Raw genomic sequence first — 57,671 nt, 5'->3', positions numbered from 1 at the left:
CAACTCGATCCCACGGAGTACTGCAATCGAGGGATCCTCCGGCGTGGAGGGAACCTTCGCACGATGTGTCACCCCTGATACCTCATCAATCAGCAAGAGGTCAGTGAAGGTTCCTCCTACATCAACTCCCAATCGATAACTCATCAGTACAATCTCCTCATCTGTGCCTGTCGCAACGAACCCACCGACTCACTGCGACGCTCGTCGCTGTTATTGATACTCTCGTTGACAACACTCTTCTTATTGGCGTCACGTACGCCGCACACCCACCACGACCATCTTGTCCCATCAACCATCGCCGTACTCGCTCAGATCACCCCTCGTTGGCGAAGAGAGGCGATCTCCTCTTCGGCGAGACCGAGTAGGCCAGCGAGAACCTCGGTGGTGTGCTCACCGAGCTCAGGGCCGACCCACCTCACCCTCCCTGGCGTTGCCGAGAGGCGAGGGGCGACATTATGCATCTGAAACTCCCCGAACGTCGGATGTGCCAGGCTGATGATGTCCTGGCGCGCCATAAAGTGCGGATCAGCGAGCATCTCCGGCGCCCGATAGATCTTGCCCTCTGGCACCCCATGGATCTCAAGTAGCTCCTCGAGTTCAGCGATATCGTGCTCGGCCGTCCACGCTGCGATACGTTCGTCGAGTACCACCTGGTTTGCACCTCGCGCGCTGTGGGTCGCAAAGCGTGGATCATCCGCGAGTTCGGGTTGGCCCATGGCCAAGGCAAGTCTCCCAAAGACTGAGTCCTGATTGGCGGCGATGAGCAGGAGCAGTCCATCTTTGGTTGGATAGATATTGGAGGGCGCCACGTTGGGCAGAATCGCTCCGGTGCGCTCACGAATGTAGTTGCCGAGTGTATACTCAGGAATGAGCGACTCCATCATCGAGAGCACCGCTTCATAGATCGCTGCATCCACGACTTGTCCTTTGCCGGTCACGCTACGGTTGTGGACCGCGACCAGCGCACCAAGAGCAGCAAAGATGGCAGCGAGCGAATCGCCAATCGAGATACCAGCTCGCGAAGGTGGTGCCTCAGGGTTACCGGTCACATATCTGATGCCACCCATCGCTTCGCCAATCGAGCCAAATCCTGCCCGGGCCGCATACGGTCCCGTCTGGCCATAGCCCGTCACGCGGACCAAGATCAGGCCTGGGTTGATCTCAGCGAGCGTGGAGTAATCGAGTCCCCAACGTTCGAGCGTGCCAGGGCGAAAGTTTTCGAGCAAGATATCGGATTGTGCCACCAACGAGCGCACGAGTTCTTGGCCAGCTTCAGTTCTCAGATCGATCGTCACCGATCGCTTACCACGCGCAACCACCGGCCACCAGAGTGACAACCCATGTGGCTTTTCACGACCCCATTGGCGCATCGGGTCGCCGCGCTTGGGATCCTCAACCTTGATGACATCGGCTCCAAAGTCAGCGAGGAGCTGCCCACAGAACGGTCCGGCCAAGAGCTGTCCCATCTCGATGACTCGAAGATCTTGGAGCGGCAGCCGCTCTTGGGAATCATCGCTGCCGGAGGTATCCATTCGGGCTCCTTTCTAGCAGTAGACCGAGCGTGCGGCAAAGATGTGGCACTTCATCACCGCCTCAGCCCAATCAGGGTCACGGACAGCCAGTGCTTCTAAGAGTTCTCGATGATGCGACATCGAACGGTTGAGTTCATGCGCACTGTAGCGTTGAAACGTTGCTCGGACCCGAGCCAGCTCCATGATCGACTGCACCTGTTCAGAGAGTCGGTAGTTTCCGGATCCACCAACGATCAGGGCATGGAACTGATTGTTTAGGCTCGCGATCTGATCGTCAAAACCCATTGGACGCTCCGTTGCCAGTCGTTCCATCGCATCGGCGAGCTTTTGGGCGACGACCAGATCACTCTCTGAGAGCCGAAGCGCGGCTTGCCGTGCCGCGTGCGGTTCGAGTACACCGCGGAGCGCAAAGACCTCATTGATGTCCTCCACTCTCCACCCAAGCACCCTCGCCCCTCGATGTGGCAGGATCTCGATGTACCCCTCAACTTGCAGCCTTCGCAGTGCCTCTCGAACCGGTGTTCTCGATACTCCAAAGCGCTCCGCCAAGAACTCCTCGCGAAGGGATTCCCCAGCGGCGAGCTCACCGGTCACCAGTGCGTGTCGCAGTTGATTGTATACATCTGTGCTGATTTCTCCCAAAGCATCCCCACTCAAGTGCCTGTTAACCGCATTTCTGCATACAATATCACAGCCGACGCCTCCTTGGTTGGAATTGAGGAAAAAACCTTGAAGCGCCTAGAGTAAGAGGGGATAGCGATCGAGAGAGGAATGACGATGGATCAGCCAAGTATCGAGATCGTTGAGGTGTCACCGCGGGATGGACTCCAAAACGAAGCCACACCCTTCTCAACCGACGAGAAGATAGCGCTGATCGAGGGGTGTCTTGGTGCCGGTCTGCGAAGGATCGAGGTTGCCAGCTTTGTCAATCCCGCAAGAGTTCCCCAGATGGCCGACGCGGAGGCGGTCTTGGCACGGCTCAGCCCTGCGGCCTTTGACGGAGCCATTGGGCTCGTCCTCAATGAACGGGGCCTCGATCGTGCGCTCGCAACCCCGCTACAGGAGATCAACTATGTGGTGGTGGTGACCGAGACCTTCTCGGAGAAGAATCAAGGTGCCTCGGTTGAGGAGAACCTCGCCATGGCGGCCAACGTGACCCGGCGAGCGAGAGAGGTGGGGCTTCGCACCTCCATCACCGTCTCCGCTGCCTTCGGCTGTCCCTACGAGGGCGAAGTAACCCCCCAACAGCTCTACGCCATCGTCGATCAGGTCGCCGATCTGGAGCCGTTTGAGATTGCCATCGCCGACACCATCGGTGTCGCGGTCCCAAGGGACGTACACGAACGGATGCAGGGCGTTCGAGAGATCATCGGATCGCGTCCTATCCAACTCCGCTGCCACTTTCACAACACCCGCAACACTGGACTCGCCAACGCCATGGCCGCCGTCGAAGAGGGCGTTACTGTGCTCGACGCATCCCTCGGAGGTATCGGAGGATGTCCGTTTGCACCCAATGCGACCGGCAACATTCCCACCGAAGATCTCGCGTATATGTTGTCACGTTCGGGCTATCACCTCGGTGTCGACTTTGCTCGCCTCTTTGAGGTGGTTGATCTGCTGAGTCAGAAGCTACCGAACCCGGTACCTGGTCTCCTGACGCGAGCCGGGATGTTCCCGGCGCTGAGCTGACATCACCGAGCTGAACCCAATGGGTTAACCCCCACTGGATTAACCCACACAGCCTCGAGCAGCGTGCCCGTCCCCCTATCCGATCTCGTCGTGTTTCACGAGGTCCGAGGGGTCCGAATTCGCACCGCAAAAGATGATACCGATGTGATCGTGTCCACTCGTCTTGACTTTGTCTGCGAGCAGCGCAGCCAACGCTGCGACTCCACCATACTCCCCGACCAAACGAAACTCGTCCCAAAGGAGCTGCCTGGCTGTCACCATCTCCTCCTCCTCGACGAGCACGGACTCTACCCCCATCGATGAGATCACCTCATAGGCGAGGTCCCCACAGCGTCGAGCGCCGAGCGAGTCAGCCGCCACCCCAGAGACCTCGACATCCACCGGCCCGCCGGCAGCTAGCGCCTGTCGGATCGTTGGCGCTAGTGTCGGCTCAACCGCAATAACTCGCGTCTCGTGTGGCATCGCCAGTCGCACTCCAGCCACCAGACCACCGCCCCCAGCTGCGACGACAACGACATCTAGGGAGCCAGCCTGGTCAAGAAATTCAAGACCCGCGGTCCCCTGTCCAGCCACCACCTCGACCTGGTCATAGGCATGGACAAAGAGGGCACCACTCTCACGCTGGCGAGCCAACGCCCAATCATAGGCATCGCCGTAGCGTTGGCCACGGGCGACCACCGTCGCGCCCAAGGTTCGTAGACGCTCCAACTTGACCGGACTTGACGTCTCTGGCACGACGATCTCCGCAGGGATCCCGAGACGATGCGCAGCATAGGCCAGTGCTAAGCCAGCGTTACCACCCGATGCTCCAATCACTCCCGCATCGCCGATCGTTCCAGCCTCTCTGGCCGCGAGCACGCGATTAAAGGCACCCCGTGCCTTAAAAGAACCAGTCACCTGCAGTGCCTCGAGCTTGAGCAGTGGATGGGCTGGGTGATCGTCCCACCTGATAATCGGGGTCTCACGCACCCAGGGGCTGATACGGCGCCGAGCCACTACTACATCATCAGGTGTCATCATAGTTATCAGGTTACCGGCACCATCGGTCGCCCGCCAGCCCAAGAGCACCAATCACTCACCAACACCCCTCAGTTGTTAGCCTGTCCATCCCGATCAGGTGCAAGTGGACGATCGATTGCAGGCGGCAACAGTCGCCCAAGGTTGAGTCCAACGAACCCGGCGGCGGCTGAACCGATAACGATGAGCCCTATCCACGACAGCGGAAACGAACTCGCGAGCAACAAACCAGCGATCGGAGGTCCCGCAATCGTACCGAGAGACCATACCGTCGAACCAAGCGCGTTATATCGCGCTCGCAGATGTTCGGGAGCGAGATCATTGGGCAAGGCGCCGGCCACTGGACTCAACAGCGTCTCACCCAGGCCGAAAATCCCAAGAGAGAGTGCGAGCAAAACATCGACTTCGAGATGCGCGAGACCATGAATATCGGCGAGACCAGCCATGAGCCAGCCAAGCGACCAGAGCACACCTACCCCGAGGAGCATACGGCTCCGTCGCCACCGACGAGTGAGATGAGCCACTCCAAGCTGCGACACCACAATAACACCCGTATTGACGGCAAAACCTATACCAACGATCCTTGGGCTCGCATGGACGATGACGGTTGCATAGGCTGCCCATCCACCATCGAGCATTGCATAGCCAAAAAGAACGAAGAGCGCTGATGCGACGAGCCAAGCGAGAAAGCGCCGATCACGCAGGACGACTCGATAGCCTTCTCCCGTCATCGCTCGCTTATCACTCACCTCTGGGTGAGTCCGAAAACCCGGACGGTGGCGCAAACCAATCCCGACAATGAGGGCAAAAGCGATCGTGGTCAGTCCGTCAACTACATAGATCACCTCGAAGCTCACCGGGCGATGAAGTGAAACGACCGAACCAGCGATCAGGGCCCCCAGCCCGAGACCACCGTTGAGCACCCCGAACCGTAGCGCATAGGCGCGCGGTCGGTTTGGACTCGCCAGTTGACTAGCCACCAACGCATTGAGTGTGGGCCAAATGACCGACTCTCCCACTCCAATCAGGGCAACAACCACCGCTGCAAAGACGGGAGTACGGGCGTCAGCGAGCGCAACCGTCGCCACCCCGGAGATGAGCAACCCGCCAGAGAGCAAACGCCCTACACCTAGCCGGTCACCGAGACTTCCACCAATGGCGCCGGTTGCGAGCCCGGTGATCCCGGAGGCGGCCACCACCAGGCCGGCCAACGGCAAGCTCATATGTCGAATACTGTGAAGATAGACGACCAAAAACGGAAGCGTCAGACCACTTCCAATGGACGAGACAAGAGTCCCAACGAGAACCAATCGCCAGCCGCGACGATCCTCGACGATTTCACCGTTTCCCTCGGTCACAGCCGCACGGCCCTCACAGACACCTTTTCGTCAATCGAACACCCTTGCTTTCGCGTCTAGCGCATCGTGAACGCGAAGCAGCGACAAACACCCCGGCTCACTCTAACGACTTCCCGGACATGCCTGTGAGAACGGGTCTGGATCGACCACACCATCCCCTTCGCGCCCACCAGTCCCATCGCGACCCGCAGCTACAATAGACAACGACAAGAAGCTGGGCTGGCGCCGTGTCGCTTGTATCCGAGCATGCCATATTCGCGTGAATGCACCATCTTCACCTACACAACGAGGAGACCCGATGACTACCGCCAAGGCAACCCAACATATTGATGATACCCACGCTCGCGCCACGACCTGGAGTTTTGCCGATGGCGCGGAGACGGGGGACCATGTACACGCCTTCGACTATGTCGTCATTCCAGTGACCGGCGGCACCTTCCGGGTCCTAGATGCCACCGGTGAGACCCACGACATGCACCAAGAAGCCGGAACCCCTTACGCTGGCACCAAGGGCACCGCCCACAACGTCATCAACCAAAGTGGCAAAGACGCCGTCTTTGTCGAAGTCGAACTCAAGGGCAATCCAATCCCTTAGAGGTCCGCAAGCATGCTCTCGTGAGTTCGTCCACGATAGAGACGACGATGCCACACCATCAATCCCTGTACCCACTATGACGACCCGCAGACATGAAAGCCCCCTGCCCCACAAGTGAAAACAGTGTCACTCCCCTCGCTTGACAAAGCTGTCGGCGATGGTGTTGAGGCCCTGAACGAGATGCATGCCGATGGAATCGAGCCGGTGAAGGAGTTCACGCTCTCGGAGAAGTTCCATGGTCACCTCCCCCTGAAACAGCGCAGTAATCTCGTCCTCATGAATACAACGCACGCGATTCGCCAATCGGAGTGCCTCAACTAGTTGCGCAGCTCCCCCAGCTTTGGGCTCGCCAATCGTGACGACCACCACCTTCGCGCTGTCGATGGCAAGCGCAAGCTCGCCCAACACGTGAAGCAAGGGTTGGGGGTCGACCCCCTGGAGTAGCCACCATTCCCTCACAAAGTCCCGCAACTCATCCAAGAGATCATCGATCGCTCGAGAGAAGCGGTAGAGATCCTCACGATCGATCGGCGTGACGAGCGTTTTGGCGAGCGTATCGACGAGTTCGGTGCGCAGTTGGTCCCCATCATGTTCGATCTGGGACATCTTCGCTATCGAGGGATCATGAGCGAGCTCACCATGGAGCATTGCGATCACCAGACCCACCCCTCGCGCATCGGCATCGAGGTGGGATACCAGATTCTCTACCAACTCCTTCGAGGCCCTCGGCCCAAAGCTCTGAAAGAAATGTACCAATCGCTGCCATGGGGATTCAGAATGCTTGCGGCCCACTAGAACAACCTCACAATCAGGCCAACGCCAGCCGCAACCCCTACCGCTAACGGCAGTGTGACGAGCCAAGCGACACCGATTCTACCGATCTGTCCCCACTGGAGTTGCCGCGGAGCAGTCCGAGCACCCACTCCCACCAGTGCGGCAGTGGCCGCCTGGGTGGATGAGATCGGATAACCAAGTAACGAAGAGACCAAGACGACCCCCGCCGCACAAACGGTCACCTCGATAGCGGTATCTGAACGCACGTGCATAATCCGTTCGGACACCCGGGCCGCCATCTGTCGCACCGAGAGCAGAATGCCAGGGGCAAAGAGCAGCCCCATCGCTAGTTGACCAGGGATCGAGATCTGCACGCCGTGTACCGCCAGCCCTAAAGCGATCGCCACAATCGCCACAAGCTTCTCGGCATCATTCGACCCATAGGCAAACGACTGCACAAGAAACCCGGCCCACTCGCCTGCCTTTCGAAGGCGTGGTGACAGTTCAGGCGGTCGCAGCCACAGCTCGAGGGTCGCCACCAGGTAACCAACGACCGCCGCTGTTAACGGAGCAACGACGCCAGCCAGGAGGACCGCCACCACCGTTACCCAGTGCACCGGCAATCCAAAACCTAGGCCGGCTCCGACGATGGAACCCGTGATCGCAAGGGTAACGCTCGTGGGAAGTCCGTGATGGCTCAACAGATAGACAATCCCCAACGCACAGACAATCGCCACAAGAAAGGCCAACTCACCACCGGTCTTTTCAAAGGCGACCAGACCATGCGCGACCGTTGAGGCGACCGCAGTCCCGACGATCATCGGAGTAAGCGCCACAAACAGAGAAAGAACTACCACTGCCCGAAGTGGTGCAATCGTCGTGGTCCTGGTGTTCAATGCCACCAGGGTCGCACCGTCATTCGAGCCGCTTACCAATGCCGCGGCGAGAGCGAGCACGAAAAGGAGCGTGGCACCAACAACCGCCAAACCAACTACCTCCCATACCCTCGACGCCCTAAGACGACCGATATCTTTGCCTCATGCTACCTCGTGCAAACCACACCAGCCGGGCATCGAGAAGGTGCTCAGGGCGTCAGATTCTCACAACACCGCAAAGATCGTAACCACGATCGATCACCACCGATGGACCAAACGAACATGGCCCTATCAAAGCCCATGAACGACCATTCAGCCTGAACTGGTCGAAATCGCTGGTCTGTTCCAAGACGAGCTGGCAACTCACCGTCGCTAGAGTGCAATGAGCGAACACGACCGCAGGCGCCTCACCAATCCGTTGGGGATTGTTGGCGAGCGAATTGGCGGCGTGGTTAGCTGAGCACTTTTCGTTTGCAAGATGCACCCGCACTCCGAACTTGCCAACCGGGTCGTCTAACCCCCGGTACTCCTCAGCACGATCGACGTCTCGAGGACGCGAGCGGCAGCATTCCACGACGCGAGAAGATTCGAGAACGAAACGCAAGCTGCCCTCACAATCTGAGATTGTTCGCCAAGGACGCTTCGAGCTCGTCAGTAGCTCCTACCAGGGAGGCGGATCACCATCGTCCCAAACCTGCGCCGTCGACACCGACCGAGCGAGCACCCGATAGAGATCGCTTCGACGATCATCCAAGAGGTGATTCTTCGATGAGATCACCTTGTTGCGGGCCCGTGCAGGATCGACCTCCCCTACTGCTACTCCGGCAACTCCGAAGGGAATTGGCGCAAAGGCAGGATAACCACTTGGATCAAGGAGGCTGGAGTAGCCGACCCAGTCGACACCTCGCTCCTTGCCACAACGATCCGCTATGGCAATCCAGATGCCATTTGTCGCCGCACTGGCTTGTGCCTTGACAAACTCCACAGGCCGCTCCGCTTGAGGGACTGGCGATAGTGGCCAGTTAGTGGGCACCACCAGGAGCTCCACGCCCATGAGCGTAAGCGCCCGTACGAGCTCTGGAAACTCAAGGTCATAACAGATCGCGAGACCGACCCGCACGCCGTTAACCTCGGTAACGGTGCTCAAAGCATCGCCTGGTGTAAAGAATTCCTTCTCCCCATCCCAGAGATGGATTTTCCGATAAGTAAGAGGATTCTGATCTGGAGCGATCAGCGCAGCCGAGTTATAGAGTGCTCCGTCTTCTCCAAGTTCCGCGAAGCCGCCAACGATCGTGATGCGGTGCTGATTCGCCAACTCGCCCCACCGCTGCAGCGTTGGGTTACCCAAGATGGGCGCCCCAAGCGAGCTCGCCTCCTCATACGATCCAAAAACGTAGCCGCTGTCGCTCAACTCAGGAAGGACAACGAGATCGGCACCATCGGCGACTGCGGCCAAGACCGCATCGATGCTTCTCGCGCGATTGCCTTCAAGGTCCCCCACCTGCAGACTGACTTGGCCCACCGCTACCCGCATGCCGTTCACCCTAGACTCCCTATCATCCACTCTCTTTCGGCGGCTGATCGACAATGGCGTCAGGAGGTATTGCTCTTGCGACCCTCCACACATAATCACCAGTGTTGGCGGTCCATGGGGATCATCGATGAATAGAACAAATGTGGCGACCAGATAATAGGCTCAGTCAACGAAGCCTTCCACCCCGCCCTAGCTCCCATCAAAAGCTAAGGACAAACAGGATACGGATCATGCGGCGATGCACAGTACTCAAAGTACTCAAAGCGAGTCTGGTTCCTTCCTTGTGGCTACTGTCTCATCCCGTAAGTAGTTGTCATACCTTGCGTCTGGACGCAATTTTCTGGGCTCGATGGATAATGCCGCGATCAAACCCTCGAGCACTTGGAAACCAAAGGAGCATTGGGCTCACCACGCATACCATTGGGCAAACGTAAGCATCTGCTAGCGAGAGGATTCCTCATCAGTGGCGGGCCCAGATGCCGGGATCAAAGATCGATTGCGAGATCCGCTCGTGTCGCCCCTCCCAGTCGGGCATTGCGCGCGACACCAACTCCTCAAATCGAGAACCATGACTCGGCTCAAGGAGGTGGGTCAACTCATGGACAACCACGTAGTCAAGACTCTCCGGGTGTTTCTTGGCCAGGTCGAGATTGAACCATACCCGTGCGGCTTTGATGTTACAGGATCCCCAAAGCGTTCGCATCTTGCGCACTCCCCATTGCGAGGACTGCACCCCGACCACCGGCTCCCAGCGTGCCAGAACGGAGGGTATTGCCCGTTGCAGTTGTCGTCGATACCACCGGTCAAGCAGCCGCTCCCGCTCATCCTTGGACGAGCCGGCTGGCACTGCAAGCACCAGCTGCCCAGCACGTAACTCCGCCCCAGCACGATTTGCGACCTCCCGCACGAGCAGTGGATACGGTTGACCCCAGCAATAATGCACTTCACCGGTCTCCATCTGGGGAGCCGTAAAGGTTATCGACGCTGCGAATCGGGCCTGGTGCGTGCGGATCCAACCCAATCGTGACAAGAGGATAGTACGCACCTCACCTACCGTGGTGCCGAGTGGTGCGGAGACACGCACCGTCCCGTGAGGTGGGCTGACACGAATATGTGTGTGTTTGATCGCCTTCAGGACCACCTCTGCCTCAACATCCTCGACGGTGACACTGAACCGCCTAGTTGGCATTGTCTCGCCAAGGTACAGCTACGATCACCACGGGGTGTCCCTCAATCCTCGCCAGCGCGCTCGCACAACCTCTAGGTTAGCTCTCGTCGACCAGAGCAACGTTTCATGCAGTATCCCCTCGTGGCCCACAAAACTGGATCGCCATAGCACCGTCAACAGGCTTGCCACGTTTTCTGTCGATTCCCAATTCAAGGTCCCGGCCACGAGACCAGGTGGGCTCGCTCCCCCAGCGACAGGGGTTGTCCCTTGTGAGATCCCCTTTTTGGTTTGACCACACAGTTGACGAATGTATCGCTTGGGATCATTTCACGCTGACCCGAGAACGCAAGGCACGAGTGCTGCAAAGCAAATGCTTGTAGAGGACCAGACCACTCCTGAAGTGCATCATTGCACCGGACACTCAATCAAAATGTTTCTTGCAATCACGCTCAAGCGACGCATAGCTTGGGGGTACTCGCCGCTCGTGCTAGTATAGGAATTGTAGTCTAGACGTGAGGTACGCTATGTTATCTGGTACAAAACGAAAGATACGCCATGGAGTCCGTGTCGTTGCTCCACTCTCGCTCTCTGCCATCCTGCTTGCAGCCTGTGGCGCCTCGAGTTCCTCATCAGCACCAGGCGTTCACCTTGGAGCCCACAGTGCACTGCTGACGGCGTATCGAACCACCCAGAAGGAACGGTCGTTCGCAATCTCAACGGTCGAGAACGTCACGACCACAGCTGGCTCCCAGCAGAGTCGCACCAGCGGCTATGTCTATCAGACTGGCTCAAATCCCATCAGTATCGACGCCGAGCTCACCAACAACGGCGTTGTCCCATCGAGTCACGAGAACGTCTCCACGACAGAGCGCGTGATTGGCAACACCATCTACTTAGGCATTCCAAGCGATGAGCTCGGTCTCACCACGCTCAGCGGTGCTCGCTGGATCCAGTCGACACTCGTAGGACCATCGACGGCGCTGACTAATCCACTTGGCCAGGCAGGATCCACGAATCCAACCTCAGTTTTGGCAGCTATCGCGCGACGTCTGAACACTCAGATCACTACTGTCGGAGCGGCCACCGTCAACGGACACGCAACCACGGAGTACTCCGCTAACATCAGCGGGGCCAACTTCCTCCACACCTTGGAGTCGACCGTTCACGCACAGGCCCTCGCCAAAGCGCTGTCTACACTGAATTTCGATAGCCCACTCATGATCAAGTTCTGGATCGGCACCAACGGACTGCTGCGACAGGAGCTCGTCCATCTCGATATCTCCGTCATCCAGAAGGGAGCTGCCGCTATCCCTGTCACCATCTCGATGCAGGTCGATCTGACTCGCTACGGAGCGGCCTTCCCAGCCGTGAAGGCCCCAACCTCAGGGATCATCAGCCAGCAGGCCTTTCTCGCCGCCGTCGAGGCCTCGTATTCACACTAACTCGGTCGCAAGCACCCAATCTGACGGGGCCAAACCGGTAAGTCCGTTGGGCTAGGCGCCGCACCGTGAAGCTCCTCTGGTACGTGAGAGCATCGCTGATTGGGCCTTCCACTATCACCACGATGACAGGCAGCCCGTTGATCGCCATCTTGGGCCAAGGGTTGGAATCCTTTTGCGTGAGCGCCCAGTTACGCAGGACCCTGCCGTTGGTGCCAGGTGTCCACCATCGCTCACGACACGACCCCCACAGACGGGTGCCGACCATACGCCAGGCAGGCGATCTCACTCATTGGTCGAGGTATCACTGACGCTACGCGACTTCGCTCATCACTCCTCCACCGACTCCATGGCTGGAGTCCGATACCCCAGCATGGCGGTCCCGATCAGTGCACTCAACGCGATGAGGAGGATGGGAATATCGAACCCCACCAGCGCCACCAAGCCAGCGCCGAGCGCTATCGAGATGCTCTGAACCCCGTTGAAGATGACATTGAAGGCAGCATCAACGCGTCCCATCAGCCGACGAGGAGTACTGCGTTGGATAGCCGTATTCACAGCAACCAAGAGCAGCGTGATGCCAACTCCGAGCAAGACGATACCACCACAGACGATGAGCACGGCGACGAGCGAGTGCGGTTGCGTACCGACCAGCACAATGGCGGACCCAAACGCGATGGCAACCATGCCAAGTGCTGCGGTCTTTAGCTCACCGAACCTACGCATCAGCGACGCTGACGCGACACCTCCGAGAATTGCCCCAACCCCTTGAACGGCGACGAACACCCCCACGAAGGCGGCAGATCGCCGAAGACCATCCGTTGCAACCGCGAACATGGCCGTCTCAAAAAAGCCGACCGTACCAAGCAACACCGTTAACGCCCAGGTCAACCGACGCTGAAACGGCGAAGCAAAGATGTGGCGAACGCCAGCCAAAGCCTGGGCTCGCCAGTGTTGAGGCGACGCTGCTTCATGATGTTCTTGCACGCGGATGAGGAAAAGCAGGCTGATTGCGAGTGCGTAGGTCGCGATGTCGACGCCGACCACCGCCATCGCTCCTGCGAGCACAAACAACCCGGCCCCGATGAGCGGGACCACAAGGCGAAGACCCTCTGACACCGTCGACAAGAGACCATTGACGGATCCAAACTGCTCTGGATCAAAGACCGAGGTACGCAACCCGACGTCAGCCGCACTACCAACGGTCGCCAAGGCACCATAGATAACCATCACGAGATAGATGCGCCAAAGACCCGATGCGCTATGCACGCCGATGAGACCGAGAAGTGACAGTGCACTCAAGGTGTTCGCGGCTATCAAGACCCTGCGCCGAGGAAGACGATCGACGATCAACCCGGCCAGAGGTCCAATGACCATAGTGGGTGCAATGTAGAAGAAGAATGTCAGACCTGCAGCGGCATTGGATCCCGTGAGCTCGCGGACCCAGATCCCGGCTGCGATGAAGAGCACTTTATCGCCAAAACCTGACAAGAGCGTACCGATCAGGTAGGCAAGAGCGTTGCGCGACCGCATCACTTCTCCTCAGAATCGATGTTCTGGGCAACAACGGCGCTGTCAAGATCCATTGGGTAGGCCAAGTAAAGAACCTCAATCAGCCGAGCATCGGTCGGCCTCAAGCTTGGATCGACCAGACGGTCCCGGTAGGCTGCAAGCACCTCCCTCACCTTGGCATTGACCTCGGCCAGCTCCGTCGCCGTCACGAACAAGCCAGTTTGGTCAGCCGTACTCGCTCGGTCCCATTCCCCTGGGTAGGATCCATGGATACGTTGCCAGCGTTCAAATCGCCCTAGCGCCCTGCGGAAGAACATTTGAGTCAACACATCTGCTGCGATGCGAGCCTCGGGATCAAGATCCTCTCCCTGGATCGTAAAACCCATATGCACCAGCTTCCATGGTCGCTGGCGCCCCTTCCCCTTGCCTGGCGTGGCCTCCTCGACAAACCCATATTTAGCCAGCTGCCTGAAATGAAAAGAGCAGGTAGTAGGGGTCTCTCGGATCAACTCGCCCGCCTGCGTTGCCGTCAAACTCTGGTGGACAGCGAGCACTTCAAGGAGAGCAATCCTGACCGGATGCGTCAGTGCCCGCATCGCCTGCGCATCGGTCAATCTCTTCGTTTCGGGATCTACAGCGGTTTTCTCAAGAGCCATCTCTCGATAATACTCTCTCGAGAGATAGCTCGTATAGCATTTCACTAAAAAACTTTGCCGCAAATCCCTCATCACACACGAAGGCTTCCTTGTTTGCGATGTGTTGATGTACTGCCAGCCCATGACATGGTTCTAGCCACAAGCTGGTACGGACAGGGGCGTAAAGAGAAACGACACCAGACGATGAGTACCCCCAATCATCAAAGCACCCATGCAGCACGTCGAGCTCAGCAGCTCATGCGTTGTCTGACGATCTGTTCCGAACGTTTGACAAATCAATCGCCTGTCTGCTAACCTATGTCAATGAGGTTGCTGCGTCGGCACTTCGATCCTTGGCTCCAGATCCTCATCAGTGGTATACTTCTGGGACTCATTCGAGTATCCATTGGTTTCGTCGCCCACACCACCAAACTGGCCTGGGTACAGCACTTCAATCACGGTCTTCTCGGTCTCCTGATGGGCGGGTTCGTTCCCTTTGTCGTTATCCTCTTCGTGAGCGTGAATCTATGGCCCCAATCCGTCCACCCCAGCGTGCAGTGGCTGATTCTTCCCGCCAACAAGAGGCGTACCCAAGCGGTGGATGCCGCCGCCTATCCACCTGCCTCGCGCTAGTCCAACGAACACTCACCAGCGAAGAACCACCGGGTCCCAGACATGGCTAGCCTCACTGCCTTCGCGGCCCACGGTGCTGGTGCGGCGCGACAGACCCTCAATGAGACACACTGCCTCAAAGCTGGCCACGCCTGGCCGAATCGCCGCTGTTCACCGCGTAGCCAAGATCGCCCGCCTCATGGCATTGAACCCAAATGTCAGAACTCACCAACAGGACAAACCGTGACTGACTGAGGATTGCCACCAGAAGCCCTCCCTTTGGCAGACCCGACGCACCGCCTCCCAACTCGCCAGGTGAGCACGGTTGTGGCTCAAATCCATCAGGCATTGATCCGGGAAATGGTGCCGAACAATGATCCATAACTACTACAGTGACATCCTATGAGTGCTCCTCTGCCAGCGGCCAGTCCGGTTCTTGTTGCGACCGACTTGGTGCAGGCGTTTCGGGAACGACAGGTGCTTTTTGACCTCTCGCTCTCAATTCCAACGGGTGAGGTGCACGGTCTGCTCGGATCCAACGGTGCAGGCAAGACGACCACTCTCAACATCCTTGCAGGACTCGTTCCCCCGGTGAGTGGGCAGGTACTGATCGATGGGAAATCGGTCTGGCCGGACCCCACGTCCATCAGAAGTCTCATCGGCTACGTGGCTGACGAACCAATCTTCCTCTCGCAGTTGACCGCCCGTGAACACCTTGATCTTTTTGCTCACGCCTTTGGTTATCAGCAGGAACTACCTAGGCGAACCGTTGAGCTCCTCAAGCTCGTGGGGTTAAATGAACACGCTGATGAGCGAGTGGCCGGATTCTCACGCGGTATGAAAAAACGTTTCGCCCTCGCCCTCGCCCTGGTGCCCGACCCTTTGGTGCTCCTCCTCGATGAACCCACCGTCGGGCTCGATCCGCGTTGGATCCGTCGCGTCCGTGAGCTCATCACCGAATTGGCCAGCCAGGGCAAGACCATCATCTTCTCGAGCCACCTGCTTGAACTGGTGGAATCGGTGGTACATCGAGCTACCATTCTGTCCAATGGACGAGTGCTAGCGTCCGGCGCACTTTCCGAACTCCGATCGAAGGCAGTGCTCCAGGAGGGAGCCGACCTCGAGGAGGTCTTTTTCGCCCTCACTGACCACCAGGACCACCCCGATGCGACCTCAACCAGCTAGAGCAAGGACCGTTACCTGGCTCCTCCTTGTTGCGAGCATCAAGGCTCGGTATCGCGTCACCAATAAGGGCCTACCAAACGCGCGTGTGTGGCCAAGGTTGACGTTGAGCACCGGGATCATGTTGATCTTTACCCTCGTGATCTTTGCGGCCATAGCTGGCACCGAACATCGGTTCTTCCCAGGCAACGCCACAGCGACGATCCCCTTCCTGGTTGTGGCCGCTAATCTTCTGGCGATCTTTCTAGTCTTGGGTGGCATTGGGACCCTCTCGATCGTGCTCGCAAGCAAGAGTAGCCAACGAGTGGCAAGACTGCTACCCGTCCGACAGAGCGCGGATATCCTCACCTCCTTCGTTGCCGGCAACATCGCTACGTTCGCAAGCGCTGCGGTCGTAACGTTCCTGATGGAACTGCTCATCGTCTCTTTGATTCATGGCAACTTCATCGAATATCTGCTCTGCATCATCGCAGCGATTGAATCAATGGCCATCGCGATTGGATTGACACTGATCGCGGGAGGGGGCATGGTGCGATTCCTTCCCACCTCCGTGCACAAGTGGATCATCGCAATCTTGGGGAACCCTTTTCTTATCCTGGTCATTGCCTCAATCACCTTAGACCACCAACAGTTGAGCCGGACGATCATCCACATGACGTCTGGAGCGACGATCCGCCTGGCAGCACTGGCATTGCCTGGAGGCATCTTCACCGGAATGGCACAACGAGCACCAGTTCCATTCGCGATTGGTATCTTCGTCGAACTCCTCGTTGCAGGTCTGGTCGGCTATGGGGGTTGGCGGATCGTCGCGCAACCCCGCAAAGAGGGTGCTATGAAGCGACAGAACGCTGTTATCTTAACACCTCACCTGCCGGCACCGTCACTCTCAGAACCAGCAGCCAAGGAACTAGCGGAGAACGAGGATTCCGATTGGCAAGGGACAGCAGGCCTTTCCATGATCCGCCGCCAGCCAAGTCCAGGTCCCTGGTCAGAGGCGATCACGCTTAGCCGCATCCTGCTGCGCCTCCTGATCCGCGAGAACCTGGTCGGTACGCTCATCTTCTCCACGGTCGTGCCGCTGTTGATCCTCTTGGGACTTGGCAGGGGTGGCTTAAACCTGGGCTTACTTCTCTTCTTTGGTGCACAGATGGCAATGGGTGTCGCACGCATTGTTGCACTGTGGGGATTTGACCGTTTCCGACCGCTTCTGGTGACACCGATAACGCGTACGACTTTCACCTATCTTTTCACCTTGTGGTGGGTAGCGATCGGCATGCTACTCTTCGTGGCCGTATTCTTAGCCACCCTCCACGGTGACCCCACACGCGCGTTGCTGTCGGGGGCTATTGCCGCCTTCCTTGGGCTAGCAGACGCCACCGTTGTACTGATGGCATTGGCATACTTTCCAAGGAGTGCACCCCAGACATGGGGACAACGGCTCTCCACTGGAGGATCGACTGCAACATTTGCCGCCAGCTTTGCTACCTTCATCATCGGCGGAATGGCCACCCAGCTGCAATCATTTGGTCTCATCTTTATCCTGATCCTGACCTTTATACTCGCGGCAGGAGCGTTGAACTGGATCTTTCTTGCAGGTGCTGAGGCCTATCTTCACCAGCTTCGTACCGCTGATCCGCTCGTTGTGCCGATCTAGTGCGACAGGCGTCTTTGGATCACCAGTATTCTCACCACCACGATAAACTCCGCTCGTTGGCGTTCAATATGTCAGTCGTGAGACCATGGCGGACGTTATCGACAGCGCTCTTGTCTAGCAAGGGCCACGGGGTAGTGAGCCTGCGCCCCACCCTTCATCTCCAATCGGCGCAGCTCCTCCGCATCGACATGCTCGGCACCCGTGTCACACCCTGATGTCCGAGTGACCAAAGAGAGCGCAACGACATCTTCAGTAATCACTCATCACGCGTTCTGCTCCATCAGCGTTTCCCAAGAACGATCACCTTGACATCGAAAGCTAGTCGCCACCAAAGAGGCCCATCAGCGAACTATTGCGCATTCCCCAGGTAGGAAGAGCCCCCGGCTCTATCCTTGCGCACCTTACCCATCAACGTCAGGAAACTCTATCTTCATGGATACCCATAGTTAGAGTGATGCGAACGCTTGGATGACACTATCGGACCCCTATCGTTCCCACGTGTACCAGATAGACTCACCAATCATCAACGTGGAACGGAGCTATCTCAACCATGACTCATCAAGTCCGCGTAAAGAAGTTCACCGGGTTGCATCGGTCCAGTAGGAGGGCGTTGACCGCCCTCGGAGAGAGCTACAGCATCTCGCCGCCTCTGATGAGATGTCAACATATCCGCCTATGGCGCGCTACGGATCAAAGGTCGTTTGCACGTTGAATGATCCGCTACTCCGTCGTCTCCAACGACTGATTCACCGCTTCTTTGGTCGACTGAACCAGACAAGTCACAACTCGGATTCACGAGGCGCCGAACAGGCGAATGTCCCACCCCGCCTTGCGGACCTTCCACCGCGCTTCTGGGTGTTGGTACTGCTCACCGGCGTCGGGGCAGGTATCGGAGCGATGGTGATGATGGGAGTCCTCCGAACCGTGCAACACATCGCTTTTGATTACCACTCGGGCGAGTTCTCAAACGCCGTCGCAGCCCACAGCGCCTTACGACTCGTCGTTGTACTCGCCATCGGTGGTATGGTCACCGGTCTCGGGCTGTGGGCACTACGCCGCTTTACCGGCAGCACCGGAGGCGAACCAACCGAGGTCGTATGGTCACGAACAGGAAACCTGTCGCTCATTCGAACGCTCGCTACGGGGGTGCTCTCGGAGATCACCGTTGCGATGGGAGGGTCCATAGGGCGCGAAGCGGCACCCCAACGCACGGGCGCTGCCACCGGTAGCTTTCTGGCACGAAGGTTCTCACTCCCCCCAGAACAACGATCGCTCCTGATTGCCTGTGGAGCAGGTGCCGGGCTCGGCGCGGTCTACAATGTCCCTCTCGCCGGAGCACTCTTTGCTCTTGAGATCTACCTCGGCACGATGTCGCTGCCGCTTGTGCTTCCCGCCTTATTGACATCGGGAATTGCGGTAGTTGTATCGTGGATTACTCTCCCCGCTCACACTGTGTACTTTGTGCCCAAACTGGCGAACCCCACCACCTCACTGATCGTCTTCGCTATCGTCATTGGGCCCGTCATGGGTCTTGCGTCTGCTGGTTATGTCAAGATCATCACTTGGGCGAGTGATCACCGGCCCAAGGGGCGACTTCTCTTCATCCAACCAGTTCTCGTCTTCACCGCATTAGGTTTCGTCGCGATCTCGTACCCACTTCTGCTGGGTAACGGTGTCGATCTCGCGCAATATGCCTTCACCGGCTCGGCCAGTGCTGGTCTGTTGGTTCTTCTCGCACTTGCGGCACTCAAGCCGGTAGCCACCGCTGCCTGTCTGCGCAGCGGAGCGTCCGGTGGCCTCTTTACCCCGACCATGAGCTTCGGCGCAATTTTCGGCGCACTTATTGGCCACCTTTGGTTGCTCATGTGGCCAGGACCATCGGTCGCGGCCTTCGCCGTGATCGGAGCAGCGGCACTATTGGCTGGCGCCATAGAAGCACCCCTCACTGGTATCGCGATGACTATCGAGCTCACGCGTACGATCGCTATCACTGCACCGATCCTCATTGCCGCCGTTGGAGCAACCCTCATCTCGCGGCGCTTCGACTTACGCTCCATCTACTCAGCGAGGCTGTCTCCACAACCCCCTGACCCACCACCATCTTCACCACCTCCTCAAGCACCGCCGGAGTAGCTCTGGCAGGGACAAGGGACAAGAATCTGGCGAGTTTGGAACGTGTGTCATGACTGAACCCTGTCGTCAGTTCGCCCCCTGCGACGTCCTGTGACCACAAACGACAAGAACCATTCGAGAGAGAGTCTCACGAAAACGATAAGTCCCGAAGTGTTTTTCACGAGCGACGCGCCACGCCAATGGCTGCGACCATGAAACAGGAAGCTTCTGGCGTTACTCAATGAAGGCTGGCTGCCAACCGGGTCACTGCATGCGTCCAGCGGCACAGCGCCAAGCCGAACATGAGTGGCACCGCCTTAGAGCAAGGCAATCCGACCATCTATCGGAATTATAAGAGGCAGTTTCACAACATGCTCGCTTAAGAGTGTGAATGGTTGATAGACGACAGAGTTGATCCACACCATCAGCCTCGGCAACGATAGGGTTGTAGCTCTTGACAAACACGCGCAACCATGCAGTGGCGGACAAACAATTGCATAGTGGCGGACACCAAACCGGTATGGCATTGGTAAGCGCAACGCAGCTGGGCAAGGAGAGCGTTGGCGCATGGATAAGGGCTGCCTACCGCTTCGCACCTCTCATGGTGAGCGCGATATGCTAACGAATCGGGCGTCCGGTAGTATTGCCGAACTCCACGCGACTCCCCCGTTGACCAAGTTGCGCATGCATCACTAGCGTCCCAGAGTAGATACCGACAAGGCCAACCGGACGGAAAGGAGTCAACTTCCCTTATGTCAAACAATTCTGGTGAGGGGCGCGAGGTACCGCGATGGATACCACTCATTCGTCATTTCGTCCCTGGTCTACACCCTTTCACAGCTTCGGCTGCACGTGACCGTCAGGCTTGAGGGCTAGCCTGGAGATTGAGGATTCCTGAACAATTCATGAGGGGTGAAGGTGGCGTCGGCGCGCGAAGTCTGGGGCAATCGCGTGGTGCGAAGACTTGTCATTGCCCGCTCGCTGGCCTCATTCGGTTCCGGCATGTTGCCAGTGGCGTTGAGCTTCACGATTCTGGACCGTTTTCACTCGGCCAGTGATTACGGATATGTACTAGGGGCTCAGGCGATAGCCACAGTCGCGGTGCTCTTCTTTGCTGGGGTGATCGGCGATCGCGTTGCGCGTAAGCCCTTAGTAATGGGCTCGGACATGATCATTGGGCTGATGCGGGTCGTAATGGCGCTTGCTGGCCTCTTGGCATTGCAAGAACTTTGGATTTACCTGGTAGCCCAGCTCATCGTAGGGTTTGCATACTCACTGTTCTTTCCGGCCTTTGAGGGATGGTTCCAGGCTGTCATCCCAATGGAGTATCGACAACAGGCCAATGCACTTCGAAGCATCTATTGGAACACCGGCAACATTCTAGGACCCGCGATCGCCGGCTTTCTTGCAGCACTGGTCTTTCCCGGTTGGGCACTCTTGCTCTCAGGTCTTTTGCCACTCGGCACGGTCGTCATCTTTGCAGGTCTTCCTCCCGATCTGACGCATCAGGAACGAAGCGTTTCGACGTTTCGCCAAGATATCGTCGAAGGCTGGGGTGCGTTCTGGCACCGGACTTGGATTTGGACGGTCGATCTCCAGTTCGCGCTATGGCACGTCGTTGCCTATGCGCCGTTGGTGGTCTTGGGACCGGTACTGGCCATCCGCTACTATCACGGTCCCGGTGGCTGGGGCTTGATCTGGGGAAGCGTCGCTGTCGGTGGTGTCGCTGGGGGCCTATGGGCCTTTCGGAGCAGAAGTCGCCGGCCCCTGCGGCTTGGTTTGCTGGCACTGTTCTCAACGGTCTCAATTCTCCTCGCCCTTGCCTTTCATCTGTCGATCGGCTACGTTCTCGTCGCCGGGGCACTGTCCGGGATGGGTCTTGAGTACTTCTCCTCACTGTGGGGTACGCTCATGCAGAACCACGTTCCACCCGAGGTCATGTCGAAAGTCACCAGCTTTGACTGGCTGGCTAGTTCCGCGCTACTCCCACTGGGCTATGCGATTGCAGTCCCCTTCTCACATCTGGTCGGGCAGGGAGGTGTCCTCGAAATCGGTGCTAGCTACATTGTGGTATCAACGCTGCTGGTGCTTGCAGTGCCTCAGGTTTGGAGTCTTCCAAGAGCCCCCGAACCTCTGGATTCGTAGCCCCGGGTCTCGACGAAAGGACCATCGGTCACCAACGTCTCGCCGTTACGGACACGTACCGTGGAGGCCGAACTTGGAGCCTCTAGCTCTCGGCCTAGCAGGCGCACCCCTCGCCTCTCCATCTCTTCGACCCAACGAGGAGCTTCGGATGCAAAGATCATCTCCTCATCTGGTGCCGAGGTGTCGTCGGGGCAGATGAACGCAAGATAGTTCATACGAGTCTCCCTTCACGTAGAACCTCAAAGTCACGAGTCACGACTGGCTCTCGCACAGTCGATTCTGACACGCCCGACTCTGGCACGACCCCCAGTATGTGCTGTGCCTGATGCCACCTATCCTGTAGTCTCGCTGACAGCCCGGGTGCCCAATGCGCGCCAGAGCCTATCAGCCCATGATGGTCTTGCTTGGCCACCGCGGTGGCTTCAGTATGTTGAAGGGTCAGGGCGGACTCATCTCGCCACCAGTACTCAAACAAACTTGGATGCATAAGCGCTCCTCTACCTAGATGTCGCCGAATCTCGGCAGCCATCTATACGACGAATCCTAGCAACGCAATTGGACCCCGTTACTAGGATTTATCACGATTGCTCTGTCGGGGTAGAGGTCAGAAGGGGTGGTCGTGCGGAGGCGTTCGCGTTTGCCTTCCCTGTTGAGACCTTCCGTGTGGGGTATGGCATTGGTTAAGCTTGATAAGCTGGCGCAATGGCAAGTCGCCTATTCAATATCGCAGTCGGGGCGAACAATCCACACGCCCTCGCGGAGTTTTGGTGTCAAGTGCTCGGATGGGACGTTATCGAAGACGATGAGGTGTTCGATTATGTGAGCATCGGTTCACCGGATCACTCGTTGCCGGTGATTGACTTTTTGAAGGTGCCTGATCTAAAGTCGAGGAAGAACCGACTTCATCTTGACCTGCGCGCAGATGGAACAACGACCAAAGAGGAGCTGGCACGCTTGGAGGGCCTTGGTGCTCGGCGCGTTGACATCGGTCAGGGTCCAGATGTGAGCTGGATTGTCTTGGCGGACCCGGAAGGTAATGAGTTCTGTCTGCTAGGAAAGACTGCTCAAGAGTTTCTTGGGGCCAAAGCGTAGCCTCCAGAGTCTGTCGCATTCAATGTTGTCCTCGGCAAGAAGAATCGGAACTTCGATCGACCATCCACGAGATACTCAACAAGGCCATAGGGCTGGCGTTGTAAACGGTGGGTTGTCCTGGGGCAGTGTCGCGGCCGATCCTTCCTTGATCAGGGTGAGCGACGAAGGAAGGCTCGTGCCAGAGATGGCGCCATCGCGCTCGACTATGCCACTGCGCTCGACTATGCCACTCCCGCGGCGGCGTGTGCGGCTTAGATGCCGTAGCTGGGTTCGACACAAGTGCTTGGTCCCTGGGACTTCAAGGCTTCGTGGTAACCGTTGCTGGGCTGGCCCGTTCGCTGCTCCCAACGCTACGGTTGGAAGAGCCCAAAGCGTGCGCCAAAAGGATCGGCCACTCGAGCTACACGCCCAAGACCCTGGTCGGTGGCCCCAGTAAGCACCGTTCCCCCTAGCTCGCGAACTTTGGCAACAGATGCATCAACATCCACACACTGCCAAAACACCGACCACCGCGGCGACTCGCCGTTAGCAAGAGACTCCACCTCATCACCGATACCGGCGATCGGTCGTTTGTTCTCAGGATCCATGTAACCGGCGTAGTGATAACCTTCGACCTCTTCCTCAAGTGGATCCCATCCGAATACCTGGCGATAGAATGCGACCTCTTGGTGATAGTCGTGGACATCGATGGCGATGAAGCTTGGTGTGCCGTGTTCATGCAATGTGGTAAAGCCAGCGAAACTACCTGCTTGCCAGATCCCAGTCACCGCGCCGGCAGGGTCGGTGACTACTGCTTGGATACCGAGATCGTCAACGGGGATAGCTGGGAGATGAACCGTGCCACCGAGGGCAGAGACGAGCTCGAGAGTGCGCTCGATGTTCTCAGTTGCAAAGAAGGGCTTCCAAGTGTTGTTAGCACGAGCCTCGCCCATATCACCCATCCCTCCTGCGATAGCCACGCCCTTACGAGTGAACATGAAATAACCGTGGAAGTCGGGGCTTGGCTCATCAGCGCGCCAACCAAAGAGCTCGGTGTAGAAGATACGGCTTCCCTCAACATCTGATGTCCAAAGATCAACCCAGCAAGGGGCCCCGAGTGGAGCAGCGGATCGAATTGTCATGGTGCCTCCCTTAGGAGTCGTATTTAGCAATGGGTCCGAGGGGACCCTCGCTGCTGCCAGTACACAAAGAAACTCAGATGCCTACGCACTCTCTAGACGGTCCAGCTAGATGGTCCAGCTAGACGGTCCAGCTAGATGGTCCAGAGTCTCGGACTCACCCTTACGACGAATCTAATCACCCCACATGGACAGCATCACTTGGACTCATCACACTTACCGTAACGAGCCCCTTGATCGAGCAGGTTTATCAAAGGCGTCCAAGCGAGCACAATCTCTCCAAGCCCCTAGCCATCAGAGCCCTTGAGGTTTGCTGTTGACCAATTCACAATCACCCAGAATACGGGGCCCTGGATCCATGGCCCTGATAGCATCATCTTGATGCTACAGGTGACACCGAATGGCCCGTGGGGTAAGGACGTTCACCCGAATATGCCGGTCACGCTTGATGAGGTGGTCGCGGACTTGCGGGCGTGTTTCTGCGCGGGCGCGACCGGAGTTCACCTGCATCCCCGCAACCAGTTTGGCAAAGAGACCCTTGACCCATCCGTTGTCAATGACACCTGCAAACGCGTTCGTGGCGTCGCTGTTGATCTGGGCGTGCCGGTCGAGATCAGCCTCACCACTGGCGCATGGATCGTACCCGACCTCGCATCGCGCATCTCGATGATCCGTGAGTGGGAAGGTGTTGACTGCGCGACGGTGAACCTCTCAGAGGAGGGTTTCGAGGATGTGATGGGGGCCATGATCGACGTGGGCATAGGCATCGACGTTGGTCTGTGGGCACCGATTGAGATAGACCGTCTCGTTCGATCCGGTCTTCTTGTACAAGTCCAACGAATAAGCATCGAACTGGATCCAGGTGAGCCGTACTTCCACATGGGCGAACCGACCGATCTGGCACGTGAGGTCAATCAGTTACTCGATGATGCCGCTTCCACCTGCCCACGGTTAACCCACGGAATGAACGACTGGACATGGCCACTCGTTCGCGATGCCTTCAGTCGTGGTCACGACACTCGTGTCGGCTTTGAGGACTCAACTCTACTGCCGGACGAGACGACGGCCAAGAGCAACGCTGAGCTTGTTAACGCCGCAGTGGCCCTGGAGGTACAGATCCGATCTGGTGGGTGAGGCGAGGACTCCACCCTACTAAGCAGGAGCCAGGCAACTGGAGCGTAGGGCTTGATGTAATAGACGCAGTGGACGGGGTACGAGGGGGCTTCCAGACCCCCGATCCCGATCAACGCTAGATCTTTGAGTCCTTAGGGATTCGTGACCCCTTGCCGAGGAGACCCAGCGTAGTGCCCACATTGTAGTGGCCTACCCAGGGCGACTAACAGTTTACCGATTCCTGGTCGACTCCAACCCCAAATTACGACTTACTTTTGAGGATCCACTGACGCTCATGCCACGTCGCGCCATGCAACGTGCGAACCAACACAACCTGATTCTCATCCGGCGTCGTCTGCAGAGGTCGCACAAGAGGTATAGGCTACAATTATGTCAAACTCTCGTCATCAAGCTGGTGATTCCAAGGACCAGCGCGCCTACCTTCGTCAACCCACGGTTGCTGGTGATCTGATCGCCTTTGTCGCCGAGGATGACATCTGGATCGCCGACCTCGCCGGTGGGGTCGCCGAGCGCCGCAGTCAGAGTGCTGGAGAGCCAAGTGATCCACTGCTTGCACCCGATGGGAGCTGGCTCGCCTATATCGGTCGCGACACTGGGGAGCCAGAGGCTTGGTATCTCCCTACGAGTGGCGGTCCAGCTGAGCGTCTTACCTCATTGGGGGTCGAGTCACTACTCGGGTTCGATGCCGAGGGACGTCTCATCTTCTCAAGCGCCGCCGGTGAGCCGTTCTATCGCCCGCGGGGTCGGCATGGGGGCGATCACACCTGGGCGTACGCGATTGACGTAGAGAAGCCGGGCAACAAGGAGCCCGAGCGGCTTGCCTTTGGGCCAGTCAGTGGTCTTGCATTCGCGTCTCCCGGCACAAAGAGCACTGGTGGAGTAGTACTCGGTAGATACGCCGGAGAGCCGGCATGGTGGAAACGTTATCGTGGTGGCACCGCAGGCCAACTTTGGGTACGACCTCCGGCGAGCGACGGTGCCAATCCGAACAGCGGAACCCCTCGGTTTGTCCAAATTCTGACGCAACTTGGTGGTAATCTGGCCTGTCCAATGTGGCTCGGTGATCGCGTTTACTTTCTCTCTGACCATGAGGGGGTAGGCAACCTCTATTCGGTTGATCCGAACGGAGAAGACCTCATCCGTCATAGCACCCATGATGACTTCTACGCGCGGAATGCAAAAAGCGATGGTCGTGTCGTCGTCTACGCTGCCGGCGGGGAACTCTATGTGTTTACACCCGAGAGTGGGGCGCCCGAACCCATCCCAGTCAGGCTGCCCGGAGCTCGGGCACAACGTCAGACTCGCTTTGTCAACCCGATACATAACCTTGGTGAATATGCGCTTCACCCTGCGGGGCACACGCTTGGTGCCGTTGTCCGGGGCAAGCCGTTTACGCTCCCACTCTTCGACGGGGCGGCTCGCCAGCATGGCACTCCCCAAGGGGTCCGCTACCGCCTGGTCAACTGGCTTGGGGATGGATCGGGCCTTGTCGCACTCAGTGATGAGGGAGGTGAAGATGCTCTCGTTATCCTGCCGACCGATGGCAGTGCCGCCCGTCCCTTGGCGAATTCGGAGATGTCTGCCCTGATCGATCTTGCAGCGTCCCCAGACGGGCGCCTCGTTGCCGTCGCTACCCTTGATCGTCGGCTCCTCCTGATTGAAGTGGCCTCAGGTGAGTCGCGTTTGGCTGACGAAGCAACCGATGGGTGGATTCGCGACGTCACCTGGTCTACAGACTCCTCATTGGTCGCCTATGTGGTACCGATAGGAACCCATACCACCCAAATCCGCCTTGCCAGAGTAACGGGTGGGCCCCCGATCGCAGCGACGACGGGCGAATTTGCCGACAATCAACCGGTCTTTGATCCCTCGGGTAAATGGCTCGCCTTTCTTTCCCGTCGAAGCTTTGACCCTGTTCCCGACATGGCTGTTTTTGATTATGGCTTTCCACTCGCGGTACGGCCGTATCTTCTGACGCTTGCCGCTAGCACTCCGTCACCGTTACATCCAGAACCACGAGGCATGGGGGAAGCCAAGCCTGTCGAGCGAAGTTCGGCTAGTTCCGACGACACTGCGCCCGATCCGGGGCAGTCATCGGTGGAACTCGATGCCGAGGGACTCACCGATCGAATTCTTGCCATCGGGGTGCCAGAGGGACGCTATGATGCGCTAGCTGCAGTCGGAACGAAGCTGTTGCTCCACAATCGCCCCGTCCGTGGCGCCCGCAGCGTCAACCTTCTGTCTGATGTCTCCGAGGGCACCCTAGAGGCATTTGATCTTGCGACCGGTATGCACGAAGTGCTGGCCAAAGGTGTGAAGTCGTTCGTGGTGTCGGCAGATCACAGCACGCTGGTCGCGAAGTTTGGCACACGACTGCGCGCGATGACCGCTGGTGCCAAGCCCTCGGAAGGTGGAGGCGATGAGCCGGGCCGAGCATCCGGCTGGATCGACCTCAAGAGAGTTCGGGTCGAAGTGGATCCCCCCTCTGAGTGGCGCCAAATGATCCAAGAGGCGTGGCGACTCCAACGGGAACATTTTTGGGTCGAAGATCTTTCAGGGGTCGACTGGCAGGCGGTCCTCGACCGCTACCTACCGCTTGTGGCCAGGATAGCGAGTAGGGCTGACCTATCGGATTTGCTTTGGGAACTCCAAGGCGAACTTGGTACGAGCCACGCGTATGAGATCGGTGGTGACCATCGCAGGCCGCCAATGTGGACCACTGGTCGTCTTGGTGCAGATCTTGCCCTTGACGAGGAGAAGGTATGGCGCGTTCGCCATGTGGTCAAGGGGGACGTGTGGAGTCCTGAGGATGGCAGTCCGCTTGCGGCGGTTGGGGTGGGAGTTGCCGAGGGAGAAGGGATCGTCGAGATAGCCGGACTGGCGGTTGGTCCAGAAGTTTCGCCTGCTCAACGCCTGGTAAACCGCGCAGGTATCGACACCGAACTTACCATCCTCGGTCTAGGAGGCGAACTGCGCCGAGTGGTGGTTCGACCACTCGCCGATGAGCGACGGGCACGCTATCGAGAGTGGGTCAGCCGAAATCGCGCGTACGTACATGAATCGAGCGGTGGCCGTGTTGGTTATGTGCACGTTCCCGATATGGGCGCACCTGGTTTTTCAGAGTTCTTCCGAGCCTACGGACGCGAAGCAGAGCGAGACGCGCTGGTCATCGATATTCGTCACAATGGTGGTGGACACGTATCCGGTCTGCTCATTCCACGCTTGGCGATGCGGCGCCTTGGGGAGGCCATTTCTCGCTGGGGGGCACCGGAGGGGTATCCGGAGTCCTCTCCAACAGGACCACTAGTAGCAATCGCTGACGAGTGGGCTGGCTCTGATGGCGATATTTTTGCTCATGCATTTCAACAGCTCGCCCTTGGTCCTGTCGTTGGGACCAGAACCTGGGGCGGTGTGGTCGGCATTTCGCCGTCGATTCAACTGGTAGACGGAACCGTCACCACACAACCCGAGACCGCGTTCTGGTTTGATGATGTCGGATTTGGGGTTGAGAACCATGGCGTGAGCCCCGACTACGAGGTACCGATCACACCCGAAGACTACGGGCAAGGGCACGATCCCCAGCTGGAGCAAGCCGTGACGCTTGCTCGGGAAGCCCTGCAACGTACTGTTCGGCCGCGCCCCGATCTCTCGCAGCGACCACCCCTTCAGCGGCCGCACCCGGACTGATGAACGCGTGCAAGTCCGGATCGATCTCCTGTGCAAGGAGGGGTCGTGCGCAGAGCGGTAGCTTCACCGCTGAGCGTACGGTGATAGTGATCAATTCATCACCCGGTAACGACCCTTGCAGGGTCATCCAGTCCTCCGACTTGCGCCTTGATCACGGACTCGGTCACGGTGTTCCTCAGCAAAGGGGCAGTTGGACCCTTCGGCTCCTTCTCCACTTGGCCAATTGTGGACTTCCAACTCCAAGCAGCGCCTCGGGTTGGTCATGCGATGGCTTGCCCGGTGTTGGGCGCCAGTCCGTCTGTGGCGGCTGGTGTGATGCACCACGCTGATGCCTCCCACTGTCCCAGCAGACTGTTTCGCTAGTCGCAGTGAGTTGTCATTCTTTCCACGTGAGCGGTCGATCACCGGGGCCCCACTATTCCAGCTTTATCGACTCTTGCGCATCCACGAGGTTGTGTCAGCGAGAAGACCCGAGATGAGACCGACAAGAGTTTGCGCAACAGAGGACTCCGCTCAGCTCTGCGCGGTGGTGCACATATCCCCGCTGTTGGTCCAGTCTCGACCGCGCATCGAGCCACTGCACTACGCGGTGCCAGGGTGAATAATCGCCTCCGGTGTCGCAAGGGCATCCAGCAGCTCCTTGGTGTAGGGATCTTTGGGATGTTGCAGCACCTCTTTGGTCACCCCTTCCTCGACAATTCTGCCCTTGTTTAACACCAGGATGTGATCGGTCAGGACCCTGGCACTCAACAGATCATGAGTGATGTAGAGCAAGCTCAACCCCCGGTCGCGCTGCAGATCGGCTAACAACTTGAGAATGCCCGCACGGAGCGATACATCGAGCATCGATACAGGCTCGTCAGCGACGAGCAGTTGTGGCTCGCAAGCAAGCGCTCGGGCAATGACCACGCGCTGGCGCTGACCCCCAGAGAGCTGATGCGGTAGCTTCTCCACAAATTGCTTCGACGGGGCCAATCCGACCCGCTCCAACAACTCCTCGGTGCGATTCCCCGCCTCTGCCGTAGACATGTTGAGATAATTGACACATGGTCTCGATACTGCATACCCAACAGTATGTACGGGGTTGAGCGCTCCATATGGATCCTGGAACACCATCTGAACCCTTCGGTACAGCTCTCGTAGAGACCGACGCGGCAAGTGTGCCATGGAAAAGGGACCAAACCGAATATCACCAGCGTCCGGCCGCTCAGTTCCAGTAATCAACTTCGCTATCGTCGACTTTCCGCTCCCACTCGCCCCAACTAAGCCGACGGCCGCGCCAGATGGGATCACAAAGGAGACATCATCAACGGCGAGGACAACTCCCTTGCCACGTCGCTGGCGATAACCCTTTGACAGGTGCTCGACAGTGAGTGACGGAACTCCATCAGCAAACCCTGATAACTGCTTCGACAACTCCTGATCTCGCATCATATATGCAGCCCTCCTCCCTTCTCTTCGGTGGCAAACCTCCTTCGAAGACAGGCGATCCTTCCACCACCCCCAACCTCGGCTAGCAATGGACGTTCACGCCAACAGCCATCCACGGCTATCGTGCATCGTGGAGCAAAGGCGCACGCCAGGTCAGGCATTGAAAGATCTGGGGGGGAACCGGGAATATCCTGCAAGACAACCTCGTCGGCCCGAGGATCGGCGTAACAGTGAAACAGGGCTTCGGTATAAGGATGGTGCAAACCAGTGCGAAGCATCTGCTCCGATGCTTGATCTTCGACTATCCTCCCCGCGTACATTACGATGACTCGGTCGGTTGCATCAAGAACCACCGACATATCATGACTGATTAAGAGTGCTGTGAATCCTCGACTGCGCTGCAGCTCTTTGATGGTCTCCATCAGTGCAGCTTGAACAATCACGTCGAGTGCCGTCGTTGGCTCATCAAAAACGATGAGCTCGGGTTCGAGTGCCAACGCCAAGGCGATCGCTGCCCGTTGCCGCATGCCACCAGAGAGCTCATGAGGAAAGCGACTGAGCGACCCCGCATCGAGTCCCACCATCTTGAGCAACTCCGCCCCTCTTTCGTGAACTGCACCCTTGGACCAGTTCTCTCCTTCCTTTTTGTGCGCTCGTAGCACGTCACCAATCTGATGCTGAATGGTCCGGACCGGATTGAGCGCATTCATGCCGCTCTGAAGGACAACAGCAAATCCCCTGCGGCGCTGCTGTCGCAGCTCTTCACCGCTCAACCCTGCGATATCGACTCCACGAAACTCGATCACGCCACTCTCGAGGAACGCCGGTGGCTGTAGCATCTGTGTAAGAGCGAAACCTAACGTAGACTTTCCACATCCGGACTCCCCCACCACGCCGACAAACTCACCTTCATTCAAGGAGATATCCACGTCGCGAACTGCCCAAATACGTTCGCCGCGCCCTGGTTGATAGACGACGTTCACACCCTTGGCTTCAAGAAGTACCATTTAACGCTCACGCAATCGTGGATTCGATAGGGCATCAATGCCGAAATTGATAAGAATGAAGGAAAGTGCCAACAAGACGATCGCAAGCCCGGGTACAAAGACAAGCACCCATTGACCCGTGAGCAGCGCGTTATCGTTCTCAGCCCAATACAGAATGGAACCCCAACTCACGGTATTGGGATTTCCGAGGCCAAGGAACTCGAGACTTGCCGCCGCAATGACCGCAGCGGTAGCAGCCCCAAAAAAACTCGCGGCTGCCAGGGAGATCATATTAGGTAGAATCTCACGAAAGGCAATCCGAAAAAGTCGCTCACCTGAGAACACCGCAGCAGTTACAAAATCACGCGTGCGCAGAGTCGCTGTCTGGCTACGCATCACGCGCGCGCCAGTCGCCCATCCAGTAAACCCAATGACTAGCAGAATCATCCACGTGGAGTTACTTCGCAGGTAGGCAGCGATCACGATCATGAGCGGCAACCCGGGTAGCACAAGGGCTAAATTCGTGGTAAAACTCAAGACTTCATCGACAACACCAGGTCGGAAGCCAGCAATCAATCCAACCAACAGCGCCAAGAACGTGGCAAGAAGACCCGCCCCCAACCCCACCAGTAACGAGACCCGAGTGCCATAGATCATCTGTGAGAGCACATCTTGGCCGTTGCCAGTAGTACCCAACCAATTCACCGCGTTCGGGTTTTGATAGGGTCGAAAGTTCGTAGCCGTCGGTGAATGCGGAGCCAGCCACGGAGCGAGGATCGCCACAACAATGAAGAAACCAAGAATGATCAAGCCCACTCGAGCCTTACGGTTCGACCAGAGTGTGACAAGCGCCCGTGTGACGAACCGCAATCGCCTCGGAGTTTCACGGAACCGCCCCCCGATTGTAGAGCTCTCATCGACGTCGTTCTGCATCGGAGTAGCTGGAGGAACTATCGCCATGAAGCGCTCCCTTCGACCGTCCATCGCACCGGTTGCTTCACGGTGCACCTCATACCTCACGCACCCGAGGGTCAAGCCACCCATAGAGTAGGTCCACCAGGAAAATCGTGACCAACATGCTCACGGTGATGAGGAGGAAGATAGCCTGCATGAGAGGATAATCACGGTTGTCAACCGCGAGGAGCAGAAGGCTCCCAATCCCCGGATACCCAAAAATACTCTCGACCAACACTGATCCCCCAATCACCGCCCCCAACGCTAAGCCGAAACCCGTGACATTGGGAAGCAGCGCATTACGAGCGACGTACAGCAAGGCAATCGTCCTGTCACGCAGCCCATTCGCCTCAGCGAAAAGTACATAATCCTCACCAAGTGTGTTGATCATGTTATTACGCATCCCCAGCACCCACCCCGCCAGAGATGTGACCACCAACGTGGCCGCCGGAAGAATACTGTGGTAAACCGCATCTCCCAAGAAAGAGAAGGTCAACTGCGGAACTGCACCAGGTGTATACCCCCCAGTCAAAGGAAAGAGATGGTACTTGAAGCCCAGGAAGTAAAGCAATAGGAGACCGAGAAAGAACGGCGGGAAAGCCGAAAAAAAGGTGGAGCCTACGGTGACTACGCTGTCGACGCGCGACTGCCGTCGCCAACCTGCATAGACACCGAGCAAGGTCCCGGTAACAAACGCGATCACTGTGCTCGTGCCAACCAACACCAACGTCCACGGAGCCGCTGACAAAATAGCGTGAGCCACCGACTCGTCAGTGATCGAGTAGGTCATCCCGAATCGCAGCCGTGAGATGTTGACTAGATAATCGCGATACTGGACCCATAGGCTGGAATGTGGTAACCCCAACTGGATCTCGATGGCCCGTTTGGTGGCTTCGGTGACCGTCTGACCACCCGCCGCCAAACGGGCCAGTGTCGCCTGCACCGGTGAACCAGGCATCAATCGAGGAATGACAAAATTCAACGTGACCGCAGCCCAAAGCGTGAGCAAAAACATCACTCCCTTACGGGCGAAATACCGCATCGCAATCCTCCTTTCTGCTGGCTCACCAACGCGCTAAGAAACTACTTACGAGGGACGCACGTGCATCAGAATAGCGAGCAGATCATCATCCCATGTGGCAGGCAACGTGTAGGGATTGCTCGCCGATGGCCAACCAACCCAATGCTTGGTGGTGAACATACCCCACATGCCCCCGTAATAGAGATCAACAATCGGTGCCTGCGTGTACATCAGCCGTTGCAATGGATATGTTGCCTTGATCATTGCAGGGGTGCTGGTCGCTGCCGCAAGACTCGCTAACTCGGAATCCACCTGGGTACTCTTAAAGCGCTCCCAGTTACTCACTGCAGCTGATTTGATAGGCGCAGCAAAGGAGCTATTCAGAATGGGGTTGAACGTGCTATACGCGCTACCGCTGCCACCAAAACTTCCCATCGCAGCCTGGAATTCACCCGCCTCCGTATCAGTCGTATAGACAGCTGATGTCGGTTCGTTCAGCGTGACATTCATGCCTACCTTCCCTAAATCGGTGGCTATCTGTTGAGCAGCTCCCACCCAGTCACTGTAGTTATTGGGCTCCATAATCGAGAAACTCACTTGTTGGCCAGATCCATTGACCAACTTCCCACCCTTCTCGGTGTAGCCGGCCAACTTGAAGTACTTCAACGCGGTGGCATCGTTTTGCGTAATAAGTCCATTGTTAGGAATGGATGGATCCGTCCAGGCTTGCTCGCCAGGGAGAATCAGACCCGTTTGCGGAGCGACCGCCTCCACACCAAAGACCGCTTTGTTCTCTACCGCTTGCCGGTTGATAGCGTAGGAGATGCCACGACGAAAATCAGGGTTGTTAAACGGCGCCTCGGTGAGGTTCATGAACAGTGCCACCACACCTCCGGCAGGGAACCAATACTTGTTGTATTTCGGATTCCGTGCCACATACGTCGTCTGTACGTCAGGGAAATAGTTATACGAGAAGTCATACGTATCATTGGCAACCAACAGCTCGTTCGTAGATTGGCTAGAGGAACCAACGAGGAACGCTACAGTCTCCGGCTTCACGTCGCTTGCCTCGAAGGAGAGGGGATTCTTCTTGAAGACCGACTTTGTTGGTGCATAACTATCGAAGGTATACGGACCAGTGACCACCGGTGAGGTAGCTGTATAGGTGACGGGATTGGCGACCTTTGACCACACGGCTTGTGAGACGATCGGTACCGATGCTAACGAGAGATTCAATGGCACATCGGGAACACTGAGTTTAAAGATAATCGTGTCGCCCGAAGCGGTGACCGAGGATAGCTGATCCCAGACGCCCCCACCGTCGAGTGCTGGATACTTCTTTAACATATCAAAGGTGAAAACCACGTCTGCAGGAGTGAAATTCGTGCCATTGCTCCACTTCACACCCTTGCGCAACGTGAACTCCAAGGTCGTGGCATTCACCGCCTTGAAGGATGTCGCCAACTCTGGAGACAACGTACCATTGATAGGGTCTACCAACATCAGGGAGTTGTACATCAAGTCAACACCAAAATTGCCGTTATATGGATTCAAATTGTTCACAGTAACTGGTGCAGTGGTCCCCTCAATTGTGAGTTGGCTGGTCGTCGAACCCGCAGGGGATGTCGTGGCCGAACTGGCACTCGATGAATTCGAAGCACCACAAGCGGCAAGCGTCAGTGACAGAACTCCGGTCATTACTCCTAATTTGGTCATCAACGCTAGCCGCGAACCTTGGTGACCGCTCTTCGACCAACTCTTTCGATACATATTCATCTTCCCATTCATAATTTCTTCTCCCAACATATTGCAATCGCCCATCTACGAACCCGATCGCTTCTGGGCACCACCAACCGAAAACCTGCCGGCACATTGTCCGGCTTGTCGTCCACAACTCGCCTTACGTGTATCTGCCTCAACGCAGAACATCGCTAGCTTCCTTGCTCCCCAATTACCACTCCCTTGTTGACCCCCTTCTCCTCGCAACACACTCAATCGGAACTCGCTACTTGCAGCACGCCGTACCAGTCCGCTCACGACATTGCGCCATGCGCGCGATCCATCGTCAATGACATAAGCCTCACAACGCCTCCTCAATCGGTCGAAGGCGCAGCCGAGCGACTCCCGGATGCGGCAGCGTTAGATGCAGGTTGGCCCGCCCCTCGACCACAGCGATCATCTGCGGATCTTCGTTATCAAGCTGGTCACACCGGCGTAGCTCATCCCACTGGAGTCCATCAGGCCAGTCGATGTCGTCCGACAGGTGCGCCACGATGTTGGAGTGAAGCTCGTCGACCCTAGCAATTGCGATGATGTACCGGGAGGCAGAGAGCTGATCGACAATCAAATCCACTTCCCGATCCAGTCGTGGATCGCCACGCATTACCTCAGTATTGATGGTTCCATTCCACAAGAGAATGTCAATTGTCCCATCTGTATGACGCGAGGCCTGTACATCAACCGTCACCCGTGCGGCAGATATTCTGCTCTCTATCTCTTCCGGTCCTTGATTCGCTGCCAAATAGACAGCCCAGTACCGAGGTTTACGTAGGTTACCAACGCTCAATAAGCCAAAGCCATCATGGAAGAGCCTCGGCGGTCGACCCAACTCTTCAAAGTGATCACTCACCACCCAGTAGGCCAAGGCGTCAAGTCGGCCCGCCGCCGCTCGATAGCCAGCAAGGATAAAGGGTGCACCTGCCACCGCATCATGTACCGGGCCGAAATGAGTGCTCCCAACCCCCCATTCCGTCCAATAGATAGGGAGGTCTTGATAACCAACGTTGTCGAGAACTGGGCGAAAATCTAATGGAAGATTACCGTAGGTATGCGTACTCACAAAATCCAGAGGTCCATCCACCTCACGAGTATGTCGCGCCAACGCTTCAACCCATTCGCTTGCTGCACTCGAAGGTCCACCGACCTGCAGACTTGGATCGACTTCCTTGAGTGCGAATGCCGCCTCGTCATAGAGCCGGAAGTAATCCTCTCGAGTTCCAGACCAGAAGACCTCCAGGTTGGGCTCATTCCACACTTCAAACGGCCACTGTGCAACCTCTTCAAGACCGTAACGTTCTACCAGATGCGCTGCGAACGACCTCACCAGCAATCTCCACTCGGACCAGTCAGTCGGCGGCGACACGATGCCGCGGTAGGTAAAGACCGTTTTCGACGGATCACTTGCCAATGCCTCTGGCATAAAGGAGAGTTCGACTACTGGTCGTAGCCCAATCTCAAGGATTTGATCGTAAAGAGTATCGATAACCCCAAAATCAAAGTCAAGCGTCCCAGTGGCTCCACGTCGAACTACCCGTAAATCATCATGAAAGATTGCATGAGCCCTCACCCATCGCACTCCCAATTCGTCATGGGCGATCCGCAATGCCTCGTGAAACTCACGCCCGATGTCATTCCCGTAGGCGTCTTGACCCATCAGCAGTTGCGATAGCCTTTCGGAACCGACCATGTTCCACACCGGATGGAGCGGACCTACCACCGTTGAGGCGCCGACCGTAACCTGAACCGGTACCGCAGCACCTGGAAGCGTGGCGGCAGTTACCCCTCGGGACCAATTGCCTGACCGCGCTTCCGCAGTGCTCACGGCGGCAATCCTGAACAGATAATCGATCCCATCATCGAGTCCCGTCACCACAAAAGATGGCCCCGCGACGGCTGCCACATCGCTACCGCCATGCCGCAACAGAGATGCTTGCCCGTCCTTTCCGGTACACTCAATCAGATACCCGACAGCTCCTTCCACCTTGTCCCAGGTCAGCCCAATGCAACCAACGTCGGAGGTCGCTACCACTCCCATCGGCGGTGGTAGGTAGGAGTCCGCCCGCTGGGAATCCGAACGATCATAGATGCGCTCTTCCCAATCCGTACGGGCATCGATGCTATCGGTCATCTCGAATTTCCTCTCATTCACTAATCAACGACAAGCCGCTTGCACAGCCGCAGCTCTCACGCAATATCAACTCAGTGGAGAGATAGAGTGTCTTCCTGGTCGCGTCCGGCTGGCGTATTCGAGCGAGCAACAGCTCGATCGCTGCCTCACCCAACTCACGCATCGGCTGTCGCACGGTGGTCAACGGCGGAGTGACATGTCGTGAAACGGAGATATTATCGAACCCTGTAATCGCTATATCACCAGGCACGTTCATACCCGCCGATCGCAAGACACTCATGGCCCCAATTGCCATCTCATCATTTCCAAAAACAATCGCTCTGGGCGGCCGACCACCAGCAAGTAGTCGCTCCATGGCCGTTCGTCCCCCAAGCTCAGTAAATCCACCCTCGGCAGCAGGATGAAGAGGTAAAGTTCGTCCAGCTTGCGCAAGCGCTTCACAAAACCCCGCGAACCGCTCACTGGAGTCCGGCGAACCCTCGGGGCCCCCAACAAAGACGACACTTTCATATCCGTGCACCGCAAGCAGGTGAGTTGTGATGTCGCGCGCACCAGTACGGTTGTCTACTGCAACATGATCCAGCGAACGTCGTCCAGGTCGATGCGCCAGCAATACAACCGGCACCATTCTTGCAATCGCCGCAACATCCTTATCAGCAAGGCTTCGTGACATGATAACAAGGCCATCGACCTTACTCGCAACAGAATACGCAAGATTCTTCCCGCCAGATGCTTTCAGTGCGGCAATCAGGACAGCCTGACCAGCATGCGTAGCTACACGCTCTGCTCCACGGATGACCTGATCGACATAAAGAGGTGATTCCTCCTGGCCCACATCGGGTTCTCCGAGATCGGGGAACAGGAGCCCGACAATGCCCGCCCTACGAGATGCCAGGCCTCGTGCGGCGCCGTTTGGCACCCAACCTAGCTCCAATGCGGTAGCAAGAACGCGCTGACGAGTACGTTCGGAGCCAAAAGTCTCATCCTGCATGACGCGAGACACGGTCGTTGTAGAGACACCACAGCGCGCAGCAACCGCATAGATCGTTGGACGATCACCCAACTTCGACACCCCCCTTGTCTCGCAACACACTATCTTGTGTACCGCTTAACTATATCAAGGTGCAATAGCCATGTGAACAGTTTGCGAACATTTCGTTACGGGAGCTTCTCAAATCTTCAGAATACACCGCAGGCAACCGTGGCGGAAGAAACCATGCACGACCGACTACCCCGACGTTGTCCGCGTAGCGGTTCTCAATCTTGCTAAGCAAGCATGGGTACGCGAGCGGTTACTCGGTAGAGACCCGCACGAGCATTTTGCCGACATTCGCTCCAGCGAACAAGGACAGGAAGGCATTAGGAAGACTTTCAAAGCCATCAACGACCGTTTCAAGAGACTGCAACTGCCCCGAGCGCACCCACTGGGTAGCCAGAGACAGGTACTCGCGATAAAGTTTCAAATGATCTGAAACAATAAAACCTTGCACTTGCAGGCGTCGACGCACCACCAGCCCCTCGAAACCTCGCGGGCCAGGGGGCGGCTCGGTGTCATTGTACTGGGATATCGCCCCACACAGCAGAATACGTCCAAAGTCTTTCATACGGAATAGTCCCGCTTCAAACTGGGAGCCACCCACGTTGTCAAAGAACAAGCTGATGCCATCAGGCAATGCAGCACGCAACATTTGGCCAAAGTCCTCGCTGGCACGATAATCAATTCCGGCACTAAAACCAAGCTTGGCAAGCTCTTCCACCTTCGTCGTTCCGCCAGCGGAACCGACGACACGAGCACCATGTAGCTTTGCGAGTTGGCCAACGACCGAACCGACCGCTCCTGCGGCGCCCGTCACCAACACTTCATCCTCAGCAGTTACCTTGCCCAATACGACCAAACCCACATAGGCCGTCAACCCAGTCATGCCAAGAGCACCAAGATATGCCGAGGGTGCGACGCCTCCTTCCGCCGGAAGCTTCCATAACGTTGCCGCATCGGCGACAACGGAAGTGGCCCAGGGAAACTCTCCCCGGACCAGTTCACCCACGTGACAACCCTCGACATTGGACTCGACGACTCTACCAATCGCAGCTGAACTGATCGCGCCTCCCAGTTCGAAGGGGGCAACGTAGGAACGAGCGTCCGACATGCGACCTCGAAGATACGGGTCGACAGAGAACACCACCGGTTCGATACGCACATCGTTGGCACCAAGAAGACGCTCTTCCTGAACCACTTCATCGAAGTCATCCAACGTCGGGACGCCAACCGGTCGTCGAGCCAATACCAAAACCCGCGCCATATCAACCCACCTTCATCGCTACTATTGCCGCCAAGCTGCCAGCCTGCAGACTCACCGGGATATCGGGATCATGCTCTTCGCGCACCCCAGAATGCACCAGCCCAAACTCAACACCGAGGCGCGCTGCGAAACGACCATCAGTACTTAAGCGATCCCCAACCATAATGGTCTCATCCGTCAATAACGGTCGGACCAACTGCACCATAGGATCCTCAGGTTTACCAGCGAAAATTGGTTGGGCACCCGTGGCGGTTACTACCGCAGCGACCAGCGCTCCCGTTCCGGGAACAACAAGCCGCTCAAGCGGGTACGACGGATCGGCATTCGTCGCAAGGAATCGGGCACCTGAGCGGATCGCCACACAAGCATTTGACATATCGGCATAACCAAATTGACGGTACCAACCCAAGACTACTGTGTCAAGCCCTTCGGCATCCTCCAGTCGCTTTGGCACAACAAGATCGGCTCCAACGTTCTCAAGCTCCTCAATCAATCCTCGCTCGCCGATCGCGAGCACGCGCTCCCCTTCCTTCACCAACGTCGCAGCCGCCATCGCCGAAGTGAGAATTTGCTCATGGTTGGCCACCACACCGAACCGCGCTAATTTGTCGATGTACTGGGTTCGTGAGAGGGAGGAATTATTCGTCACAAAGCGAACTTGGTGACCAAGTTCTTGCAGCCGCGTGATCGCCTCAACTGAACCTCCAATCGGGGTATCGAGTGTCCACACCACCCCGTCTAGATCGAGCAACCACTGCATACTTCACTCCGTCCTTCGCACTAACCTTACGTCTCAAATGAGAAATCTCAACACCACCGCTCCAGGCTACCCGGCCACCATGCTACGCCCAACGAACATATCTAGGGTGGGGCCAATCTCGCTCATCCACCTAGACGCCGAAGCCGCAGGTGCGGAAGGGTTCGACGATGAGATGCCAAGTGCTTGGCCATCGCCAAACCTGATTCACGAAGATGCGCCCTCGTACTATCGCTACACCATTGCCACCACAAGGATGGAGGAACGGCTGCGTATTCGAGGTCTCGTCGTCGGCTTGCCGCGACTCGGAACAAACCCACCATTATGGATCGCGATTGATACGCAAGACCTCGACGCGATCCTGGTCAGCCAAGGTAGCTACCTTGGCAATGTAGCCGACAACAACGGCATCGTTCACCGTCTGGAACACTACGACGGGCCGGCCCTTGACAGAGTGATCGCTGATATCATCATTGACCAACCAGCACTCACAATACTCGAGCGACCCGGGGGGACACCGGTCGATATCGCCCCCGTTTTCATCACATCGCTTGAGGTCGCCGCCACATTCCTGCGCCCAGCAGTGACAGTTGAACCAAGTCAAGATGCGACCGCAAGAGTCAAAACCTGGCTTCTTTCGCTATCGACAAGTCAGGATGCACAAGCGATCACTGACAGGGTTGCCTGCTACCACACCCAAGAACAAGAGATCACATTTGGCATGACAAACCGGTCTCCCCGGGACATGGACAAGCCGGTTTTAGCGCACCCCTCGATGTCGTGGACTCAAACGGAGGGAAAGATCACATGGTTTCCCAACTTCGCCGCTCTGCGCGAAATCGCTGCCTCCAGGGACCCGGCGCTCTGCTTTCCTGCCAATGTTGCACTAGAGCCTTCGACAGCGATCCTGGCTGGGGCTTGGCAATAAAGCCATGACATGAAGGCGCCGTAATCCATTCACAAGCACGGGAACATCAGTTCCATCAGGCCTAACGGCGGCTCACCCTCTTGCTCTCACAGAAGTGCCAATCACCACAAGCCATGAGCGCTATCGGTCGGGGCGAGACCGCTACCATAACCTTACCTGACACTAACTCAAGACGGCAAGACGTTCGGCAACGTCGTAGAGGTTCTTGTCTTCCTTAAACAACTGTAGGTAAATCTCCCGAGCTCCAGAGGCATCGCCAGCACGCTCAAAGAGTTGGGCCAGGAGATATCGTTGCCGAATACTTGTCAATGCGGTCCCGCGGCGCTCTTTAGCTAGACCTTGTTCCATCAAGGCGATAGCCTCAGCAAGCTTGCCCTGGTCCGCCAAGGCACCGGCATAGACAATTCGTCCCTCAACAACAACCTCCTTGGCTGGAGACGCTTCACGCAGACGCAACCACCATCGCTCCAACTCGCCCGTCCGACCAAGGGCCCGTGCGCAGTCCATCAGCACAGGCAGTTGATCGAAATTGTCTGTCGCCTTATGAACCTTACGCAACACACGAAGCGCTGCATCATAGCGGGCGAGGCGATAGAGGCTCAGACCCATGAGCTCCAACACTTCCGGTTCATCCGGGTCCATCGAATCGATTCGGCGCGTAATGCGCAGCGTCTCCTCGAAGCGGTCACGCTCATAGGCTTCTGTGGCTCGCGCAAGCAACTGTTGCATAGCTGAGCGACTCTTGCCTCGCATTGATGGACGCTGGGAACGCACCTTGGAACTCTCTTGACTCGCATCTCGGATTCGAGCCCTCGAGGGTGCATCGCCTGACTCCTTCTGCAACCAGCGCGATGCATGAAAACGAAGCGATGGAAGGTTTGGTGGCTCACTTGGCGCAGATGCAGACGCCGCCGCCTCGGCTTCCACCCAATCAACACCAGGCTCTACTCGTTCGTCGACTCCGCGGTCACGATCGGTATCTCGTGGTCGGGAGTATCGTGGACGATCACCGTCTTGGCTGCGGTCGCGATCGGGTCGATCCTGGCGATCAGGTCGTGGACCAGAACGGAAACCTCCGCGGTCACGATCGGGTCGATCCTGGCGATCAGGTCGTGGACCAGAACGGAAACCTCCGCGGTCACGATCGGTATCTCGTGGTCGGGAGTATCGTGGACGATCACCGTCTTGGCTGCGGGGGCGATCGGGTCGATCCGACGAACCCGACTCGCCAAACTGCTGAGGGCCGTCTGATCTATCTGACATATTATTGTACTCCGATGATGTGGGAAGAATAAAGAGGAAAATTTTGCGCCAAATCATCCTAACCGGTACCGACCCAGGTTGCTGATGTTTCTATCTTCCCCGAGCCTGAACAGGCACCGTCAGCACCACACTTCTCCCCTTCCACTATTCCATGACGTCAGAAGGAAGAAGCCTCTATCAGGCATCCCTAGTAGACTCTAGCGAGGTCACCATCTCTCGGAAATGAGCCCCATGCTTGTTCATGCCAAGTCACTACAGTTCGAATACGGTGCCCGAGTCCTCTTTGATGATCTCAACTTGCTGGTTGACAAGGGAGATCGAGTCGGTCTCGTCGGTCGCAACGGTGCTGGCAAGACCACCTTGATGAAGATTCTCGCCGGCGAACTCGAAGCCAAAGGGATCCTTGAGCGAGCGGGTAGCGTCGGGTATTTACCACAAGACCCCCTCGCCGCCGATCCACAGCTCACCGCACTCTCGCGGATTCTGTCGGGACGTCAACTTGATGATCTTTTTGCCAGACTTACCGAGCTCCAACAGCTTATGACGGAGACAGATGCCTCCGTCCAAGAAAGTGCTACCAAGGAGTATGGTTATGTGGAAACGCTCTTTGCCAGTCGAGACGGCTACCGTGCTGAATCCGATGCCACCGTGCTCGCGAACTCCCTCGGCATCGAAGCCCACGTTCTATCCCAGCCGATTGGGGTACTCAGCGGTGGACAACGACGACGGATAGAATTGGCACGTATCCTCTTCTCCGAAGCAGACCTCTTGTTGCTGGACGAGCCTACCAATCACCTGGATGCTGACTCCATCAACTGGTTGACGGACTTTTTGAAGAACTTCAGTGGCGGGCTGATCGTCATCTCCCACGACGCGAGGTTACTCGAATCCGTCGTCAATCGAGTTGCCTTCCTTGATCCACAGCGCTCGACGCTTGATCTATATACCCTCCACTATCGTGCCTATCTCGTCGCCCGCGCCGAGGACGAGGCCCGCCGACGGCACCTCTACGAGGTGGAGACGACCAAGGCGACCCAACTCAAACGTCAGGCCGATAAGATGCGTGGCTCCACAGCAAAACGTGCGCGCAAAGCCAAAGTTCTTGACCGACGGGCAACACGCATACTCGATAACGTCGACGATGTTCGCGTATCCGACAAGGTCGCCAATATCCGCTTCCCCCAACCCCTGCCCTGCACCAAGACTCCAATTCAAGCCAATGGACTTGCCAAGTCCTATGGCTCATTGGAGGTCATTAGCGGCATCGACCTTGCCATCGATCGGCAGTCCCGGGTCGTTATTCTCGGTCTTAATGGAGCAGGCAAGACAACACTCCTCAGGTTGCTGGCAAACGTGGAGACTCCCGATGCTGGTGACATCCATCCCGGAAAAGGTCTCGTCATCGGCTACTATGCCCAAGAGCATGAGATGCTCAACCCCAACCTTACCCCACTTGAAAACCTCCGCAAGAGCGCACCAGCTGATGTGACCGACACTGACTTACGGCAGATCCTCGGCTCATTCATGTTTACATCAGAGATGTTCAACCAACCGAGCGGGACCTTATCGGGTGGCGAGAAGACTCGCCTTGCCCTTGCCACACTCGTTTCGCAACGTGCCAACCTACTCCTGCTCGATGAACCGACCAACAACCTTGACCCGGCCAGCCGCGATCGCGTTCTTGCAGCACTCCGTAGCTACACGGGCGCTATCATACTGGTGACCCACGACCCAGGCGCCGTTGAGGCACTCCAGCCCGAGCGCGTCCTGATGTTACCAGACGGTGTTGAGGATTACTGGAACGAAGAGCTTTTGGAACTTGTGACGTTGGCTTAATCAGGCTCTCAAAGTCTTCCAAGGTTCAGCCAGTAGGATCGTCCGTATGAACATAAATCAGTCAAACGACACCAAACTCGAAGTAGTAATCCAGCTCGACACCCCAGATCAGGAAGGCTGGCAACAGGTACTCCATCAGATAGAAAACCTCCTGGCTGAGGACGATTCTGCCTCGGTAGAGGTGGTCTGCTCTGGTAGGGGAACCGACCTTATTCGACGCGACACCACCCATCTCTCGATCGAGCTGAACAACCTCGCAGCCCGGGGTATTTCGTTTGTTGCCTGCAACAACTCTCTACGCCAACGGTCGATACGCGAAGATGAACTTTTCCCGTTTGTGACCATTGTGCCAAGTGCCATAGGAGAGCTCATTCGGGCTCAGCGTGACGGCAAGGCCTACCTGAAGCTGGTCTAATTCCACGCCAACGGCACTGGTCGTACGTCTTCGTGGCGGTCGATATCCGTGGCAAACACGTCTCATTGATTCACCTCGGATTCCAGCGGTGGTGTGAGACCGGCAGTACCGCAAGACCGATACGGTCTATCCGCAAGACCGAAATGGTGCATTCCGGACCGCAAGCGTATCGAGAAGCTGGCTGCGTTGACCGTTATCACCGCAGTTGGCCGAGCTCTTTGGCCGAAGATCATCAGCTGATGTAACTCTGTTGCTCAACCACGTTGCTCACCAAATGGGCAACGTGGATCTCGTTGGCGAGGAGCGCCTCGAGCATAGCGAGTCGGCTCGGTCGCCAGAGAATGGTGTTAGCGATCCACCGCATTGACAAGCTCTTCGAGCTCCCAAGCATCCTCCAAAACCCGTTCTGCGTGGTGGCAGGCGACGGTGTGGCCTGAAGCTATAACGCGCAACGTTGGATGGTCGGTGGAACACTCTTTCGTCGCATATGGACATCGCGGATGGAAACGACAGCCACTGGGTGGAGAGAGCGGTGAAGGCAGCTCACCCACAATCTGGCCCACTCTCGCTTTTTCTCGCTCAATCCCTGGGTCGGGAATAGGAACCGACCGCAGGAGCCCGCGTGTGTAGGGGTGTGCCGGACTCGCAAAGATATCCGATGCAGCGCCGAGTTCAACGACCTCTCCAAGGTACATCACGCCAATCCGATCCGCCAAGTAACTGACCACCGAGAGGTCGTGGGATATCAGTGCATAGGTCAGTCCATACCGCGCCTGTAGACGCCGCATCATATTCAGCACCTGGCTCCGGATCGAAACATCGAGTGCCGAGACCGGCTCATCGGCGACGACCAATCCAGGCTCGAGCATCAACGCTCGCGCAAAACCCACTCGCTGACGCTGACCACCGGAGAACTCGTGTGGATACCGTTCAACGGCGTTGCGTCGCAGCCCTACCTCGTCTAACAAGGTATACATTCGTGCTTCCTGTAGCGCTCCATCTCCAATATGTTGCACCTTTACAGGCTCGAGCAACGCCGGGCCAATCCTCATTCGAGGATCCAGGGAGGCATAAGGGTCTTGGAACATGAGTTGGAAATTGCGACGCAACTTTCGCATCTCGCTCAACGATCGCGAGCCGATGTCCTCGCCACGATAGAGTATTTGACCAGAAGTGGGGCGCTCTAGACCAACCATCATCCGCCCGAGCGTGGACTTTCCACAACCCGACTCACCTACGATGCCGACGGTCTCCCCCTCATAGAGTGTCAGATCGATACCGGAGACCGCATGGATACTGCCCACTTTGCGCCGCAATGCTCCTGCAAAGATATCGTACTCTTTCACCAATCCTTTCAGTTCGAGGAGAGGCTCATGGGGTAACGATCGAGGAGCATGTCGCTCTTGAACACCGAGTACCGCCGAGCGCACTTCATGATCGACCGGAAACCAACACGCGAACCGATGTTGATCACCCTCTAACACCGGATCCTCTGCGCGGCAACGCTCCTGAGCAAAGCGGCAACGCTCGGCAAAGCGGCATCCCTTCGGTGGGTGGGCGAGATCCGGTGGCAGGCCAGGAATGGTCGCGAGGACGCGTTCACGATCATCCCCAATCCGGGGAATGGAGGAGAAAAGCGAATAGGTATAGGGGTGGCGCATCTGTTCAAAAAGCTGCGAAGTACCAGTACTCTCAACGACTCGACCAGCATACATCACCATCACTCGATCAGCACGGCCGGCAACGACTCCCAAATCATGCGTTACCAGAATGAGACCCATGTTCAGGGTTGCCTTCAGCTCATCAAGGAGACCAAGGATCTGCGCCTGAATCGTGACGTCAAGAGCCGTCGTTGGTTCATCAGCGATCAACAACTCAGGGGAGTTAGCTAATGCGATGGCAATCATGACGCGCTGTCGCATGCCACCCGACAGTTGATGGGGGAAGTCATTCAGCCGTTCCGCGGCGGCTGGAATCTTCACCAAGTCAAGGACTTCGAGTGCTCGCTTGCGCGCTGCGGCCTTGTTCGCTGCCTTGTGGATGACGAGCGACTCAGCGATCTGCCAGCCAATGGTTTTTGACGGATTCAGGCTGGTCATAGGGTCCTGGAAGACTACCCCGATCTTGCTACCACGCACCGCACGCATCCGAGCTTCGGAGGCACCAACAAGTTCCTCCCCATCAAGCTTGATACTTCCTCCGGCGATCACTCCTCCAGCTGGAAGAAGCCGGACAATGGAGAGCGCCGTCATCGTCTTGCCGCAACCCGACTCGCCTACCACACCAAGGGTCTCACCTCGCTTGACTGAGAGCGTCACCCCATCGACTGCGCGAATCGTGTTGCGACGCTGTCGAATCTCTGTCGCCAGTTCTTTGATCTCCAGTAACTCCGCCATCATTGCCCCCTCATGAATCAAACCCGACACCGAAACGATCGAGCGTACGGAGCCAGAAATTACGACGTCCACCATTGGCATCAGCCTGCATCAACGATCGCCTCGTCATCGCCACCACGACGGAACGCAATGGTTCCGGTGGAAACGGTACTGGCTTCGTCCGCACCAAACCGAGATGATCAAATGCCGACTCCTTTGGCTCCAGTCGTGCACACAGTACCTGGGCTGCAAAGCGGGTAGCGCCTACCCCTAATCCGGTGAAGCCGAGAGCATACTGAATTTTGCCTTGGTGGCGAGAACCAAAGAACATCGAAAATCGGGTGGAAGTATCGATGGCACCACCCCATGCGTGAGTGAATCGTACCCCCTCTAGCATTGGAAACGTCTCAAAGAAATGACGAGCGAGCAGCAGGTGCGTGCGGGTACGGAGCCGGTATGCGCTACTCATTCTGGATCCATAGTGATAGATCGCATCATAACCGCCCCACAGAATACGGTTGTCGTTGGTCAGACGATAGTAATGAAAGAGATTACCAAGATCCGAAAGACCTTGGCGTCCATGCCAACCCACTGAATCTAACTGCGCGGACGTCAAAGGTTCCGTCATGAGGACATAGTCGTAGACAGGAATGACAAAATTTCTTACACCCGGCAGCAATGAGGGGAAGGCATTCGTCGCAAGGATCACCTTCGCAGAACGCAGCGACCCACTCTGCGCGGTGGTCACATCGACCATTCCAGCTGCCGAACTCACCCCGGTGACAGAAGTCCCTTCATGGATACGTACGCCAAGGGACGATGCGACCTCGGCGAGTCCCCAGGCCAACTTTGCTGGATTGACCAAGGCGGTGCGATTCCTGGTCAATAACCCGCCCTCATACCGTGGCGAGTGCACCAGCTCCTGCACCGCTTGGCGATCCAGTACCTCTGTTTCATGGCCAAAGGTGCGAGCCTTCTGCGCGTACTCCTCTAACCCATCGAGCTGCCAAGCCTCAGTGGCGACATCAATACTTCCAGCCAAGGTGAGGTCACAGTCGATGTGATGCCGCGCGACAAAGTCAGCGATGGCATCCAGATTTTCCCCACCGAGACGTTCCAGCTCGACCATCTCATCCGGCCATCGTCCTAAGCCATTTTCAAGACCATGAGTGAGACTCGCATCGATAAAACCCCCATTGCGACCGCTGGCACCGAAACCCACACGGCCACCTTCAACGACGACCACCTTCCATTCTGGAAAGCGCTCCTTGGCAAGGATCGCACTCCAAAGTCCAAGAAAACCAGCCCCCACGATGACGAGATCGACATCTTCATGGTGTCCAAGGGGTGAACCAAAGCTAGGTGCCTCCTCTGACTCAAGCCAGTACACCCCATCGTGCGCACCGGTCAGTGCCCGAATGGCCTCCCGTTCACTGTCCATCGATCACTCTCCTCCCCCACACATCCACTACTGGACCCACATGTGCCCCGTTGACCTGTACTCCGTGTGAACCAACCGCCAGAGCAGCTGGGATGCGAATCTCACGTACATCCATTACCACTCCAACGTGCAACATGGAGGCCTGCAACCTTGCCCACCTCCTCAAAGTACCATACAAATGCTCTGCGTCCATCTTTTCGCTCCTCTGCTCCCTCTCGATGGCACCACAGCTCCGTCACGGAACCTGTTCTCTCTGCGTCACCCAATCTCATGCATTGACCCCTACCGTCCTCATCAAATGCTCGTGGCACAGCAGCCACCTGGGATCAACTTATAACGACAACAATACCGTCAAGCTAGCGCCAACCTCTGTCCTACCGTTCAACGAGCCCTACTGACTTATCCACACGTTATGTCGGGTTATTCTGTAGCCCATCCCCAGCAATGCCATCAAAGCGAGAGCGTCACATCCACGAGCGGCCTCCATCGCGCCCGCATAGCATCAACCATTCCCCTACAGTAACGCTCAGATAACCGACTTCGCAATCTTGCGTTGTTTGCTACCTAAACGAATACATTATTACTGTAGATCCATTTGTGCAACTAATTCCGCACAACAACGCCACCGCACGAGGAAATGCCCACCGGTTGGATGGGCCAACAAACGGCATACGGGTCCCTCGTGTTCGCCCTAGAACGCGTCCGATATAAAGGCTGGGTAAAAATGTGCACTCCGCTGCCCTCTCTGTGAACAACGTGCTGTATCATAACTAACAACTCGACGGCAAGCACGGCCGTGGCGCACCGTTGCCACCAAATGCCGAGGCCGTCAGGGCCGGGTTGAAGGAGGGGCAATGACGGCTATCACGACCACGGAGCCAGGTGCAAACCCTGCTGATGTCGACCAGCGGGTGGGCGCACTGCGTGCGGCCGTTACCACCTTCATGGCGAACAAGCTTGCGGTTGGGAGTCTCGTCATCTTACTACTCATCATCTTGTTCTGCTTTGTCGGCCCAGTTGTGTACCATACAAATCAGGTTTCCGCTCAGCTGCTGCTCGAAAATCAACCGCCTTCAGCTGCACACATCCTTGGAACGAGTCCCGCAGGTCGAGACGAACTCGGAAGACTGATGCTCGGTGGACAGAGCACCATCGAGCTAGGACTTGCCGTTGGACTCCTTGCCTCTGCCTTTGGCCTCGTATGGGGGACCATCAGTGGTTTTGTTGGCGGCATGGTCGACTCAGTGATGATGCGGATCGTCGACGCTCTGCTATCAATCCCCTTCCTCTTCTTTGTGATCCTGCTCGCCTCCATTGTTCGACCAACGCTGTGGTTGATCATTCTGGTCATCTCGGGAGTGAGCTGGCTCTCGACCGCCCGACTCGTACGCGGAGAGACGTTGAGCCTCAAAACACGCGACTACGTGGTGGCGGCAGCAGGTTTCGGAGCACCCCGATGGCGGCTCATCGCACGCCATATCATGCCAAATGTTCTCGGCGTGCTTGTGGTCAACGGAACGCTGAAGGTGGCTGATGCCATTCTCACTTTCGCCGCGCTGGGCTATCTCGGCCTCAGCATCCCACCACCCGCTACGAACTGGGGAGAGATCCTCGCCGGTGGCGTAAACAACATTTTTGATGGCTATTGGTGGCAGCTCTGGCCCGCGGCGGTCCTCATCGTCTTGACGGTTCTGGCCGTAAATGTTCTTGGAGACGCGTTACGAGATGTCGTGGAATCACGACTGGCACAGCGCTAAGGACCCCGATGCTACCTCCTCACTCCTCACCAACAAGACGACCAACACTGACAGCTGAGCAAACCAGCGGGTGTTCAATGAAACGACGGGAGGAGTGCGCATGATCCGATACGTCCTCCGACGCTGCGGCCAGGCCATCATCACCATCATCGCAGTCTCCATTATCGTCTTCATCATTTTGCATCTGCTGCCCGGAGGCCTCGTACGGGCCCAACTCGGCCAGAAGGCCAGCCCTATCCAGGTCCATGCACTCGAAGTGCAAGAAGGGCTCCTACGACCGCTTCCGGTCCAGTACCTTACCTGGGCTTGGAATGCGCTCCGGGGGAACTTTGGCTACTCCTATAAGCTCAGTGAAAACGTCTCTACCTTGCTCGCTATGTACGTTCCCCGCACCTTTTTCCTCGTGGCGATATCGCTCCTCTTCGCGGTCGCCATCGCGATACCCATGGGACTTTGGCAAGGCTACCGGCGCAATCGCGCCGACGATCATGCCTTAAGCGGTACCATGCTCATCATGTACTCGATGCCCACTTTCCTCCTAGGCGTGGTACTCATCGTCATCCTCAATATCTGGCTACCGGTCTTCCCGTCCACCGCCTCGAATTTTGGGGGAAGCCTCACCATCGACGCCACCGATCTCGCCCTCCCAATCATCACCCTCTGTTTGGCCAACGTGAGTTATTTCAGCCGATACATGCGCTCTTCGGTCATCGACAACTTGCTGGAAGATTACGTCAGAACGGCCAGGTCAAAGGGTGCGCGCAATCGGACGATCCTCCTCCGGCATGTCTTACGCAACTCCTTAAACTCAACGTTGACCCTCCTCGGCCTCTCATTGCCCTACACCATCTCTGGATCTCTCATCGTGGAGGCACTCTTCAACTACCCCGGCGCCGGTCTTCTGTTTTGGAATTCAGCCCAGACTCGCGACTTCCCAGTGCTCCTGGGGATCGTACTCGTCATCGCCGTGATGACGGTCTTGGGCAACCTCATCGTCGACATTCTTTACGGTGTCGTCGATCCACGGGTCAGAGTGCAGTAAGTGCGAGTGGCAACCAAGGCCAACTGATACGATCTTGCGTGGACGACCTTGCGAGGTGCGCCCTGTGCGAGCCCGTACCAACCTCTTCCGCGGAAGGTTCCACCCATCTCCGGCCCCGAACATTCCCCCAATCGCCACGCCAACCAAGGCCATGCGTCAGGCCATACGTCAGAGTGCTCGTGTCCACACCCGAAACGCGTGGGCCCGAACCATCCCCTACTCCAACTCACTGGTATACTTAAGAAGTATCTGAAGCAGAAGATTGGACCGAAAACGAGCTACCTGTCATGAAGTTCAACGCACTGGCACGGTGGCGGCGAGATACTTTTCACTCTCTCGGAGTACGGAATTTTCGGCTCTTCACCATCGGTCAGTTCATCTCCAACACCGGCAGTTGGATGCAGTCGATTTCCATCGCCTACCTCGTGCTCACCTTGAGCAAGAGCGGGTCGCTGCTCGGACTGGTGACAGCCGCGCAATTCCTCCCCATCCTGCTCTTCGGTGCTCAAGCCGGCATCATCGTTGACCGGCGCAACCGTCAACACCTCATCATGGTCACCCAAACGCTATTCATGCTAGTGGCCTTCATTCTCTTCTATCTCGTCGCACAACACCAGATCAACATCCTTCTCGTCTTTATCTTCTCTCTCATCTTGGGGCTCATCAACGCCATCGATACCCCAGCCCGGCAAAGCTTTGTCCAGGAGCTGGTGGGGCACGACAACCTGCAGAATGCGGTCACGCTCAACGCTGCCAGTTTTAATCTTGCACGCGCCATCGGGCCAGCCGTGGTCGGCATAGCGATCGCGAGCCTGGGCCTCAGCTGGGGCTTTCTCTTAAACGCGATTTCCTTCCTGGCGATCCTGCTCGCGCTTGTCCTGATGAAACCGGGTGAATTCTTCGTGCAGGGAACCGTACTGCGTGAACCGGGTCAGATCCGTGCTGGCTTGCGCTACGTGCGCAATCGTCCGATCCTTCTCAGCACCTTGGTAGCGATCATGATCGCCGGCATCTTCGCCTATAACTTTCCGGTAACCATCCCATTGCTAGCTGAGACGACCTTCCACGGACATGCCCAACTGCTCGGCGACTTCATGTCGCTCTTTGGGGTTGGAGCAATCTTTGGTAGTATTGTTGCCGCCTCACTCCGGCGTCCAGCTGGCCCACGTCTCATGACCGTGATCTCAGTGGGATTCGCTCTGCTCATGGTACTTGTGGCGCTAGCTCCGAGCATCTGGCTGGCTGGCCTTGCCCTCATGGGCTTGGGCGCCCTCTCCATCGGTTTCAACGCGCTCACCAATGCCACCCTCCAGATGAACTCTCGCTTCGAGATGCGAGGACGCGTGATGGCCCTCTACACGTTGGGCTTTCTCGGCAGCACGCCGATTGGAGCGCCCACGGTAGGTTTTCTCTCTCAAGACTTCTCTCCACGTTGGGCCTTTATCGCTGGGGCGCTCTCTCTGTTGGTTGCCGCCATTCTCTTCTTCCGCCTCAAAGGGACCAAGGAGCCCCTGCAAACCCCCGCTGACTAGCCACATCAACAAATTCTTCCACCCCACACGCTTCGATAGGGCCTTTCCACAGCCGCAAACGAGAAGGCACGATCGCCCCACTGTGACTACTCTCGTGCGGCATGGTCGATGCGCAATCGCTGACTCGAGGTGGCTTCCCTACCGTCACGGTGACTCCTACCTCTGCTACCTCGCCGCACAGCAAAGGTTGAACTCGAGATAGGTGTACTTCGATCCCTGGACCTTAGCGGATCATACCCCGCCGTTTGAGACCGACCACGACACCTGGTTCAAGCGGTTCGCGGGGGCATCTATGAAAGGAACGTCTCCAACGCCTCTTGCAGCAGGTCGGGTGGAAGATGACCATGCGTGTGATAACCCCAAGCATCGAAACTCCACTTCATGAAGTGTGCCAGGGGTCAACTTTTGGCGATATCGCGCCCTCCGCCATGGATCGTATCAGAGAGAATCACGGTCGCATCGCTTCCACCGCGATTCATGATACAAAAAACCTCTGGTCGATACGGCGGTATCGCCACCGAATCACCCCTCATGCTCTCTAATCCTGCGACGGCGATATCCGCCTGGTATACGGCGATATACCCCAGTTTGGGCATGGAGAGCGCACTCACATCGCCAGCCACAACGACGTTTGGGTAGTCAGAGATCTGCATCTGCTCATTGACGGGAGCAAACCAAACCTCATCCCCCAGCCCTGAGTCGATGATGACCCGTGGGCCCCGGTACAGGGGGGATCACCACGGTTAACTCGGACTCCAACTCCGTGCCATCCGTAAACGTTACCGATCCCTTGGCAACTCGGCTGACATTTTTGGCCGTCAAGACCTCAACCCCCGCTGCCCCAAGCAAAGGACCGATGCTTGCATGAACGTTCTCACCAACGTCGTCGAAGAAGACATCACCAGGGGTGAAAGCCGAGATCGTATGTGCGATCTTTCGCGATCGCAGCTCATAGCCGGCCATGAAGATCACCTCACCAATTGGACCTTCGCACGGTGTCTTCAGGTCAGGTACCGCCACCTTGGTTCCCCAAGTGCTCAACGCTGCCCCCACAACAATCGGACCACCCTTGAAGGCGGAGAGCGCATCCCATAGTCGCGGTGCGTGATCGTCATCACAGACCGAGTAACCAAACTCCTCTAAACCCTCAATCGCCGAGTAGTCTTTGACAGCGCCAACTGCGATCACCAAGAAGTCATAGCTGATCGTCCCATGACTGTCCAATTGGGCCAGCTGAGCCTCTGGATCGATACTCGTTGCGCTAGCCTGGATCCACTGTGCCTGCGTCCGTCTGGCAATGGGCGCGAGGGGTAACCGCGCGTGCGCGACCGGCTTGCCACTCAACGCCACCTCGGGAAGGGTTTGTTTGGCCAAACTATCGGTACGTGGTCCAACCAGTAGGATCTGAAACTTATCGTGCAGCCGATAGAGCACGCGTAACCCCGCGCCAAGTACCACGAGCCTAGGTTTGGGTGGGCACGATAGCCTCCTCCAGCATCAGCCGACCGATCCATCCGAGCCCAGGGGAAGCAGCCCGAACATCGCCGTCACTGCCGCACCGCACACCCTGGGTGTCCATCTCCCACAACTCGCGTAAGCGCCGTACTCCTCACGGCTGGGTTAGAACTGCCCACCTCCACGTCGAGCGCGTACCCCCAAGCTCGAGCACCTCTTTACCGTCACTTGCGCAAACGAAGACTCCCGACCTTAGAAATACCACCGCGAAGGAACCGGATCGCCAAAGACCTGCTGTGGATCCCATCCATGGAGGTGATTCGAAACAACCGACACTTGCCAGTCCCAGGTCGGGAACCAGAGCGCTGCGACATGTGTCGAGATATAGTTCTCGTAGTTAAACAGCGGTTGGAGACCGGCCTGCGTATGGGTGTCGTTGATGAGGGTCTGCGCCGTCGAAGAACTATACCCTCCACCCCAGTAATTGCCAGCACCGAACATCTGCCCACCGGTTGGCAATACATCGCCTTGGCCGTAGTTCCATAGGAAAGTCCGATAGAGGATGATACCCCAGTTGCACGGACCAGAAGACGGGCAAACTCCGCCGATAGAAAACATGGTCGACTGCGACTGCGGATCCAAAACCAAGTCCATCCCGGCCGACTTTGCCGCCGTAGCGAAGGCCTCTACCTGGGCTTGAAGGGTCGGTGTACCAGTCTGATACATAAACTTCAAACTCAGTGGCTCGCTCTTGGCAATACCTGCTCCACATTGCGTCGCACCGGTGCCAGGGTCTGAACACACCATCACGCCATTGGAGCCAGTGGTCCAACCGTGTGCGGTCAACAACGCCTTCGCCGCGCTCACCGAGTAAGGATCTGGATCCGTCTTCTCTTGCGGCGACACGTAGGGTGATCCTGGCAGATTCGGGACCGGACCATAGGTCAACTGCCCATCACCGTGGAGTGTCGCGCTCAGGTAGAGGGGCTCATTGATCACATGCTGGAGTGCCTGTCGAATGTAGAGCTGCTTGACTAACGGGCCCCAGGTCTTACTTGTATAACCCAACTCTGCCCACTGGACATAGTCCGTTGCCCACGGCGCAATCGTATACCCATCCGCCTTGAACGTCGAGGACAACTTGACATCACTCAGCGGCAGGTACCCATAGTCAAGGCTGCCATTACGCAAGGCATCGACCTCGGCGGTCTGTGAAGAGAAACTCTCTAACACGTAACCAGACAGTTTCGGCTTATCAGGACCGGTGAAGGCATTGTTGCGCTCGAAGACGGTACGCGCCGTCGTCGGATCATAGGATTGCAACTTCCATGGACCATCGACCACCTGCCACAAGGGATTGGTGGCATAGGTGGAGAGCTTCGACGACTGCGCGTAGAGGAACTTGAAAACAGCTTTCGCCCCCGCAGGGGTAAGGTCATAGTTGCCCACCTTCCCTCCCGCAGACTCGCGATCCCACACCTGCTGCGGGAGCGGGACAACATCGGTCAACTCGTTATCCGTAAACCACAACGGGTTGACCGCACTCTTGAGGGTCAAGGTGAACTGTGTCGGCGAATCCACATGAAAACTCGCAACATTATCGGGGAAGTTACCTGGTACGTAGGTAGCAATCTGAGATTTATTCGCAACATACAAATTATAGAAGAATTGGACGTCCCTCGCCGTGACCGCACTCCCATCGGACCACTTCCACGCGTTGAGTGTGACCGTAACCGTCTTATCACCATTGGAATACACCGGCTGTTGCCCAATACTATCGGCGTAGTTGATCACTGGCGACGCACCATTGCCCGCCACGTATAGGGGCCGGTACATACCATACTCAGCGTTCTGATCCCAAGGTTCGTAGTTGGCTTCATTCGGGATCGGCAAGACCCAAGAATACGTATCACCGGTGTGCAACGCATAACTCGCATAATTGGCCGCAACCTGGGACGCCGACGAACCAGAGGCCGCGGCGCCAGAGCTCGTGCTACCGCAGGCAGCTGCCACCAATGACATGCCACCAGCCAACAAGCCAAGCTTCATCCAACTTTTCATACCCGACATCTCTCGAAACCCTCCCCGAAATCCGCTACCTCTAGGGCAGATTACCAAGACCGTGTTACAGCGGGACCACCAGGTCCCCCGAACGATCTCCCCCAGCAATACAATCTTCTGTTGTATCACCGAATTTGTACTACTTTATTACTTTCCATCGTTCCTAGCAACCGATTCCGCAGATTTCCCCCGAATTTCCTCAGCTAACCCCAAGGCAACAGGGCGACTCCCCAGCAAGGGGGCCAACCCCGGAGGGTCCAAGCCTTGGCAGGGGACAAAACAGAACAACCCCCCTCGCAAGGAGGGGGGTTGTTGAAACGAGCGGCAGTGCCCTACTCTCCCAGGGGGCCTCCCCCCAAGTACCATCGGCGCGGGCGGGCTTAACTGGTCGTGTTCGGAATGGGAACGGGTGTCTCCCCACCGCTATTGCCACCGCTCGAAATTGTCAAACTAGATCAATGCTACGCAACTAGCAACGTCGCTGTGGGCAACCATCTGTCTGCGTAGCTATCATCACTTCTTTGAGAAGGAAAGAGCGAGCACGGGTATCTCCAAGCCCTCGGCCGATTAGTACCGGTCGGCTGAACACATTGCTGTGCTTACACCTCCGGCCTATCAACGTGATCGTCTCTCACGGGCCTTACCAGGTTAACCCTGTGGGAAACCTCATCTTGAAAAGAGCTTCGCGCTTATATGCTTTCAGCGCTTATCCCTTCCGTAGGTCGCTAACCAGCCATGCCCTTGGCAGGACAACTGGCACACGAGAGCTACGTCCGTCCCGGTCCTCTCGTACTAGGGACAGCCTTTCTCAGGTTTCCTGCGGCTGCATCGGATAGGGACCGAACTGTCTCACGACGTTCTAAACCCAGCTCGCGTACCGCTTTAATGGGCGAACAGCCCAACCCTTGGGACCTACTTCAGCCCCAGGATGCGACGAGCCGACATCGAGGTGCCAAACCTTGCCGTCGATATGGACTCTTGGGCAAGATGAGCCTGTTATCCCCGGGGTACCTTTTATCCGTTGAGCGACGGCGCTTCCACACGCTACCGCCGGATCACTATGCCCTGCTTTCGCACCTGCTCGACTTGTGGGTCTCGCAGTCAAGCTCCCTTTTGCCATTGCACTCTAACGACTGATTGCCAACCAGTCTGAGGGAACCTTTGGGCGCCTCCGTTACTCTTTAGGAGGCGACCGCCCCAGTCAAACTGCCCACCTGACGCTGTTCCCGATCCGGATTCACGGACCATGGTTAGAGCTCCGGCACCGAGAATCCAGTGGTTCCTTTATCCCCTGTCTTGGTGTAGATCTTCACATCATTCCCTTCGAAAAACGCAGCTCAGCACCT

General features: G+C 57.0%; 48 protein-coding genes and 2 rRNA genes (1 of these 50 running past the window's edge). 17 read left to right on the top strand and 33 right to left on the bottom strand.

Annotated features, from left to right (window positions below; genetic code table 11):
* The 3 genes from M7Q83_RS06605 to M7Q83_RS06595 form a co-directional block, all read right to left on the bottom strand.
* A protein-coding gene (locus M7Q83_RS06605) for a hydantoinase/oxoprolinase family protein (RefSeq protein WP_298336624.1) crosses the window boundary here: on the bottom strand, positions 1-144 show its beginning. It extends 1,917 nt beyond the left edge of the window; the window shows 144 of its 2,061 coding nt (coding positions 1-144); its start codon is at positions 142-144; its stop codon lies beyond the left edge, outside the window.
* 164 nt (positions 145-308) lie between these two features.
* Positions 309-1,532, bottom strand: coding sequence for a CoA transferase (locus M7Q83_RS06600; protein WP_298336622.1), 1,224 nt, complete (start codon positions 1,530-1,532; stop codon positions 309-311).
* Between the two features lie 12 nt (positions 1,533-1,544).
* Positions 1,545-2,174 (bottom strand): GntR family transcriptional regulator, encoded by a 630-nt coding sequence (locus tag M7Q83_RS06595; protein WP_298336620.1) that lies wholly within the window; start codon positions 2,172-2,174, stop codon positions 1,545-1,547.
* Between the two features lie 135 nt (positions 2,175-2,309).
* Here M7Q83_RS06595 and M7Q83_RS06590 point away from each other — a divergent pair, with 135 nt between their 5' ends.
* Positions 2,310-3,221, top strand: coding sequence for a hydroxymethylglutaryl-CoA lyase (locus M7Q83_RS06590; protein ID WP_298336618.1), 912 nt, complete (start codon positions 2,310-2,312; stop codon positions 3,219-3,221).
* Between the two features lie 75 nt (positions 3,222-3,296).
* On the opposite strand, the gene M7Q83_RS06585 is transcribed toward M7Q83_RS06590, so the two are convergent.
* Both M7Q83_RS06585 and M7Q83_RS06580 read right to left on the bottom strand, forming a co-directional pair.
* On the bottom strand, positions 3,297-4,241 hold the full coding sequence (locus M7Q83_RS06585) for a serine/threonine dehydratase (protein ID WP_298336616.1): 945 nt from the start codon (positions 4,239-4,241) through the stop codon (positions 3,297-3,299).
* Between the two features lie 68 nt (positions 4,242-4,309).
* Complete coding sequence (locus M7Q83_RS06580) at positions 4,310-5,596, bottom strand: MFS transporter (protein WP_298336614.1); 1,287 nt, start codon at positions 5,594-5,596, stop codon at positions 4,310-4,312.
* A gap of 298 nt (positions 5,597-5,894) precedes the next feature.
* Between M7Q83_RS06580 and M7Q83_RS06575 the strand changes: the two genes are divergently transcribed.
* Positions 5,895-6,191 carry a hypothetical protein gene (locus M7Q83_RS06575; protein ID WP_298336612.1) on the top strand — a complete coding sequence of 99 codons (297 nt, stop codon included), beginning with the start codon at positions 5,895-5,897 and terminating at the stop codon, positions 6,189-6,191.
* A 126-nt stretch (positions 6,192-6,317) separates the two neighbouring features.
* On the opposite strand, the gene M7Q83_RS06570 is transcribed toward M7Q83_RS06575, so the two are convergent.
* The 4 genes from M7Q83_RS06570 to M7Q83_RS06555 form a co-directional block, all read right to left on the bottom strand.
* Entirely contained in the window at positions 6,318-6,983 is a 666-nt protein-coding gene (locus M7Q83_RS06570; protein WP_298336610.1) for a DUF47 family protein, read from the bottom strand.
* Positions 6,983-7,951, bottom strand: a complete 969-nt coding sequence (locus M7Q83_RS06565) for an inorganic phosphate transporter (protein ID WP_298336609.1) — start codon at positions 7,949-7,951, stop codon at positions 6,983-6,985. The genes M7Q83_RS06570 and M7Q83_RS06565 overlap by 1 nt, the downstream gene beginning before the upstream one ends.
* A 550-nt stretch (positions 7,952-8,501) precedes the next feature.
* The gene (locus tag M7Q83_RS06560; protein ID WP_298336606.1) at positions 8,502-9,374 is read right to left on the bottom strand and encodes a nitrilase-related carbon-nitrogen hydrolase; all 873 of its coding nucleotides are present in this window, start codon (positions 9,372-9,374) and stop codon (positions 8,502-8,504) included.
* Positions 9,375-9,834: 460 nt separating this feature from the next.
* Complete coding sequence (locus M7Q83_RS06555) at positions 9,835-10,563, bottom strand: SprT family zinc-dependent metalloprotease (RefSeq protein ID WP_298336604.1); 729 nt, start codon at positions 10,561-10,563, stop codon at positions 9,835-9,837.
* A gap of 503 nt (positions 10,564-11,066) precedes the next feature.
* On the opposite strand from M7Q83_RS06555, the gene M7Q83_RS06550 reads away from it, so the two are divergent.
* Positions 11,067-11,984 (top strand): hypothetical protein, encoded by a 918-nt coding sequence (locus M7Q83_RS06550; protein ID WP_298336602.1) that lies wholly within the window; start codon positions 11,067-11,069, stop codon positions 11,982-11,984.
* A gap of 327 nt (positions 11,985-12,311) precedes the next feature.
* Here M7Q83_RS06550 and M7Q83_RS06545 read toward each other — a convergent pair whose 3' ends face one another.
* Together M7Q83_RS06545 and M7Q83_RS06540 are read right to left on the bottom strand one after the other, a co-directional pair.
* Complete coding sequence (locus M7Q83_RS06545; RefSeq protein WP_298336599.1) at positions 12,312-13,514, bottom strand: MFS transporter; 1,203 nt, start codon at positions 13,512-13,514, stop codon at positions 12,312-12,314.
* Complete coding sequence (locus M7Q83_RS06540; RefSeq protein WP_298336597.1) at positions 13,514-14,149, bottom strand: helix-turn-helix domain-containing protein; 636 nt, start codon at positions 14,147-14,149, stop codon at positions 13,514-13,516. Before M7Q83_RS06540 ends, M7Q83_RS06545 begins: the two co-directional genes overlap by 1 nt.
* A 303-nt stretch (positions 14,150-14,452) precedes the next feature.
* Here M7Q83_RS06540 and M7Q83_RS06535 point away from each other — a divergent pair, with 303 nt between their 5' ends.
* The 3 genes from M7Q83_RS06535 (at position 14,453) to M7Q83_RS06525 (ending at position 17,576) form a co-directional block, all read left to right on the top strand.
* Positions 14,453-14,761 carry a hypothetical protein gene (locus M7Q83_RS06535; protein WP_298336594.1) on the top strand — a complete coding sequence of 103 codons (309 nt, stop codon included), beginning with the start codon at positions 14,453-14,455 and terminating at the stop codon, positions 14,759-14,761.
* 381 nt (positions 14,762-15,142) lie between these two features.
* A complete protein-coding gene (locus tag M7Q83_RS06530; RefSeq protein WP_298336591.1) occupies positions 15,143-15,925 on the top strand; it encodes an ABC transporter ATP-binding protein in 783 nt (260 codons plus the stop codon).
* Positions 15,926-16,028: 103 nt separating this feature from the next.
* Complete coding sequence (locus M7Q83_RS06525) at positions 16,029-17,576, top strand: hypothetical protein (protein WP_298336589.1); 1,548 nt, start codon at positions 16,029-16,031, stop codon at positions 17,574-17,576.
* A 95-nt stretch (positions 17,577-17,671) separates the two neighbouring features.
* On the opposite strand, the gene M7Q83_RS06520 is transcribed toward M7Q83_RS06525, so the two are convergent.
* Positions 17,672-17,836, bottom strand: a complete 165-nt coding sequence (locus M7Q83_RS06520) for a hypothetical protein (protein WP_298336587.1) — start codon at positions 17,834-17,836, stop codon at positions 17,672-17,674.
* Positions 17,837-18,233: 397 nt separating this feature from the next.
* On the opposite strand from M7Q83_RS06520, the gene M7Q83_RS06515 reads away from it, so the two are divergent.
* Both M7Q83_RS06515 and M7Q83_RS06510 read left to right on the top strand, forming a co-directional pair.
* Positions 18,234-19,709 (top strand): chloride channel protein, encoded by a 1,476-nt coding sequence (locus M7Q83_RS06515; protein ID WP_298336585.1) that lies wholly within the window; start codon positions 18,234-18,236, stop codon positions 19,707-19,709.
* Between the two features lie 897 nt (positions 19,710-20,606).
* Positions 20,607-21,833 (top strand): MFS transporter, encoded by a 1,227-nt coding sequence (locus M7Q83_RS06510; protein ID WP_298336583.1) that lies wholly within the window; start codon positions 20,607-20,609, stop codon positions 21,831-21,833.
* Here M7Q83_RS06510 and M7Q83_RS06505 read toward each other — a convergent pair.
* Positions 21,788-22,048, bottom strand: coding sequence for a hypothetical protein (locus M7Q83_RS06505; protein ID WP_298336581.1), 261 nt, complete (start codon positions 22,046-22,048; stop codon positions 21,788-21,790). The genes M7Q83_RS06510 and M7Q83_RS06505 overlap by 46 nt on opposite strands.
* A gap of 487 nt (positions 22,049-22,535) precedes the next feature.
* Here M7Q83_RS06505 and M7Q83_RS06500 point away from each other — a divergent pair, with 487 nt between their 5' ends.
* Positions 22,536-22,925, top strand: a complete 390-nt coding sequence (locus M7Q83_RS06500; protein ID WP_298336579.1) for a VOC family protein — start codon at positions 22,536-22,538, stop codon at positions 22,923-22,925.
* 350 nt (positions 22,926-23,275) lie between these two features.
* Here the strand turns inward: M7Q83_RS06500 and M7Q83_RS06495 are convergent, their stop codons facing one another.
* Entirely contained in the window at positions 23,276-24,046 is a 771-nt protein-coding gene (locus M7Q83_RS06495) for a VOC family protein (RefSeq protein ID WP_298336577.1), read from the bottom strand.
* Between the two features lie 378 nt (positions 24,047-24,424).
* Between M7Q83_RS06495 and M7Q83_RS06490 the strand changes: the two genes are divergently transcribed.
* Both M7Q83_RS06490 and M7Q83_RS06485 read left to right on the top strand, forming a co-directional pair.
* Positions 24,425-25,177, top strand: a complete 753-nt coding sequence (locus M7Q83_RS06490; RefSeq protein ID WP_298336575.1) for a 3-keto-5-aminohexanoate cleavage protein — start codon at positions 24,425-24,427, stop codon at positions 25,175-25,177.
* Positions 25,178-25,546: 369 nt separating this feature from the next.
* A complete protein-coding gene (locus tag M7Q83_RS06485; protein WP_298336573.1) occupies positions 25,547-28,864 on the top strand; it encodes a S41 family peptidase in 3,318 nt (1,105 codons plus the stop codon).
* Between the two features lie 582 nt (positions 28,865-29,446).
* Here the strand turns inward: M7Q83_RS06485 and M7Q83_RS06480 are convergent.
* The 9 genes from M7Q83_RS06480 to M7Q83_RS06440 all read right to left on the bottom strand — a co-directional run bounded on the left by M7Q83_RS06480 (position 29,447) and on the right by M7Q83_RS06440 (position 40,223).
* Positions 29,447-30,298: an ATP-binding cassette domain-containing protein gene (locus tag M7Q83_RS06480; protein WP_298336571.1), complete on the bottom strand. Its 852-nt coding sequence runs from the start codon at positions 30,296-30,298 to the stop codon at positions 29,447-29,449.
* Complete coding sequence (locus tag M7Q83_RS06475) at positions 30,295-31,302, bottom strand: ABC transporter ATP-binding protein (protein WP_298336569.1); 1,008 nt, start codon at positions 31,300-31,302, stop codon at positions 30,295-30,297. Before M7Q83_RS06475 ends, M7Q83_RS06480 begins: the two co-directional genes overlap by 4 nt.
* Complete coding sequence (locus M7Q83_RS06470) at positions 31,303-32,241, bottom strand: ABC transporter permease (protein ID WP_298336567.1); 939 nt, start codon at positions 32,239-32,241, stop codon at positions 31,303-31,305.
* A 49-nt stretch (positions 32,242-32,290) separates the two neighbouring features.
* Complete coding sequence (locus M7Q83_RS06465) at positions 32,291-33,277, bottom strand: ABC transporter permease (protein WP_298336565.1); 987 nt, start codon at positions 33,275-33,277, stop codon at positions 32,291-32,293.
* Positions 33,278-33,322: 45 nt separating this feature from the next.
* A complete protein-coding gene (locus M7Q83_RS06460; RefSeq protein WP_298336563.1) occupies positions 33,323-35,044 on the bottom strand; it encodes an ABC transporter substrate-binding protein in 1,722 nt (573 codons plus the stop codon).
* A gap of 292 nt (positions 35,045-35,336) precedes the next feature.
* Complete coding sequence (locus M7Q83_RS06455) at positions 35,337-37,163, bottom strand: hypothetical protein (protein WP_298336561.1); 1,827 nt, start codon at positions 37,161-37,163, stop codon at positions 35,337-35,339.
* A gap of 13 nt (positions 37,164-37,176) precedes the next feature.
* Positions 37,177-38,226: a LacI family DNA-binding transcriptional regulator gene (locus M7Q83_RS06450; protein WP_298336559.1), complete on the bottom strand. Its 1,050-nt coding sequence runs from the start codon at positions 38,224-38,226 to the stop codon at positions 37,177-37,179.
* Positions 38,227-38,455: 229 nt separating this feature from the next.
* Positions 38,456-39,463 carry an NADP-dependent oxidoreductase gene (locus M7Q83_RS06445; RefSeq protein ID WP_298336557.1) on the bottom strand — a complete coding sequence of 336 codons (1,008 nt, stop codon included), beginning with the start codon at positions 39,461-39,463 and terminating at the stop codon, positions 38,456-38,458.
* 1 nt (position 39,464) lies between these two features.
* Entirely contained in the window at positions 39,465-40,223 is a 759-nt protein-coding gene (locus M7Q83_RS06440; RefSeq protein WP_298336555.1) for an HAD-IIA family hydrolase, read from the bottom strand.
* 37 nt (positions 40,224-40,260) lie between these two features.
* On the opposite strand from M7Q83_RS06440, the gene M7Q83_RS06435 reads away from it, so the two are divergent.
* Entirely contained in the window at positions 40,261-41,148 is an 888-nt protein-coding gene (locus M7Q83_RS06435) for a hypothetical protein (RefSeq protein WP_298336553.1), read from the top strand.
* A 162-nt stretch (positions 41,149-41,310) separates the two neighbouring features.
* On the opposite strand, the gene M7Q83_RS06430 is transcribed toward M7Q83_RS06435, so the two are convergent.
* Positions 41,311-41,877 carry a hypothetical protein gene (locus M7Q83_RS06430; RefSeq protein ID WP_298336551.1) on the bottom strand — a complete coding sequence of 189 codons (567 nt, stop codon included), beginning with the start codon at positions 41,875-41,877 and terminating at the stop codon, positions 41,311-41,313.
* Positions 41,878-42,092: 215 nt separating this feature from the next.
* A complete protein-coding gene (locus M7Q83_RS06425; RefSeq protein WP_298336549.1) occupies positions 42,093-42,329 on the bottom strand; it encodes a hypothetical protein in 237 nt (78 codons plus the stop codon).
* 313 nt (positions 42,330-42,642) lie between these two features.
* On the opposite strand from M7Q83_RS06425, the gene M7Q83_RS06420 reads away from it, so the two are divergent.
* Positions 42,643-44,247: an ABC-F family ATP-binding cassette domain-containing protein gene (locus tag M7Q83_RS06420; protein WP_298336547.1), complete on the top strand. Its 1,605-nt coding sequence runs from the start codon at positions 42,643-42,645 to the stop codon at positions 44,245-44,247.
* 46 nt (positions 44,248-44,293) lie between these two features.
* The gene (locus tag M7Q83_RS06415; RefSeq protein ID WP_298336545.1) at positions 44,294-44,662 is read left to right on the top strand and encodes a DsrE family protein; all 369 of its coding nucleotides are present in this window, start codon (positions 44,294-44,296) and stop codon (positions 44,660-44,662) included.
* Positions 44,663-45,009: 347 nt separating this feature from the next.
* Here the strand turns inward: M7Q83_RS06415 and M7Q83_RS06410 are convergent, their stop codons facing one another.
* From M7Q83_RS06410 to M7Q83_RS06400, 3 genes are read right to left on the bottom strand one after another with little or no spacing between them, the layout of a single operon-like run.
* Positions 45,010-47,058 carry an ABC transporter ATP-binding protein gene (locus tag M7Q83_RS06410; protein ID WP_298336543.1) on the bottom strand — a complete coding sequence of 683 codons (2,049 nt, stop codon included), beginning with the start codon at positions 47,056-47,058 and terminating at the stop codon, positions 45,010-45,012.
* Positions 47,059-47,068: 10 nt separating this feature from the next.
* Positions 47,069-48,478, bottom strand: a complete 1,410-nt coding sequence (locus M7Q83_RS06405) for an FAD-dependent oxidoreductase (RefSeq protein WP_298336541.1) — start codon at positions 48,476-48,478, stop codon at positions 47,069-47,071.
* Positions 48,468-48,593, bottom strand: coding sequence for a hypothetical protein (locus tag M7Q83_RS06400; RefSeq protein WP_298336539.1), 126 nt, complete (start codon positions 48,591-48,593; stop codon positions 48,468-48,470). Before M7Q83_RS06400 ends, M7Q83_RS06405 begins: the two co-directional genes overlap by 11 nt.
* A gap of 739 nt (positions 48,594-49,332) precedes the next feature.
* Between M7Q83_RS06400 and M7Q83_RS06395 the strand changes: the two genes are divergently transcribed.
* The 3 genes from M7Q83_RS06395 (at position 49,333) to M7Q83_RS06385 (ending at position 52,809) form a co-directional block, all read left to right on the top strand.
* Positions 49,333-50,235, top strand: a complete 903-nt coding sequence (locus tag M7Q83_RS06395) for an ABC transporter permease (RefSeq protein ID WP_298336537.1) — start codon at positions 49,333-49,335, stop codon at positions 50,233-50,235.
* A 100-nt stretch (positions 50,236-50,335) separates the two neighbouring features.
* On the top strand, positions 50,336-51,277 hold the full coding sequence (locus M7Q83_RS06390; protein ID WP_298336535.1) for an ABC transporter permease: 942 nt from the start codon (positions 50,336-50,338) through the stop codon (positions 51,275-51,277).
* 287 nt (positions 51,278-51,564) lie between these two features.
* Positions 51,565-52,809, top strand: coding sequence for an MFS transporter (locus M7Q83_RS06385; protein WP_298336533.1), 1,245 nt, complete (start codon positions 51,565-51,567; stop codon positions 52,807-52,809).
* Positions 52,810-53,207: 398 nt separating this feature from the next.
* Here the strand turns inward: M7Q83_RS06385 and M7Q83_RS06380 are convergent, their stop codons facing one another.
* From M7Q83_RS06380 to M7Q83_RS06360, 5 genes are all read right to left on the bottom strand, one after another.
* On the bottom strand, positions 53,208-53,462 hold the full coding sequence (locus tag M7Q83_RS06380; RefSeq protein WP_298336531.1) for a hypothetical protein: 255 nt from the start codon (positions 53,460-53,462) through the stop codon (positions 53,208-53,210).
* 28 nt (positions 53,463-53,490) lie between these two features.
* Positions 53,491-54,267, bottom strand: coding sequence for an FAD-dependent oxidoreductase (locus M7Q83_RS06375; RefSeq protein WP_298336527.1), 777 nt, complete (start codon positions 54,265-54,267; stop codon positions 53,491-53,493).
* A 249-nt stretch (positions 54,268-54,516) separates the two neighbouring features.
* Positions 54,517-56,325, bottom strand: coding sequence for an ABC transporter substrate-binding protein (locus M7Q83_RS06370; protein WP_298336525.1), 1,809 nt, complete (start codon positions 56,323-56,325; stop codon positions 54,517-54,519).
* A gap of 319 nt (positions 56,326-56,644) precedes the next feature.
* Positions 56,645-56,762: ribosomal RNA gene (gene rrf, locus M7Q83_RS06365) — 5S ribosomal RNA — on the bottom strand.
* 110 nt (positions 56,763-56,872) lie between these two features.
* A 23S ribosomal RNA gene (locus M7Q83_RS06360) occupies positions 56,873-57,671 on the bottom strand; the annotation flags it as partial.

The sequence above is a fragment of the Ferrimicrobium sp. genome (genome assembly GCF_027364955.1).
Classification (GTDB): domain Bacteria; phylum Actinomycetota; class Acidimicrobiia; order Acidimicrobiales; family Acidimicrobiaceae; genus Ferrimicrobium.
Note: the sequence above shows the minus strand (reverse complement) of the source record. Positions and strands in the feature narration are given on the sequence as shown.

What these genes read in the sequence shown, in the direction of transcription:
- M7Q83_RS06380 (WP_298336531.1), bottom strand. Translation starts at nt 53,462, where the DNA reads ATGCAGATCTCTGACTACCCAAACGTCGTTGTGGCTGGCGATGTGAGT.
- M7Q83_RS06370 (WP_298336525.1), bottom strand. Translation starts at nt 56,325, where the DNA reads ATGAAAAGTTGGATGAAGCTTGGCTTGTTGGCTGGTGGCATGTCATTG.
- M7Q83_RS06505 (WP_298336581.1), bottom strand. Translation starts at nt 22,048, where the DNA reads ATGAACTATCTTGCGTTCATCTGCCCCGACGACACCTCGGCACCAGAT.
- M7Q83_RS06585 (WP_298336616.1), bottom strand. Translation starts at nt 4,241, where the DNA reads ATGATGACACCTGATGATGTAGTAGTGGCTCGGCGCCGTATCAGCCCC.
- M7Q83_RS06600 (WP_298336622.1), bottom strand. Translation starts at nt 1,532, where the DNA reads ATGGATACCTCCGGCAGCGATGATTCCCAAGAGCGGCTGCCGCTCCAA.
- M7Q83_RS06560 (WP_298336606.1), bottom strand. Translation starts at nt 9,374, where the DNA reads ATGCGGGTAGCGGTGGGCCAAGTCAGTCTGCAGGTGGGGGACCTTGAA.
- M7Q83_RS06400 (WP_298336539.1), bottom strand. Translation starts at nt 48,593, where the DNA reads ATGGATGTACGTGAGATTCGCATCCCAGCTGCTCTGGCGGTTGGTTCA.
- M7Q83_RS06495 (WP_298336577.1), bottom strand. Translation starts at nt 24,046, where the DNA reads ATGACAATTCGATCCGCTGCTCCACTCGGGGCCCCTTGCTGGGTTGAT.
- M7Q83_RS06395 (WP_298336537.1), top strand. Translation starts at nt 49,333, where the DNA reads ATGACGGCTATCACGACCACGGAGCCAGGTGCAAACCCTGCTGATGTC.
- M7Q83_RS06430 (WP_298336551.1), bottom strand. Translation starts at nt 41,877, where the DNA reads ATGCAACAGTTGCTTGCGCGAGCCACAGAAGCCTATGAGCGTGACCGC.
- M7Q83_RS06410 (WP_298336543.1), bottom strand. Translation starts at nt 47,058, where the DNA reads ATGGCGGAGTTACTGGAGATCAAAGAACTGGCGACAGAGATTCGACAG.
- M7Q83_RS06575 (WP_298336612.1), top strand. Translation starts at nt 5,895, where the DNA reads ATGACTACCGCCAAGGCAACCCAACATATTGATGATACCCACGCTCGC.
- M7Q83_RS06440 (WP_298336555.1), bottom strand. Translation starts at nt 40,223, where the DNA reads ATGCAGTGGTTGCTCGATCTAGACGGGGTGGTGTGGACACTCGATACC.
- M7Q83_RS06530 (WP_298336591.1), top strand. Translation starts at nt 15,143, where the DNA reads ATGAGTGCTCCTCTGCCAGCGGCCAGTCCGGTTCTTGTTGCGACCGAC.
- M7Q83_RS06445 (WP_298336557.1), bottom strand. Translation starts at nt 39,463, where the DNA reads ATGGCGCGGGTTTTGGTATTGGCTCGACGACCGGTTGGCGTCCCGACG.
- M7Q83_RS06465 (WP_298336565.1), bottom strand. Translation starts at nt 33,277, where the DNA reads ATGCGGTATTTCGCCCGTAAGGGAGTGATGTTTTTGCTCACGCTTTGG.
- M7Q83_RS06480 (WP_298336571.1), bottom strand. Translation starts at nt 30,298, where the DNA reads ATGATGCGAGATCAGGAGTTGTCGAAGCAGTTATCAGGGTTTGCTGAT.
- M7Q83_RS06435 (WP_298336553.1), top strand. Translation starts at nt 40,261, where the DNA reads ATGAGAAATCTCAACACCACCGCTCCAGGCTACCCGGCCACCATGCTA.
- M7Q83_RS06540 (WP_298336597.1), bottom strand. Translation starts at nt 14,149, where the DNA reads ATGGCTCTTGAGAAAACCGCTGTAGATCCCGAAACGAAGAGATTGACC.
- M7Q83_RS06385 (WP_298336533.1), top strand. Translation starts at nt 51,565, where the DNA reads ATGAAGTTCAACGCACTGGCACGGTGGCGGCGAGATACTTTTCACTCT.
- M7Q83_RS06550 (WP_298336602.1), top strand. Translation starts at nt 11,067, where the DNA reads ATGTTATCTGGTACAAAACGAAAGATACGCCATGGAGTCCGTGTCGTT.
- M7Q83_RS06420 (WP_298336547.1), top strand. Translation starts at nt 42,643, where the DNA reads ATGCTTGTTCATGCCAAGTCACTACAGTTCGAATACGGTGCCCGAGTC.
- M7Q83_RS06490 (WP_298336575.1), top strand. Translation starts at nt 24,425, where the DNA reads ATGCTACAGGTGACACCGAATGGCCCGTGGGGTAAGGACGTTCACCCG.
- M7Q83_RS06405 (WP_298336541.1), bottom strand. Translation starts at nt 48,478, where the DNA reads ATGGACAGTGAACGGGAGGCCATTCGGGCACTGACCGGTGCGCACGAT.
- M7Q83_RS06415 (WP_298336545.1), top strand. Translation starts at nt 44,294, where the DNA reads ATGAACATAAATCAGTCAAACGACACCAAACTCGAAGTAGTAATCCAG.
- M7Q83_RS06485 (WP_298336573.1), top strand. Translation starts at nt 25,547, where the DNA reads ATGTCAAACTCTCGTCATCAAGCTGGTGATTCCAAGGACCAGCGCGCC.
- M7Q83_RS06500 (WP_298336579.1), top strand. Translation starts at nt 22,536, where the DNA reads ATGGCAAGTCGCCTATTCAATATCGCAGTCGGGGCGAACAATCCACAC.
- M7Q83_RS06470 (WP_298336567.1), bottom strand. Translation starts at nt 32,241, where the DNA reads ATGGCGATAGTTCCTCCAGCTACTCCGATGCAGAACGACGTCGATGAG.
- M7Q83_RS06390 (WP_298336535.1), top strand. Translation starts at nt 50,336, where the DNA reads ATGATCCGATACGTCCTCCGACGCTGCGGCCAGGCCATCATCACCATC.
- M7Q83_RS06590 (WP_298336618.1), top strand. Translation starts at nt 2,310, where the DNA reads ATGGATCAGCCAAGTATCGAGATCGTTGAGGTGTCACCGCGGGATGGA.
- M7Q83_RS06460 (WP_298336563.1), bottom strand. Translation starts at nt 35,044, where the DNA reads ATGAATGGGAAGATGAATATGTATCGAAAGAGTTGGTCGAAGAGCGGT.
- M7Q83_RS06515 (WP_298336585.1), top strand. Translation starts at nt 18,234, where the DNA reads ATGTCAACATATCCGCCTATGGCGCGCTACGGATCAAAGGTCGTTTGC.
- M7Q83_RS06555 (WP_298336604.1), bottom strand. Translation starts at nt 10,563, where the DNA reads ATGCCAACTAGGCGGTTCAGTGTCACCGTCGAGGATGTTGAGGCAGAG.
- M7Q83_RS06535 (WP_298336594.1), top strand. Translation starts at nt 14,453, where the DNA reads ATGAGGTTGCTGCGTCGGCACTTCGATCCTTGGCTCCAGATCCTCATC.
- M7Q83_RS06455 (WP_298336561.1), bottom strand. Translation starts at nt 37,163, where the DNA reads ATGACCGATAGCATCGATGCCCGTACGGATTGGGAAGAGCGCATCTAT.
- M7Q83_RS06545 (WP_298336599.1), bottom strand. Translation starts at nt 13,514, where the DNA reads ATGCGGTCGCGCAACGCTCTTGCCTACCTGATCGGTACGCTCTTGTCA.
- M7Q83_RS06475 (WP_298336569.1), bottom strand. Translation starts at nt 31,302, where the DNA reads ATGGTACTTCTTGAAGCCAAGGGTGTGAACGTCGTCTATCAACCAGGG.